Here is a 51588-nt window from a genome sequence, read left to right on the forward strand (position 1 = left end):
AAGGGCGGGTGTTGGAGGGATGTTTCTGAACCACCGTCCAAGGCCTTCGAGACCCAGGACGGTGAAGATATCAAAGACCCGGTTTCCGGTGAATCGTAAGGCTGCTCCGCTTAAGTGAACAGCATTAGGCGCCAGGCCGGGTTTTTTGTTCAGCTTGCGCCGCGCATCAATGCAGGATCTGGCTCAGGAACAGCTTGGTCCGGTCATTTTGCGGGTTATCGAAGAAGTCGTTCGGTGGCGCTTGTTCGACGATTTCACCTTTATCCATGAAGATCACGCGGTTGGCCACGGTACGGGCGAAGCCCATTTCGTGGGTCACGCAGAGCATGGTCATGCCGTCTTCGGCGAGGCCGATCATGGTGTCCAGCACTTCTTTGACCATCTCCGGATCGAGGGCCGAAGTGGGTTCATCGAACAACATGATTTTTGGCTTCATGCACAACGCCCGGGCAATCGCCACGCGCTGTTGCTGGCCGCCGGACAGTTGCCCCGGAAACTTGTGAGCCTGCTCCGGAATGCGCACGCGCTCAAGGTAGTGCATGGCGATTTCTTCGGCCTTGCGCTTGGGCATCTTGCGCACCCACATCGGCGCCAGCGTGCAGTTCTGCAGGATGGTCAGGTGCGGGAAGAGGTTGAAATGCTGGAACACCATGCCGACTTCGCGGCGGATCGTTTCGATCTGCTTGAGGTCGTTGGTCAGCTCTACGCCATCGACCACAATACGTCCCTGCTGGTGCTCTTCCAAGCGGTTGAGGCAACGGATGGTGGTGGACTTGCCCGAACCCGACGGGCCGCACAGCACGATACGCTCGCCCTGCTTGACGTCGAGGTTGATGTCTTTCAACACGTGGAACTGGCCGTACCACTTGTTGACGCCCTGCATCTGGATAATGCCTTCAGGGCTCACAGGCTGTTTGATCGCTTCGCTCATAACAACAACTCCTAACGCTTGTGGCCAGTGTCGAGCTTGTGTTCCAAATGAATGGAATAGCGCGACATACCAAAACAGAAAATCCAGAACACCAGGGCCGCGAACACGTAGCCTTCGGTGGCCATGCCCAACCATTTCGGGTCAGCGGCGGCTTGCTTGACGCTGTTGAGCAGGTCGAACAGGCCGATGATGATCACCAGGCTGGTGTCCTTGAACAACGCGATAAAGGTGTTAACGATGCCGGGGATGACCAGCTTCAGGGCTTGCGGCAGAATCACCAGGCCCATGCTGCGCCAGTAACCCAGGCCCATCGCAGCGGCCGCTTCGTACTGACCTTTGGGAATCGCCTGCAGGCCGCCGCGCACCACTTCCGCCACGTAAGCCGACTGGAACAGGATCACGCCGATCAGCGCCCTCAGCAGTTTGTCGAAGTTCATGCCTTCAGGCAGGAACAGCGGCAGCATCACCGAGGCCATGAACAGCACGGTGATCAACGGTATGCCGCGCCAGAACTCGATGAAGGTCACGCAGAGCACACGAATCGCGGGCATGTTCGAACGTCGCCCCAGCGCCAATACGATGCCCAGCGGCAATGCGCCGGCGATGCCGACGGTGGCGATGACCAAGGTCAGCATCAAGCCGCCCCATTTGTTGGCAGGCACGTTAGTCAGGCCGAAACTACCGCCGTGCAGCAGGTAGTACGCGATGATCGGGTACAGCACCAAGAAGCTCAGGCCGTAGACAGCCTTACGCTGGAAGCGCGAAATGAACAACGGCGCTGCGCCGACAATCGCCAGCCAAACGGTGAGGTCCACACGCCAACGCAGGTCGACAGGGTAGTAGCCGTACATGAACTGCCCGAAGCGTTGTTGGACAAACACCCAACAGGCGCCCTCTTTGGTGCAATCGGCTTGGGTAGTGCCGATCCAGTTCGCGTCTAAAATTGACCACTGCAAAAGCGGCGGTACCACTAAATAGACCAGGTAGATCGCCAGCAATGTCAGGAGGGTGTTGAGCCAACTGGAAAACAGGTTGGCGCGCATCCATGCCATCGGGCCGAATACCTTGCCCGGCGGCGGCATGTCAGGTTTGAACGTATGCGTACTCATGGATGTTTCCTCACCGTTCAATCAGCGCAATGCGCTTGTTGTACGCGTTCATCAGCAGGGAAATGCTGATGCTGATCGCCAGGTACACGCTCATGGTGATGGCCATGACTTCAATCGCCTGGCCGGTCTGGTTGAGCACCGTGCCGGCAAACAACGAAACCATTTCCGGGTAACCGATACCGGCGGCCAACGACGAGTTTTTTGCCAGATTGAGGTATTGGCTGGTCAGTGGCGGAATGATCACCCGCAGGGCCTGCGGGATGATGACCTTGCGCAGCGTCGGCCCAGGGCGTAAGCCCAGGGAACGCGCGGCTTCGGTCTGGCCGTGGCTCACAGACTGAATACCCGAGCGCACGATCTCGGCGATAAACGCGGCCGTATAAACCGTAAGCGCCAGGGTCAGCGCCAGCAGTTCGGGGATCAATACCCAGCCACCGACAAAGTTGAAGCCTTGTAATTTAGGCATCTCCCAGTGCAGCGGTGAGCCAAAAATCAAGGTGCACAACGCGGGGATTGCGATGAACAACGCCAGGCCCGCCCAGAATTTATGGAACGGTACGCCGGTAGCCTCAAAGCGCTTGTTGGCCCAACGCGCCATCAGCACGATCGCCACGATAGCGACGACGACGCTGACCACAAACGGCCAAAAACCTTCAGCTGCCAGCGCGGCCGGCATATTCAAACCCCGGGCGCTCATAAAGAACATATCGGCAAAGTTATGGCTGTTACGCGGCAACGGCATGGTCAAAAATACTGCGAAATACCAAAAAAGGATCTGCAGTAGCGGCGGGATGTTGCGGAACACTTCCACATACACGGTCGCCAGTTTGTTGATCATCCAGTTCGGCGACAGTCGCGCCACACCGATAATAAAGCCGAGCAGCGTTGCCAGGATCACGCCGATGAACGTCACCAGCAAAGTGTTGAGCAAACCGATCACAAAGACCCGGGCGTAGCTGTCCGATTCGGTGTAGTCGATCAAATGCTGCGCGATGCCGAAGCCGGCACTGCGTTCAAGAAAGTCGAAACCCGAGGTGATGCCCCGGTGCTGCATGTTGGTCTGGGTATTGTCGAAGAGGTACCAGCCGAGCCAGACCACCGCCACAATCGTGATGATCTGGAAGAGCCACGCACGCACTTTGGGATCGCTGAAGCTGAGCTTCTGCTTGGGTGCGCCGATTTTATTTTGCATGAAGTGCCCCGAAAATAATGGAACAGAACATCACCCGGCAGTTGGCCCACCGGGTGACAGAACCATCAGCGATCAGCGCACAGGGGGTGCGTATTGAATGCCGCCGGCGTTCCACAGCGCGTTCAGGCCGCGGTCGATTTCCAGCGGGGTGTCCTTGCCGAGGTTGCGCTCGAACACTTCGCCGTAGTTACCGACTTGCTTGACTATCTGTACGACCCAGTCTTTCTTCACTTTCAGGTCTTTGCCGTATTCGCCGTCAGCACCGAGCAGACGAGCGACGTCCGGGTTCTTGGTGGACTTGGCTTCAGCTTCAACGTTTTTCGAAGTGATACCGGCTTCCTCAGCGTTGAGCATGGCGTAGCCAACCCAGCGCACGATGGCCAGCCACTCGTCGTCGCCGTTACGCACGACCGGGCCCAGCGGCTCCTTGGAAATAGTTTCCGGCAGAACCACGTAGTCTTTCGGTGCGGCCAGCTTGCTGCGCTGGGCGAACAGTTGGGACTTGTCGGAGGTCAGTACGTCGCAACGACCGGATTCCAGCGCCTTGGCGCTTTCATCGGAGGTGTCGAAGGTGATCGGGGTGTATTTGAGGTTGTTGCCGCGGAAGTAGTCGGAAACGTTCAGCTCGGTGGTGGTGCCGGCCTGGATGCAGATGGTTGCACCGTCCAATTCCTTGGCACTTTTAACGCCCAGCTTTTTGTTTACCAGGAAGCCGATGCCGTCGTAGTAAGTGATGAAGCCTGGGAATTTCAGGCCCATGCCGGCGTCGCGGGAGCTGGTCATGGTGGTGTTACGGGACAGAATGTCGACTTCGCCCGATTGAAGTGCGGTGAAACGCTCCTTGGCGTTCAACTGGCTGAATTTGACCTTGGTCGCGTCTCCGAAAACGGCAGCGGCCACAGCGCGGCACACGTCAGCGTCGATCCCCAGGATCTTGCCGCTGGCATCCGGTACCGAGAAACCCGGCAGACCGTCACTCACGCCACATTGCACAAAGCCTTTCTTCTGCACGGCGTCCAGCGTGGCGCCAGCTTGGGCAAAACCACTGACACCCAGTACAGCCGCCGCGGAAACGATGGCCAGGGTGGATTTCAATAACTTCATTCAAACCTCCAGTTGCTCTTGTTGTGTCGGAGCTCGAACCTCAGCGCACCCTTATGAGGCGATATCGACCCGTGTTGGCTTTTTTTAGGGTCAAGCGGCATGAGGTTGTTGCAGTCAATCCAGTTGCTATCCCGTAAGCGGCAGTCACTGATAGTGTTACCGTCCTGAGATAGCGCTGACATCGTCCAACACGTAGCAAGGCCCGTACCATAGTGCCGGCTGAGTCGATTCAGCCCACGGTCAATAGCAAAAGATTCAACCGTGCGACATCTTATTAACAGATCAACCCGTCGCGCACCGTTCCGTTGCACTTAATCGGAGCGCACGCACATTAATGGAGCAGACATGACCGAACCCTTGATTCTTCAGCCCTCCAAGCCCGCAGACGCCTGCGTAATCTGGTTGCATGGCCTGGGTGCCGATCGCTACGACTTCCTGCCGGTGGCCGAGGCGTTACAGGAAAGCTTGCTGACGACCCGCTTCGTTTTGCCCCAGGCACCTACTCGTGCGGTGACGATCAATGGCGGCTATGAGATGCCCAGTTGGTACGACATCAAGGCCATGAGCCCGGCCCGCTCGATCAGCCTGGAAGAGCTGGAGGTGTCGGCAAAAATGGTCGCGGATTTGATCGAAGCGCAGAAGAGAACCGGAATAGACGCGTCGCGGATTTTCCTCGCCGGGTTTTCCCAGGGCGGCGCCGTGGTATTTCATACCGCATTCCTGAATTGGGAAGGCCCACTGGGCGGCGTTATTGCCCTCTCAACCTACGCACCGACATTCGGCGATGAGCTGGCGTTATCCGCCAGCCAGCAGCGCATTCCAACGCTGTGCCTGCACGGCCAGTACGATGAAGTGGTGCAGAACGCCATGGGCCGCAGCGCCTACGAGCATTTAAAGAGCCGTGGTGTCACCGTGACATGGCAGGAATACCCAATGGGACACGAAGTGTTACCGGAAGAGATCCGTGATATCGGTGCCTGGTTGACTGCTCGCCTGGGCTGAAAACCACCGTTTGTGTAGCCGTATGACAGACGCACTACGCCGCGCCCGATTCTTGCATTACACTGGCCGGCGTACATTCCTTAACCAATTAATGAGATCACCGTGCTCAAAGCACTCAAGAAGATGTTCGGCAAAAGCGAGGCTGAGCCGCTCGCGCCTGATTCCAGTGCTCCTGTCTCTATTACCGGCAGCCGCAACGACGGTGAACAACCCGGCCGGACAGCACCCGTTGCCCAGCCGAAGGTAACACCGCCTGAACAGGCAATACCGGCTGCAGCCGCGCCCGCGCCAGTGGCTCCCAAGCCTCGCCGCGAACGCGCACCAAAGCCGGTCGTCATCCCCTGGAAACTCGAAGACTTCGCCGTCGAGCCCCAGGAAGGCAAGACCCGCTTCCACGATTTCAAACTGGCCCCGGAACTGATGCACGCCATCCAGGACCTGGGGTTCCCGTACTGCACGCCGATCCAGGCGCAGGTGTTGGGCTTTACCCTGGCGGGCAAAGACGCCATCGGCCGCGCCCAGACCGGTACCGGCAAGACCGCCGCGTTCCTGATTTCGATCATCACCCAACTGCTGCAGACGCCGCCGCCGAAAGAACGCTACATGGGTGAACCGCGCGCGCTGATCATCGCCCCAACCCGGGAGCTGGTGGTACAGATCGCCAAGGACGCCGCCGACCTGACCAAGTACACCGGCCTCAACGTCATGACGTTCGTCGGTGGCATGGACTTCGACAAGCAGCTCAAGCACCTCGAAGCCCGTCACTGCGACATCCTGGTAGCGACGCCGGGCCGCCTGCTCGACTTCAACCAGCGCGGCGACGTGCACTTGGACATGGTCGAAGTGATGGTCTTGGACGAAGCCGACCGCATGCTCGACATGGGCTTTATCCCGCAAGTGCGTCAGATCATCCGCCAGACCCCGCCCAAAGCCGAGCGCCAAACCCTGCTGTTCTCCGCGACCTTCACCGAAGACGTGATGAACCTCGCCAAGCAATGGACCACTGACCCGTCCATCGTCGAGATCGAGGCGCTTAACGTCGCCAGCGAAAACGTCGAGCAGCACATCTACGCCGTGGCCGGTGCCGACAAGTACAAGCTGCTCTACAACCTGGTCAACGACAACGGTTGGGAGCGCGTGATGGTATTCGCCAACCGCAAGGACGAAGTACGCCGCATCGAAGAGCGCTTGGTGCGCGATGGTGTGAACGCCGCGCAACTGTCGGGCGACGTGCCGCAGCACAAACGCATCAAGACGCTGGAAGGCTTCCGCGAAGGCAAGATCCGCGTATTGGTCGCCACCGACGTGGCGGGTCGCGGGATTCACATTGATGGCATCAGCCACGTGATCAACTTTACCCTGCCGGAAGTGCCGGACGACTACGTGCACCGCATTGGCCGTACCGGCCGTGCCGGGGCGGCGGGTGTGTCGATCAGCTTTGCGGGCGAGGATGACTCGTATCAGTTGCCGTCGATCGAGGCGCTGCTGGGGCGCAAGATCAGTTGCGAGACGCCGCCGACGCACCTGCTGCGAGCCGTTGAGCGTAAACGCCCCCAGGCTGAAACGCAGTAAAAAATGTGGGAGCGGGCTTGCCCGCTCCCACATTTTGTTCTGCGTTCGGCGTGCTATTTCCAGCGATCAGCGGCTGCATGGTCGCTACTGCGCCCTTCTACCCAGCGCGGCCCCTCACGGGTGTTTTCTTTTTTCCAGAACGGCGCCCGTGTCTTCAAGTAGTCCATCACAAACGCACAGGCATCAAACGCCGCCTGGCGATGGGCACTGGCTGCCGCAACAAACACAATCGGCTCACCCGGCTCCAGCGCGCCAATGCGGTGCAGCACTTCCAGCTTGAGCAACGGCCAGCGCTGTTCAGCTTCCAAGGCGATCTTGGCCAGGGCCTTTTCGGTCATGCCGGGGTAGTGCTCCAGGAACATGCCAGACACGTCGCGGCCGTCATTGAAGTCGCGCACGTAGCCGACAAAACTCACCACCGCGCCCACGCCGACATTGGCCGCGTGCATCGCATTCACCTCGACGCCCGGATCAAACGCCTGGGCCTGCACACGAATGCCCATGCTTAGCCTCCCGTCACGGGCGGGAAGAACGCCACTTCGTCGCCAGCTTGCAATGGCTCGTCGAGACCACACAACTCCTGGTTGCGCGCGCACATCAGGCTGGTTTCGTTGAGCACTTCGAAGCCCGGATCACCGGCCAACGCTTGGCGCACCGCATCGACGGTGGCGAAGTCGCCTTCCATTTCCAAGGAGTCCAGGCCAACCGCTTCGCTGTAACGCGCAAAAAACAGTACGTTGATGCTCATGGCTGGTCCGCCTTGAAGTGCCCACTTTTACCGCCAAGCTTTTCCAGCAGGCGAATGCTTTCGATGATCATGCCGCGATCCACGGCCTTGCACATGTCGTAGATGGTCAATGCCGCGACGCTGGCGGCAGTCAACGCTTCCATCTCCACGCCGGTCTGGCCGGAGAGTTTGCAGCGCGCCAAGATATGCACCGAGTCTGCGCCGTCGGCGCTCAGTTCGACCTTGACGCCCGTCAACATCAACGGGTGGCACAGAGGGATCAGGTCACTGGTTTTTTTCGCGGCCTGGATTCCGGCAATGCGGGCCACGGCAAACACGTCGCCCTTGGGATGGGCGCCGTCAACAATCATTTTCAGGGTCTCGGGCAACATGCGCACGCGCGCTTCGGCCACCGCCTCACGGAACGTCACGGACTTGTCGGTGACGTCGACCATATGGGCGCGACCTTGGGAATCGAGATGAGTTAGCACGAGGCCTCCTTGAGGCAGCAAAAAAGCTACAAGCGGCAAGCGGCCAGTGAAAAGCTCACTGGACCAACCTGCAGCTTGTAGCTTAAAGCTTGCTACTCAGAGATGCGACTCTGCGTATTCAGCCAGGATCGAACGTGGAACACCCTGCAGCGCAATGTGTACGCCGTTCGGGAAGTCTTTGAAGCGCTCCGTCAGGTACGTCAGCCCGGAGCTGGTCGCGGACAGGTAAGGGGTGTCGATCTGCGCCAGGTTGCCCAGGCACACCACTTTGGAACCGGCACCGGCACGGGTGATGATGGTTTTCATCTGGTGTGGGGTCAGGTTCTGGCATTCATCGATCAAAATCAGGCTCTGCTGGAAGCTGCGACCTCGAATGTAGTTGAGGGATTTGAACTGCAACGGCACTTTGCTGAGGATGTAGTCGACGCTGCCATGGGTGTTTTCGTCATCCATGTGCAAGGCTTCGAGGTTGTCGGTGATCGCCCCTAGCCACGGTTCCATTTTTTCCGCCTCGGTGCCGGGCAGGAAACCGATTTCCTGGTCCAGGCCCTGCACGCTGCGGGTGGCGATGATGCGGCGATAGCGCTTGGTCACCATGGTCTGCTCGATGGCGGCAGCCAAGGCAAGGATGGTTTTACCGGAACCGGCAGCACCCGTCAGGTTGACCAAGTGAATGTCCGGGTCGAGCAGCGCGTACAACGCCAGGCTCTGGTAGATATCGCGCGGTTTCAGGCCCCAGGCTTCCTGGTGCAACAGGGGTTCCTGATGCAGATCGAGAATCAGCAGCTTGTCGACCTGGATTTCTTTGATCCAGCCGACAAAGCCCTGTTCGTCGATGATGAATTCATTGATGTGTACCGCCGGCAGGTTGTCGATCAGCTGTACCTGATGCCAGGTGCGGCCATGGTCCTGACGGGTTTCGACCTTGCTGACGAGGTCCCAGAAGGAGCCTGTTACCGTGTGATAGCCACGCGACAACATCGACACGTCGTCGACCAGTTGGTCGGTGCTGTAGTCCTCGGCGGCGATCCCACACGCGCGTGCCTTGAGGCGCATATTGATGTCTTTGGTCACCAGCACCACGCGCAGGTCCTTGTCGCGGGCGTGCAGGTCGATCAATTGGTTGATGATTTTGTTGTCGTTCAGATTTTCCGGCAGCAGGCTGTTGGGCTCGCTGCGCTTGCTCATCAGAATCGACAGCAAGCCCTTGGGCCCGCTTTTGCCACGCTGGATGGGTACGCCGACTTCAACATCCTCCGGCGATGCTTCGCCCAGTGTCTTGTCGATCAGGCGGATGGCCTGGCGGCATTCGGCGGCAACGCTGTGGGGCCCGCCTTTGAGTTTGTCGAGCTCCTCAAGCACGATCATCGGAATGGCGACGTGGTGTTCTTCGAAGTTAAGCAGTGCGTTCGGGTCGTGTATCAGTACGTTGGTATCAAGCACATAAAGGATTGGCTGGTCGGAAGAAGGGTTACGTCCATGATCATCCATACTCGGTCACCTTTGTGGGAGCCAGTCGACGCAATACCTGGGCGGTGCTGCGCCTCGATTCGACCACCGACTGCACCTGAGTGACGTCAAGCGCAGTGCCCACATGAGGAGTCTTGAAAGACGCCACCTGTGTTGCAGGTTTCGGCGATCTGACTTCGTAATACCGCAAAACCCATGACAGGAAAAAGCACTTTGACGCTTTTTTGAAGTTTATTTTTCAAGATGACGAATAGCACTAGCCGAGTACCAAGTACCCCGTTAAAGTCGGAAGTCGGCCTACATCGAATTACCGTACAAAATCACCCCGAAAATGCCTCACACCGAACAGGGTCGGGCTCTTCAGCGAAACGCCTCTCGGCAGTCCTGCCAACCCAGACCACTCTGCGCCGTTGCCTGTAGCAGGATGGGTAAAGCAACCCGCGCCTTGTCCTGGGTATCGTGAAACACAATCACGCCTTTGCGCCACAGCAGCATCAATGTCAGCACCCGTTGCGCCGACTCATCGGCCTTGAGCTTACCGGGCTCGTCCTGGGAATCGATGTCCCACAATGCCACCTGCAAGCCTTGGGCTTGAAAGAAACCCTGGCTGTCGGCGCGACGCTGGCCGTAGGGCGGACGGAAGAGAGGCACGTAGTTTTCCGGCATCAGGTTTTGCGCCAGTGAGGCACTGCGGGTGATGGAGCTCTGCCAATCCACCCAATGACTGTGGGAACGGTACTGCCAACCCTGGGTGCCCACGCACTGGCCCTGGTACAGCGCCTGCACATCAGCAACGGAACTGCGCTCCACCCGGGTTTGCAGGCTGCTGCCGAGGACGAAGAACGTGGCGTTCATCTTTTGCTTGCGCAGGTAGTCGGTGAGCCAGTCGGTGTTGCCGCTGACCGGGGCCGGACCGCCGTCGAAGGTCAGCAGGAACAGCCGGTCGTTGAATTCATCGCCATTACGCTCATGGTCACCAAACCGCGCGATTTCACTGCTGATCTGTGGAAACAGCGCAGCCTTGCGCAGCAGTTCATCCAAGTAGCGTTCATGGAAGGTATGACTGGGGCCGGCCCAGCTTATATAGAAGGAATCGCTGCTGACCTCGAACTTGCCGGCCTGCTCGCGCAGGTCCTCCATGTTTTCCACTAGGTAGCAAAACGAAGCATCTTCCTCGCAACTCTGCTGGGCGAAGGTGTAGTTTTCGAGCAGGCGCTGCCAGAGCTGACGACGCAGGTCATCGATGGCGGACAGATTGATGATCTTCAGGCCCAGGCGCTGTTTGAGCGCGGCTTCATCCTGATTCTCGCTGGCCAACAGGCTATGGGCGAACATCAGGATTTCCGCGCGCGAGGCGACGTCGAACAACGCCGGGCTGCCGAGTTTTTCGGGCCAGGTGCCACGGTCCAGGCTGACCACATCCACGGGCGCCGCCTGGGCATTCAGGCACAGCAGGCACGCCGACAATAAAAGCGCTATTCGCACACAGGGTCTCCCTCTCCAGAGTCGTCGGCCATCATAGCGGATCGCGCCTATCGCCATCATAGGTGGAGTCAAAACGCTCAAGCCCCTAGAATCCCTCCCACGATTCCAGGAGCCAACTTCATGCTGATGGTGATTTCCCCCGCCAAGACCCTCGATTTCGAGACCGCGCCCGTGACCCAGCGCTTCACCCAGCCGCAGTACCTGGACCACTCCCAGGCACTGATCGAGCAATTGCGCACCCTCAGCCCGGCGCAAATCAGCGAATTGATGCACGTATCCGACAAGATCGGTGGCCTCAACGCCGCCCGCTTCGGCAGCTGGACCCCAGCGTTCACCCACGCCAACGCCAAACAGGCACTGCTGGCGTTCAAGGGTGATGTCTACACCGGCCTGAATGCCGACACCTTCAGCGATGCCGATTTCACCTACGCCCAGGACCATCTGCGCATGCTCTCGGGCCTCTATGGCCTGTTGCGCCCGCTGGACCTGATGATGCCGTACCGCCTGGAAATGGGCACCAAACTGCCCAACGCCCGTGGCAAGGACCTGTACGCCTTCTGGGGCACGCGCATCAGCGAATGGCTCAATCAAGCGCTGGCCGAACAAGGTGATGACGTGCTGCTCAACCTGGCCTCGAACGAGTACTTCTCGGCGGTCAAGCGCACGGCCCTGAACGCGCGGATCATCAACACCGAGTTCAAGGACCTGAAGAACGGCCAGTACAAGATCATCAGCTTCTACGCCAAGAAGGCACGGGGCATGATGAGCCGCTTTGTGATCGAAGAACGCATCAACGACCCGGAAAAGCTCAAAGCGTTTGATGTGCAGGGGTATCGCTTCAATGCAGAGCAGTCGAAGCCGGACAACCTGGTATTTTTGCGCGATCACGCACCGCAATAAGGCCTTCACGGGCACAGATGTTCAAATGTGGGAGCTGCGGTGCGACAAGTCGAATTGTCGCGCCGCAGTTCCCACATTTCTGTCCGCGCTTCAACGCCGGATCGTCATACTTTTGGCGTCAAAAAACATCTTGAAGTATGTCTAACAATTCTTTCACTCGACATCCGTCATTTTTTTTCGTAGTGGCACCACTTTTTTAATAACGTGATGGCACAAAACTATCTCTGCGCGCCAACTCCCCACAACTACTGCCCCAAATAGCAAGTGCTATCAATATAGCACTAGTGCCATCTTGCCTAATATTTCAAGAAATTTCGGGAAACAGGATGAGCGGCCCGGAACTTCGTCAATACGCACGGCTCATACCACCGGTAACGAAATTCTCTGTTTCTGTAGGAGATGACTTACATGGCGACCAATGGAGAGTATCGAAGTTGTCACATTAAACTTTGACTGAGTGGTCACTCTATAGATGCTTAGTTAGGAGCGGCGACAAGGATGATTTGCCACGAACTATGAGGCCAAGGCTGTGCTTACCCTAATGGGTCAGTGACACAATCCAAGACATTGATATTTAAGGCTAAAAAAGCCCATATCAAAATCTTGTGGCACTGGCGCCACGCCCTTCTCCCAGGAAGGCTGGCTGCATTTCAGGGCAGGCCCCAACAATAAGGCCACGTTGCGCACAACTTGAGTGCAATAGTTAGTCACTCACTATTTAACATGCCTGTACGCGATAAGTCGGCGTCTATTCGCCTAACTTTCGCGGCATCAGTGACGCTTGCAAACATGAACTCCGGCCAATTATTGGCATGATTAACACCGTCTTCAATGACACATGAGGTAAATGCGATGCGCATCAGCATATTTGGTTTGGGTTACGTTGGCGCAGTCTGTGCCGGTTGCCTGTCTGCACGTGGCCACGAAGTGGTCGGCGTAGATATCTCCAAGGATAAGATCGACCTGATCAACGCTGGCAAATCGCCGATTGTTGAGCCAGGCCTGGGCGAACTGTTGAGCCAGGGTATTGAAACCGGCCGGCTGCGCGGCACGACCAACTTCGCCGAAGCCATCCGCGATACCGACCTGTCGATGATTTGCGTCGGCACGCCGAGCAAGAAGAACGGCGACCTGGAACTCGACTACATCGAAGCGGTATGCCGCGAGATCGGCCTGGTCCTACGTGACAAAGCCACCCGCCACACTGTGGTCGTGCGTAGCACCGTCTTGCCAGGCACCGTAGCCAACGTGGTGATCCCGATCCTCGAAGACTGCTCTGGCAAAAAAGCCGGTGTGGACTTCGGCGTTGCGGTCAACCCGGAATTCCTGCGTGAATCCACCGCCATCGCTGACTACGACCTGCCACCGATGACCGTGATCGGCGAATTCGACAAAGCCTCCGGCGATGTCCTGCAGTCGCTGTACGAAGAACTCGACGCGCCGATCATCCGCAAGGACATCGCCGTTGCCGAGATGATCAAGTACACCTGCAACGTGTGGCACGCCGCCAAAGTGACCTTCGCCAATGAGATCGGCAACATCGCCAAGGCTGTCGGCGTCGACGGTCGCGAAGTGATGGAAGTGGTGTGCCAGGACAAGACCCTCAACCTGTCCCAGTACTACATGCGCCCAGGCTTCGCCTTCGGCGGCTCGTGCCTGCCAAAAGACGTGCGCGCCCTCACCTACCGCGCCAGCACCCTGGACGTGGAAGCGCCGCTGCTCAACTCGCTGATGCGCAGCAACGAGTCTCAGGTGCAGAACGCCTTCGACATCGTTTCCAGCCACGACAAACGCAAAGTCGCGCTGCTGGGCCTGAGCTTCAAGGCCGGCACCGATGACCTGCGCGAGAGCCCGCTGGTAGAGCTGGCCGAAATGCTGATCGGCAAGGGTTATGACCTGAGTATCTACGACAGCAACGTCGAGTACGCCCGTGTCCACGGCGCGAACAAAGACTACATCGAAGGCAAGATCCCGCACGTGTCGTCCCTGCTCAACTCGGACTTCGACGACGTGATCAACAACTCCGACGTGATCATCCTGGGCAACCGCGATGAGAAGTTCCGTGCCCTGGCGCAGAACGCCCCGCACGGCAAGCAAGTGGTTGACCTGGTGGGCTTCATGTCCAAAGCCACCAGCGTAACCGGCCGTACCGAAGGCATTTGCTGGTAACAGCAACGGCAAGTTCCGGGCTGCAAGCGTACCAATCCCCAGCGCTTGCAGCCTGGAGCCTTCTTCACCTTCGGATGACGCTCATGTCCAAGTTAAAACACGTACTGCTCCAATCCGCCGGCTGGCTGTTCTTCCTGAGCCTGCTGCTGGGACTCGCCCTGCTGCTGCCGGCGAGTACGTTCGACTCTGAGTCGAAGAATTTTATTTTCCTGATTGGCGCCGTTGGTATCTGGCGCTACTCGATGGGTGCTACGCATTTCTTTCGCGGCATGCTGTTCCTGTACGTGGTCTACCCGCACCTGCGCCGTAAAGTGCGCAAGCTGGGCAAGGCCGCAGACCCCTCCCATGTGTTCTTGATGGTCACCAGCTTCCGTATCGATGCGCTGACCACTGCCCAGGTCTACAGCTCGGTGATTCGCGAAGCCATCGAATGCGGCTTCCCTACGACCGTGGTCTGCTCACTGGTGGAAATGTCCGACGAGTTGCTGGTGAAGAGTTTGTGGGAACGCATGAACCCACCGGAGCACGTCAAGCTCGACTTCGTGCGGATCGCCGGTACCGGCAAACGCGACGGCCTGGCCTTTGGTTTCCGCGCCATCTCCCGCCACCTGCCGGATGACCGTGCAGTGGTTGCGGTGATCGATGGCGACACCGTGCTCGCCGAAGGCGTCGTGCGCAAGACCGTGCCGTGGTTCCAGCTGTTCGGCAATGTCGGCGGCCTGACCACCAACGAGTTCTGCGAAGTGCGCGGCGGCTACATCATGAGCGAGTGGCACAAACTGCGCTTCGCCCAACGCCACATCAACATGTGTTCCATGGCCCTGTCCAAGCGCGTACTGACCATGACCGGTCGTATGTCGGTGTTCCGTGCCAGCGTAGTGACCGACCCGGGCTTTATCGCCGATGTGGAAAGCGACTCGCTGCAACACTGGCGCCTGGGCCGCTTCAAGTTCCTGACCGGCGACGACAAGTCCAGCTGGTTCAGCCTGATGCGCCTGGGTTACGACACGTTCTACGTGCCGGACGCCGCGATCAATACCGTGGAACACCCGCCGGAAAAAAGCTTCATCAAGGCCAGCCGCAAGCTGATGTTCCGCTGGTACGGCAACAACCTGCGCCAGAACTCCCGTGCCCTGGGCCTGGGTGTTCGTCGGCTGGGCTTGTTCACCAGCGTGGTGCTGTTCGACCAGCGCGTGTCGATGTGGACGTCCCTGCTCGGCCTGACCGTGGCGATCATCGCCACCTTCAAATACGGCGGCGCGTTCATCCTTGCGTACCTGCTGTGGATCGGCATCACCCGCCTGATCCTGACCCTGCTGCTGTCGTGCTCCGGCCACAAGATCGGCCCGGCCTACCCGGTGATTCTCTATTACAACCAGATCATGGGCGCACTGGTGAAGATCTACGTGTTCTTCCGCCTTGATCAACAGTCCTGGACCCGCCAGGACACCAAACTGACCCGCGATTTGGCCAGCTTTCAACGTTGGTTCAACACCTGGTCGTCTCGGACCATGACCTTCTCCGCCGGCAGCATATTCGTTGCCGTGTTGCTGATGATGGTCTGACCCTGCCAAGCCTGAATTAACTCTAGGAAATGCCCTGATGAACAGTCCAGTAAACGCCAACGTAGTCCACGAATCCGAAGCCCAGCGCCAGCACGCCCGTGTCAAAATCCCGGCCAAGCTGCGCTTTTTCAACACCGACCGCACGCCGACCGAAGCACGCGTGCACGACCTGTCCGCCGGCGGCCTCTCGTTCACAGCGACGCAGCCGCTGACCATCGGTGAAGTGCACAAGGGGCGCCTGCAATTCGTCATCGACAACCTCGGCCTGGCCATGGACGTGGAGCTGCAGATTCGCTCCTACGACCGCCAGACCGGCCGCACCGGTTGCCAGTTCCAGAACCTCGATGCCCAGGATATTTCCACCCTGCGCCACCTGATCACCTCGCACTTGTCCGGTGACATCGTGACCATGGGCGACGTGCTCGCGACCCTGCAGCGTGACAACTTCACCAAGGCGCGCAAGGTCAAGGACAGTGGCAGCAACATGAGCGCCTTCGGTCGCTTGCGCGCCGTGACTTTCAGCCTGGCAATCTTCCTGGTGGGTCTGGCCGCGTTCGGCTTTGTGTTCAAGTCGGTCTACGGCATGTACTTCGTCAGCCACGCCCAGGCCGGCATTGTCAGCGTGCCTGGCATGAACGTAACCATGCCACGCGACGGCACCGTGCAAAGCCTGCTCAAGGGTGATGCGATCGCGGTTAAGGGCGCACCACTGGCCACCTTCAGCACCAGCATGCTGGATGTGCTCAAGGGCCATCTGGATGAAGACCAACTGCAACCGGCCAAGGTTGAGGAGCTGTTCGGCAAGCAAATGACCGGCACCCTGACTTCGCCATGCGACTGCATCGTTGCCCAGCAAATGGTCGCCGACGGTCAGTACGCCAGCAAAGGCGATGTGATCTTCCAACTGGTACCGCGCGGCGCCCAAGCCAACGTTGAAGCGCGCTTCACCTATCGCCAGTTTGGTGACGTTCGCCCAGGTACACCGGTGAGCTTCCAGGTGGCCGACGAAGAACAACTGCGCACGGGCACCATCGTCAGCAGCACCAGCCTGAACAGTGCCGACCTGTCCTCGGACATCCGCGTGCAGATCAAGCCTGACGCGCCGCTGGACAGCACTTACGCCGGCCGCCCGGTCGAAGTGACCAGCGACCGTGGCCCATCGCTGAACTGGCTGATCGATAAAGCCATGGCTCACGGTCTGTAAGCGAGGACATGCCTGTGAACCCAATTTCAAGAACAGCACAGCCCCCTGTGGGAGCCAGGCTTGCCCGCGATGGCATCGACTCGGTACACCTGCAACACCGAGGTGCCCGCATCGCAGGCAAGCCAGCTCCCACACAGAGCAGATCTCATTCGGCCGCCGTGTATTGCGCTCTGGCTCTGGCCGTCAGCCTCGCCGGTTGCGCCGGCCTGCCCGACCAACGCCTGGCCAATGAAGCGCTCAAGCGTGGCGACACCGTCACCGCGCAGCAGAATTACCAGCAACTGGCAGACCTGGGTTACAGCGAGGCCCAAGTGGGCCTGGCCGATATCCAGGTAGGCACCCGCGATCCGGCGCAAATCAAACAGGCTGAAGCCACTTACCGTGCGGCGGCGGGCACCTCGTCCCGTGCCCAGGCTCGTCTCGGTCGCCTGCTGGTGGCCAAGCCCGGCTCCACCGAAGCCGAGCACCATGAAGCCGAAGGCCTGCTGAAAAAAGCCTTCGCCAATGGCGAAGGCAACACGTTAATTCCGCTGGCGATGCTGTACCTGCAATACCCGCACAGCTTTGCGAACGTGAACGCCCAGCAGCAGATCAGCAAGTGGCAAGCAGCGGGTTATCCGGAAGCCGGCTTGGCCCAGGTGCTGCTGTATCGCACCCAGGACACCTACGACCAGCATCTGGATGATGTGGAGCGCATTTGTAAAGCCGCGCTCAACACCACAGACATCTGCTACGTCGAGCTGGCCACGGTTTACCAGAAAAAAGCCGAGCCCGAAAAACAGGCCGAGCTGCTCAAACAAATGGAAGCAGGCTACAGCCATGGCACCGTCACCGCACAACGCGTCGACAGTGTTGCTCGCGTATTGGGTGATGCTTCGCTGGGCAAGACCGACGAGAAAACTGCCCAGGCGCTGCTGGAAAAAATCGCGCCTGGCTACCCGGCTTCCTGGGTCAGCCTGGCGCAACTGCTCTACGACTTCCCGGAACTCGGCGACGTCGACCAGATGATGAAGTACCTGGACAACGGCCGCGCCGCCGATCAGCCGCGCGCCGAGCTGTTGCTGGGCAAGCTCTACTACGAAGGCAAGTGGGTGCCGGCAGACGCCAAGGCGGCCGAAGCACACTTTCAGAACGCCTTAGGCCGCGAAGTGGCTGCCGATTACTACCTCGGCCAGATCTACCGCCGTGGCTACCTGGGCAAGGTCTACTCGCAAAAAGCGCTGGACCACTTGCTGACGGCAGCGCGCAACGGCCAGAAGAGTGCCGACTACGCCATCGCCCAATTGTTTTCTCAAGGCAAGGGCACCAAGCCCGACCCACTGAATGCCTATGTCTTCAGCCAATTGGCTAAAGCCCAGGGCACGCCAGAGGCCAATGACTTGGCCACGCAGCTGGAAGCGCCGCTGACGCCTGAGCAACGCGCTCAAGGCCAACGCCTGGTGCAACAGGAACTGGCCGCACGCGGCACCCTGGCCCAGAGCACGCTGCAACTGCACGCCCTGCAAGAAGAAGACGGCGAGGAATCCCTATGAAGCTCAACCCATTCGTCAAAGCCGGCATCGGCCTGACCTTCGCCCTGCTGTGGTCGTGCCCGACCCTGGCCGCGCTGACCGAAGCCAAGAACTTCGGCCTGGAAGTCAAAGCCACCGCGCAGTCCGAAGATGACCGCGATCTCGGCACCCAGAAAGGCGGCGACGTCAACGGCGTCGGCCTCGACCTGCGTCCTTGGATCTACGGCGAAAGCGGTGCGTGGAGCGCCTACGCCATGGGCCAGGCGGTGGTGTCCAGCGACATCATCGAGACTGATACGCTGCAACAGTCGGCCGATGACCAGAACCAGCAAACCACCAACAACGACCGTAAGGCCAAGAAAAACTACCTGGCCATGCGCGAGTTCTGGGTCGGCTACAGCGGCTTCACGCCTTACCCCGGCGAGATCCTCAAGCTGGGTCGTCAACGCCTGCGCAATGACGACGGCCAATGGCGTGACACCAACATCGAAGCGCTGAACTGGACCTTCGACACCACCCTGCTCAAGGCCAATGTCGGCGTTGCCGAACGCTTCAGCGAATACCGCACCGACCTCAAGGAACTGTCGCCGAAGGACAAGGACCGTCAGCACTTGTACGCCGACGCGTCCTACCAGTGGACGCCGGGCCAATGGATCGGCCTGCGCGGCCACCACACCCATGACAACGGTAAGCTCGATTACCCGGAACCGGGCCAACCGACCGACTCGCTGGACAAGCGCGAGAACGGCGACCTGACCTGGCTCGGCATCGAAGCCAACAGCGACGCGTACAACTGGCGCAACACCAACACCGTCAACTATTGGGCGAGCATCACCGGCATGCAGGGCGACCGTGACACGGTCAACGCGTTGAAGGCCGACGGCACCCGTCCCGACCAGGCCAAGCGCAGCGACGACGTGAATGGTTGGGCCACCGACTTGGGTATTCGCCTGCGCCTCGACCCGCAGTGGCAAGTGGGTGCGGCCTACGCCCGCGCCAGCGCCGAATACGAACAGAACGGTCTGCAAAGCAACCGTTCGAACTGGACCGGCACCCAGTCCCGCGTGCACCGCTTCGGCGAAGCCTTCCGTGGCGAAATGAACAACATGCAGTCCATGAGTCTCTTCGGTTCCTGGCAGTTGCGCGAAGACTACGACGCCAGTTTGGTGTACCACAAATTCTGGCGTGTCGACGGCAACAAGCCGGTGGGCAGCAACGGCATCGATGCCGTACAGAACAACACCGACGATGTGACCGGCGCGATCCTGTCCAGCACTTCCCTGCCGCTTGAAGACGGCAAGAAAGACCTGGGCCAAGAGATGGATCTGGTCGTTACCAAGTACTTCAAGACCGGCTTGCTGCCGGCCGCGCTCAGCCAGTCGATTGATGAGCCGTCTGCGCTGGTGCGTTTGCGTGCCGGTGTGTTCAAGCCGGGTGACGCCTATGGCAGCCAGGTTGACTCGTACATGCATCGCGCCTTTGTCGACGTGATTTGGAAGTTCTGATGGGAGCCTGCGCAATGATTCCTAAACGCTTGCTGGTGACCGCGATACTGATGGCCAGCGCCACAGCTTTCGCCGATACCGCGCAGCAGGTCAAGGCGCCGACCATCGCCAAAGAACTGCAACAGGCCAAGACCTACACTATTTCCAGCCCGCCGACCGCGCCGCTGGAAATGGCCAAGCCGGCCCTGCCGGACCTGTCGGGCTACACCGCTGCTGCGATGCAAAAGAAGATCGTGCGGGGCAAAGCGGGCAAGATCAGCATCCGTCGCATGATGCAGGAAGACGCCCTCAAGGACTTCATTGGCGGTGACAACAAGATGGCCGAATGGGTGGTGCGCCAGCACGGCATTCCCCAGGCGATCTTTGTCGATGACGGCTACATGAACCTCAAGGACCTGCTGGGCAAGGTGCCCAAGCAGTACCTGAGCGAAACTTCGCCGGGCGTGTTCCTGGCCAAGTTGCCGATCGTGGTCGGGCGCAAAGGCATCCTGGAAATCGACAAGAAAACCCAGGAATTGCGTTTGTCCCAGGAAGCCGGTTCGTTCCTGATCAACGATGGCCAGCTGTTTGTGAGTGACACTAAAGTCACCGGCTGGAGCGAAAAAGCAAACGGCCCGGCGCTGTTCAAGTCGGCCAAGGAATTTCGCCCGTTCCTGCTGGCTTGGGGCGGCACCGAGACGTACATCTCCAATACCAAGATGGCCAGCTTCGGCTACGCCAACAGTAAGTCGTACGGGGTGAGTATTTCCCAGTACACGCCGAACATGGCCAAGGTGCTCAAGCGTCCTGAGCCGACCGGTTGGATCATTGATTCCGAGTTCTCGGACATGTGGTACGGCTTCTACTGCTACGAGACCACGGGCTTCGTGATCAAGGGCAATACCTACAAAGACAACATCGTCTACGGCATTGACCCCCACGACCGTTCCCATGGCCTGATCATCGCGGACAACACCGTCTACGGCACCAAGAAGAAGCACGGCATCATCATTTCCCGTGAAGTGAACGACAGCTTCATCTTCAACAACCGCAGCTACGACAACAAACTTTCAGGCTTGGTGATCGACCGTAACAGCGTGAACAACCTGATCGCCGACAACGAGATCTACCGTAACCACACCGACGGCATCACCCTCTATGAGAGCGGCGACAACCTGTTGTGGGGCAACAAAGTGATTGCCAACCGTCGCCACGGTATCCGCGTGCGTAACAGCGTGAACATCAAGCTGTACGAAAACACTGCCATGGCCAACGGCCTGACCGGCGTCTACGGCCACATCAAGGATTTGACCGACACCGACCGCGACATCGCCCTCGACCCGTTCGACGCCAAGGTCTCGCTGATCGTGGTCGGCGGTGAACTGGCGGGTAACGGCAGCGGGCCGCTGTCCATCGACTCGCCGTTGAGCATCGAGCTGTACCGCGTGTCGATGCTGGCGCCGACCAAATCCAGCGGCATCAGCTTCTCCGGCGTGCTTGGCGATCGCCAGGAAGAGATTCTCGACCTGCTGGTTCGCCAGCAGAAAGCCGTGCTGATCGACCCTGTCGAACGCCAGACCGAAATGCAGGACTGAGGATGACCCTTATGCACCCACACATGATCAAACTGCTGAGCCTCTCGGGTCTGACCCTCGGCCTGCTCGCGGCCAGCCAGGGCGTGCGCGCCGACGAAATCAAGGCGCCGACCTTCACCGCCGAGCCGTGCTGCAGCCTGTGCCCGGCCGCCCATGACGCGCGCAACTACACCACACGTTATCAGCAGAACTTCACCACCCTGGTACAAGCCCAGGGCGACTGGCTGTTCCGTACTCAGGAAGACCTGCGTACCGAGTTCGACACTACCCCGTCTGGCTACAAGCGCATGCAACAACTGCATGACGCGTTCAAGTCCAAGGGTGTGGAACTGGTGGTGGTCTACCAGCCGACCCGTGGCCTGGTGAACCGCAACAAGCTCAACCCCGAGGAAAAAGCCAAGTTCGATTTCGACAAGGCATTGACCAACTACAAGACCATGCTTGGCCGTTTCGCCAAGATGGGCTACGTAGTGCCGGACCTGTCGCCGTTGACCAACGAGCAACTGCCGGATGAGCTGCCGGCCCACGATTTCTACTTCCGTGGCGACCAGCACTGGACCCCGTACGGCGCCCAGCGCACCGCGAAAATCGTCGGCGCCAAAGTGCGTGCCATGCCTGAATTCGCCGATATTCCCAAGCGCGAATTCGAAACCAAGCGCTCCGGGCGCATGGGCAAGACCGGCACCCTGCATAACATGGCCGGGCAACTGTGCGGCACCAGCTACGCGATCCAGTACATGGACCAGTTCACCACCGAGCCGAAGGGCGAAGCCGGTGACGGCGACCTGTTCGGCGATTCGAGCAACCCGCAGATCACCCTGGTGGGCACCAGTCACAGCGGCAAGAACTACAACTTCGCCGGCTTCCTGCAACAGGAAATCGGCGCCGATATCCTCAACGTCGCCTTCCCCGGTGGTGGTCTTGAAGGCTCGATGCTCCAGTACCTGGGCAGCGACGAATTCCAGAAGTCGCCGCCAAAGATTCTGATCTGGGAGTTCTCGCCGCTGTATCGCCTCGACCAGGAGACCATCTATCGCCAGATGATGTCCCTGCTCGATAACGGCTGCGAAGGCAAGACCGCGCAGATGGCCGCGAGCACCACCTTGAAACCCGGCAAGAACGAATTGCTGGTGAACAGTTCGAACAAAGACCTGCGCAACGCCAACCATCAGGTTGATATCCGCTTTGCCGACCCGTCGGTGAAAACCTTGCAAGCCACCCTCTGGTACATGAACGGTCGCCACGAGGACATCAAGATCGAGAAACCCGAAACATCCGATACAGACGGGCGTTTCGCCTTTGAACTGCGCACCGATGAAGACTGGGCCTCTCAGAACTTGCTGGCCGTGGAAGTGCAGGGCCCCGAAGCAGGCGCTGCCGCGCAGAAAGTCGAAGCGAAAATTTGCACACGCAACGTATTCCCAAGCGGCGGTCAAAAAACCGCATCAACGCATTGAAATAAGCGTGCAATGAGGTTACCTATGCAGAAGTTATTGATCCCTACGTTACTGGGCCTGGCGATGTTCGCAGGCTCCGTCAACGCCGCGGCACCGCTGCGTCCACCACAAGGCTATTTCGCACCGATTGAAGCGTTCAAGACCGGCGATTTCAAGAAAAACTGCGACACCATGCCGACGCCGTACACCGGGCCGTTGCAGTTTCGCAGCAAGTACGAAGGCTCCGACAAGGCGCGTTCCACGCTGAATGTGCAATCCGAAAAAGCCTTCCGCGACAGCACTGCCGACATCACCAAGCTGGAAAAAGACACCAGCAAACGCGTGATGCAGTTCATGCGCGACGGTCGCCCCGAGCAACTCGAATGCACCCTGAACTGGCTGGTATCGTGGGCCAAGGCCGATGCATTGATGTCCAAGGACTTCAACCACACCGGCAAATCCATGCGCAAGTGGGCGCTGGGCAGCATGGCCTCGGCCTATGTGCGCCTGAAGTTCTCCGACTCGCACCCGCTGGCTAACCACCAGCAGGAATCGCAACTGATCGAAGCCTGGTTCAACAAACTGGCCGATCAGGTAGTCAGTGACTGGGACAACCTGCCCCTGGAAAAAACCAACAACCACTCCTACTGGGCCGCCTGGTCGGTGATGGCAACGTCCGTCGCCACCAACCGCCGCGACCTGTTTGATTGGGCGGTCAAGGAATACAAGGTCGGCGTCAACCAGGTCGATGACCAAGGCTTCTTGCCGAACGAATTGAAACGCCAGCAACGCGCCTTGTCGTACCACAACTACGCCCTGCCGCCGCTGTCAATGATCGCCAGTTTTGCCCTGGTCAACGGTGTTGATCTGCGCCAGGAAAACAACAGCGCGCTCAAGCGCCTGGGCGACAAAGTGCTGGCTGGGGTGAAAGACCCGGAAATCTTCGAGCAGAAAAATGGCAAAGAGCAAGACATGAAGGACCTCAGGGAAGACATGAAATACGCATGGCTTGAGCCGTTCTGCACCCTCTACACCTGTGCGCCGGATGTGATCGAGCGCAAACACGGGATGCAGCCGTTCAAGACGTTCCGCCTCGGGGGCGACCTGACCAAGGTGTACGACCCGGCGCATGAGAAAGGCGACAAAGGTTCCTGACCGGACTCGGTCCCCTGTGGGAGCGGGCTTGCCCGCGATAGCTATATGACATGCAACATTGATGTCGTCTGACACACCGCTATCGCAGGCAAGCCAGCTCCCACACTGAGCCGGTTTCGACAGTGAAATTGTTGTACCGCCCTCCCCCGAATTTCGTGGGGGGGTTTGGGGGGGCTCTGGCCCTTGACTGTCTGTTAAACATGGAGAGATCGGGATGGTTTTCTCGTCCAATGTGTTCCTGTTTCTGTTCTTGCCGATCTTTCTCGGTTTGTATTACTTGAGCGGGCAACGCTATCGCAACCTGCTGCTGCTACTGGCCAGCTACGTGTTCTACGCCTGGTGGCGAGTGGACTTCCTGGCGCTGTTCGCCGCGGTGACGCTGTGGAACTACTGGATCGGCCTCAAGGTCGGTGCGGCAGGCGTGCGCACCAAGCCGGCCCAGCGCTGGCTGCTGCTGGGCGTGGTGGTCGACCTGTGCATCCTCGGCTACTTCAAGTACGCCAACTTCGGCGTCGACAGCATCAATGTGATGATGAAGTCGGCGGGCCTGGAGCCGTTTATCCTGACCCACGTGTTGTTGCCGATCGGTATCTCGTTCTACATCTTCGAGTCCATCAGCTACATCATCGACGTGTATCGCGGCGACACCCCGGCCACGCGCAACCTCATCGACTTTGCAGCGTTCGTGGCAATCTTCCCGCACTTGATTGCCGGCCCTGTGTTGCGCTTTCGCGACCTGGCCGACCAGTTCAACAACCGCACCCACACCCTCGACAAGTTCTCCGAGGGCTGCACGCGGTTCATGCAGGGTTTCATCAAGAAGGTCTTCATCGCCGACACCCTGGCGGTGGTGGCCGACCATTGCTTCGCCCTGCAAAACCCGACAACGGGTGATGCCTGGCTCGGCGCGCTGGCCTACACCGCACAACTGTACTTCGACTTCTCCGGCTACAGCGACATGGCGATTGGTTTGGGCTTGATGATGGGTTTCCGCTTCATGGAAAATTTCAAGCAGCCGTACATCAGCCAGTCGATCACCGAGTTCTGGCGTCGCTGGCACATCAGCCTCTCCACCTGGCTGCGTGACTACCTGTACATCACCCTGGGCGGCAACCGTAAAGGCACGCTGACCACCTACCGCAACCTGTTCCTGACCATGTTGCTCGGTGGCCTGTGGCACGGTGCGAACATCACCTACATCGTGTGGGGCGCCTGGCACGGCATGTGGCTGGCGATTGAAAAAGCCATCGGCCTCAACACCTCGCCGCGCAGCTTCAACCCCGTGCGGTGGGCCTTTACCTTCCTGCTGGTGGTAATGGGCTGGGTGATCTTCCGCGCCGAAAACCTGCACGTCGCCGGCCGCATGTACGGTGCGATGTTCAGCTTTGGCGAGTGGTCGCTGTCGGAACTCAACCGCGCCAACCTCACCGGCCTGCAAGTGGCAACGCTGGTGGTGGCCTATGCAACCCTGGCGTTTTTTGGCCTGCGCGACTTCTACACCAATCGCCCTGCCGAGAAGACCAAGCCAGCCGACCCGAGCCTGATCAAGGCCGTACCGGGCGACAACCCTGGCAGCATCCACGAGCCCGGTTTCACCGTGGGCCAAGATGCCGCCGTGCAACCGGCCTACTGGACCGCTGACTGGCCACGCTACGCCATGCGCGCTGCGGTGCTGCTGTTGTTCGTGGCGTCGATTCTCAAATTGTCGGCGCAGAGTTTCTCGCCGTTCCTTTACTTCCAATTCTGAGGGAGCCGACCATGACCCGTTCATTACGCGTCGTCTATATCGGCCTGTTCCTGGTGCTGCTGCTGACCCTGGGTGCCTGGTCGCTGCGCAGTTTCTTCGGATTCAGCACCAATGCCGACGCGACGGTGCTCAACGGCCGTTGGACCAAGGCTGTCGAGACGCACTACGACGAAGAGTTCCCGATCAAACGCCTGGGCACCAACCTGTGGGCAGCGCTGGACTATAAGCTGTTCAATGAAGGTCGCCCTGGCGTGGTACTGGGTCGCGATCACTGGTTGTACAGCGACGAGGAGTTCAACCCCATCGTCAACGAAGACCAGAACCTTGAAGGCAACTACGCGCTGGTCGAAGGCGTACGCCAGAAGCTTAAGGCGCAGGGCATTCAACTGGTGATGGCGATCGTGCCGGCCAAGGTGCGCCTGTACCCGGAACACCTGGGTGAAGTGAAACCGGCCAGCATCCACGCCAACCTGTACCAGGACTTCCACGCCCGTGTCGCCGCCGACAAGATCATCGCCCCCGACCTGCTTGGCCCACTGCAACAGGCCAAGCTCGCTGGCAAGCAGGTGTTCCTGCGCACCGACACTCACTGGACGCCGGACGGTGCTGAAATTGCCGCCAAGCAGTTGGCCAAGACGATTACCGAAAAGACCCCGCTGAGCGGCGAGCCTCAACGCTTTGTCACCGAAGCCGAGAAAACCGAGCCGCACAAAGGCGACCTGCGCCTGTTCCTGCCCCTGGACCCGCTGTTCGAAAACCTGATGCCACCTAAAGAGCCGCTGGAAAAACGCGTCACGCACCTGGCCGAAACCAAAGGTGACGACGCGCTGTTCAGCGACAGCGAAACCCCGGTGGCACTGGTGGGCACCAGCTACAGCGCCAACCCCAACTGGAACTTCGTCGGCGCCCTCAAGCAAGCCCTGGGCAGCGACGTAGTCAGCTACGCCGAAGACGGCCATGGCCCGATCCTGCCGATGCTCAGCTACCTCAAAAGCGATGACTTCAAGAACAGCCCGCCACAGGTGCTGATCTGGGAGTTTCCTGAACGTTATCTGCCCGTGAACAACGAAATCGGCGATGCCGACCCCAAGTGGGTTGCGCAACTTAAACAAGCCGGTACGCGCCGACAAGACATGGCACAGAACACCCCAGTTAAACATCAAAAATCCGAGACGCCCGACCGGGCGCACAACTGAAAGAGAGGTAACTCACATGACTTTCACTACAACTCCTCGTCGTCTCGCCAAAACCTTGGCCCTCGCCGCTGGCATGAGCATCGCTTCGATGTCGGCCTTCGCCGGTGATGCCGCCTTGTACGGCCCCGTCGCACCGAAAGGTTCAAGCTTCGTGCGCGTCTACAACGCCTCCAATCAAGAAGTCAGCGCCACCGTTGGCAGCACCAACCTGAGCGACGTCGCGCCGCTGGCGAGCAGCGATTTCAGCTTCATGCCGGGCGGTGACTACAGCGCCAAGGTGGGCAGCCAGACCGTACCGGTCAAACTCGCCGCCGACCACTACTACACCCTGGTCAACAACGGCAGCGGCCAGCCACAGCTGATCGAAGAACCACCGTTCAAGAATAAGCAGAAGTCCCTGGTGCGCGTGCAGAACCTCAGCGACAAGGCCCTGGCCCTGAAAACCGCTGACGGCAAGACCGACGTGGTCAAGACCGTGGCTGCCAAAGGCCGCGGCGAGCGCGAAATCAACCCGGTGAAAGTGAGCCTGGCCTTGTATGACGGCGACAAGAAAGTCAGCGACCTGAAGCCAGTTGCGCTGGAGCGCGGTGAAGCCGCCGTGCTGTACGTTACGGGTTCCGGTTCGAGCCTGTCGCCAGTCTGGGTGAAACGCCCAGTGTCGACCCGCTGATCAATTTTTCGACCAGACTCCGTTCCCCTGTGGGAGCTGGCTCCCACAGGGAGCGAGGAGTCTGGTCGGACCGAGACAAAAACAAGAGTGAAACGACAAACCTTCGTAGCTCTGACCCAAATTGATTCAAGGAGAAACACATGATCCCAGTAATCCTTTCCGGTGGTAGCGGCTCACGTCTTTGGCCGCTTTCCCGTAAACAGTTCCCTAAACAATTCCTGGCCCTGACCGGCGAACACACGCTGTTCCAGCAAACCCTGGAACGCCTGGTGTTTGAAGGCATGGACGCCCCGATCGTGGTCTGCAACAAGGACCACCGCTTTATCGTCAACGAACAACTGGCGACCCGTAAGCTGGAATGCCAGCGCATCCTGATGGAACCGTTCGGTCGCAACACTGCGCCGGCCGTGGCTCTCACCGCGATGATGCTGGTCAACGAAGGCCGCGACGAGCTGATGCTGGTGCTGCCGGCCGACCACGTGATCGACGACCAGAAAGCCCTGCAACGTGCGCTGGCCCTGGCCACCGTAGCCGCCGAGCGTGGTGAGATGGTGTTGTTCGGCGTGCCGGCGACACGTCCGGAAACCGGTTATGGCTACATCAAGTCCACCGCCGATTCGCTGCTGCCCGAAGGCGTGAGCCGCGTGCAACAGTTCGTGGAAAAACCCGATGAAAAACGTGCAGTCGAGTTCGTCAAAAGCGGCGGTTACTTCTGGAACAGCGGCATGTTCCTGTTCCGCGCCAGCCGCTTCCTCGAAGAGCTGAAAAAGCACGATCCGGACATCTACGACACCTGCGTGCTGACCCTGGAACGCAGCGAGCAAGATGCCGACACCGTGTCCTTAGACGAAGCCACCTTCGCCTGCTGCCCGGACAACTCCATCGACTACGCCGTGATGGAAAAAACCCAGCGCGCCTGCGTGGTGCCGCTGAGCGCCGGCTGGAGCGACGTGGGTTGCTGGGCGTCGCTGTGGGCTGTCAACGACAAAGACATCCACGGCAACGTCAGCAAAGGCGACGTGGTGATCCAGGACAGCCGCAACTGCATGATCCACGGCAACGGCAAACTGGTGTCGGTGATTGGTTTGGACAACATCGTGGTCGTTGAAACCAAGGACGCGATGATGATTGCCCACAAGGACAAGGTCCAGGGCGTCAAGCAGATGGTCAACACCCTGAACGACCAGGGCCGCACTGAAACCCAGAACCACTGTGAAGTCTATCGCCCGTGGGGCTCCTACGACTCGGTGGACATGGGCGGCCGCTTCCAGGTCAAACACATTTCGGTCAAGCCGGGCGCGTGCCTGTCGCTGCAAATGCACCACCACCGCGCCGAACACTGGATCGTGGTCAGCGGCACGGCCGAAGTCACCTGTGACGAGAACGTGTTCCTGCTCACCGAAAACCAGTCCACCTACATCCCCATCGCCTCGGTGCATCGCCTGCGCAACCCAGGCAAGATCCCGTTGGAGATCATCGAAGTGCAATCGGGCAGCTATTTGGGCGAAGACGATATCGAGCGGTTTGAAGATATCTACGGCCGCTCGACGCCAGTTGAGCGTGGCGTGTCGGTGAAAACTATCGCGCAGTAAAACAGTCGTACAAGAAGCCCCCGTCCAGCCGCCTGCGTCCCCTATCCGCAGCCGGTTGGGCGGGGGCTTTTTAGTTCACCGGCCGTTCAAGACTATGCGCGACCGCCCCAGTTACTTGGGGAATAGGCATTGTAATTGCCCGTATTGTTAGTGCTGGCGCCCGCCCTGTCATATTTGTTCTTGCCATATTCCTCCATAGTCCTGCCGCCCCAGACCATAGCCCCTCCGAACACTTTCGCACCTGCGCCACCACTGGTCGCAATTCTCGCGCCAGCCCCCTGCATCGCCGCACCTGCCACCGTTATGGCGGCCCCGGCGGCCTTGCCCTTATTCGAATCATCCTTAACGTGAAGCGCCGTTGAAAACGGCGAATTGACGCGATTGCTGATGCCTTGCATGAGTGTGTGGCGCAGATTCGTAAGCCCCAGGTTTTGCATACGCGGTAACCCGTTCGAGCTGACCTCTTGCTTGAGCACTTGATTGGGTGTTTCCAGCACCGCAGGCGCTGGCGTGGATGCCAGCGAGACAAAAGGCGTCGGTACAGGGGCAAGGGTATTTGATACGGTCATAGAACATCTCACTTCGTAAGTCTACGGTAGAGTTCCTTCATGGCTAAACGCGCAACTCCGTGCTCAAACTCTGTGGGAAAAAGCTCGAAACCGGTTCCCGTATCAAAGGAAATGCCTACACACCCAGGTCGTGCTTTGCGGCTGCTGAACAGACGCAATCCTGGGTTTTGATTGCCGTTACCTACGATTGGCGTGATCGAATGTGTCGGCACCATACTCCTGGGCAACCTTGCCCCCCACGATCATCGCGGCGCCGAGGACCTTGGACAACGCCCCACCGCTGGTGGCCAGTTTTTGCCCAGCCTCCTGGGTGGCCATGCCGCCCATGCCAATACCAAACCCCTTGGCGTGCCGGGCGCTCATACCGCTGTTGCGCAGATCTGCTGAAGGCGCTTGCAGCAAGGTTTGCCCCAAGTTTGTAAGCTTCTGATTCTGCATACGACCAGACGGGCGTGAACCCGGCTCTTCGTTCGTTTGCCTGGACGCTCCAGCCGTATTCGCCGCTGGTGCTCGCTGAGCCGTGATGAGAGAGGTCACCGCCGACGCCAGGGCGGAGGTGACGGCCGGCGCAAGAAGGGCTGCTGCAATCATAGTTTTTCTCACTTAATCAGACTGCGGTTGATAACCCTCCTGGGTAGTCGGTATTTCCCTATGCTGGCTCTGTGGAGAAAATGAGTTATCAGGTTCCCTGTAAACGAAAACCGCCTCCCGCGATAGGCACCGAGGCCACCCCGCAGGTAGGATGTTTTATCTGCTTATGAGGTTGTCATCATGTTCTTCGGCGTCCTACTGATCATCACCTGGTTGATCCTGCTGCTGCGCTACCCGGCCAAGGCCTTGCCAGTGTCGCTGGCAGCCGCCATTGGCCTGGGCCTGGTCGCCGTGTGGGTGGTATGGCTGGACAACCGCGAAGCCTCTCAATTAGCCCGGCTGGAACTGCGAATCACCTATGCCGCCGAAGAATGCCCGGCCGACCGGCCGCTCAAACTGACCCTGAACAACGGCAACGACGTGCCCCTCACCGAGCTGCGTTGGCGCGTCGCCGCCTATGCGCCGGGCGACACGGTCAACCTCGCCGACAATGTCTACGCCGCCCCGCGCTATCGCGGCCCTGGTGAGTTGCAGGCCGGCGCCACCTGGGACGATTGCCTGCCCACACCGCCTCTGCGCGCCGGCTACCGCCCGCAAACCCTGCAATTTCGTGCCGAGCACGTGCAAGGCAGTTTCTCGGACTGACAAAGGACTGACCCATGCCCAACGTACTCATCACCGGATGTTCAAGCGGCATCGGCCGTGCTCTGGTAGATGCTTTCAAAGCGGCTGGCTACACCGTGTGGGCCAGCGCCCGCCGCCCGGAAGATGTCACCGCTCTCGCCGCCGCTGGCTTCAATGCCGTCGAACTGGACGTCAACGATCGGGTCGCCTTGATGCACCTGACCGAGCAATTGGGAGAGCTGGATGTTCTGATCAACAACGCTGGCTATGGCGCCATGGGACCGCTGCTGGACGGCGGCACCGAGGCAATGCAGCGCCAATTCGAGACCAACGTGTTCTCCATCGTCGGCGTGACCCAGGCGTTGTTCCCAACCCTACGGCGCAGTAGGGGCCTGGTGGTGAATATCGGCAGCGTTTCCGGGGTACTGGTAACGCCTTTCGCAGGCGCCTACTGCGCGTCGAAAGCGGCCGTGCATGCATTGAGCGATGCGCTGCGCATGGAGTTGGCACCGTTTGGTGTGCGCGTGATGGAGGTCCAGCCTGGCGCAATCAACACCCACTTCGCAAAAAATGCCGGGGCCCAGGCCGAACTGTTGATCAATGAACAGTCGCCGTGGTGGCCGTTGCGCGACAACATCCGTGCGCGCAGCCAGGCCTCCCAGGACAAGCCGACGCCGGCCAGCGAGTTCGCGGCCGAGGTGCTCAAGGCCGTGCAGCAACCTCAGCCTCCACGCCTGTTGCGTTCGGGCAATGGCAGCCGAGCGCTGCCGTTGATGGCGGCACTGCTGCCCAAAGGTTTATTAGAGAGCGTCTTGAAAAAGCGCTTTGGATTGGAGCGGAGTTTGTAATGATCGACTACAGCGACTTTTTTGATGAAGTGATCCAGACCCATGTCGAGATCGAGCAATGGTTTGCCGGCGTTGCGCCGGAGGGCACTTTGCAGAGTTTGCTCGCGCGTTTCTCGCCGGCGTTCAGCATGGTTGCACCGGCGACCGGTACCCGGGTCAATACGGCCGGGGTCAATGCGCTATTCACCCGTTTGGGCGGCATGCGTCCAGGGTTGAAGATCACGTTGAGCGAGATGACCGGGATTGACCGGCATGCACGTGGCGCCACGGTGACTTATCGTGAACATCAGATCGACGACAGCGGCACCCAGACCGATCGCCGCGCCACGGTGGTGTTCGAGAAGCAAGCCAGCGGCGCGCTGTTGTGGCGGCATTTGCATGAGACTTTTATAGCGCAATGAGGTAACTGCCAGGCCGGGTCCTACAAGAAACAGCGAAATGCCTGACAGCATTACAACTAACCAATCCCCAGGCTCTTTCACCTCTGTTTACTCACAGGTGAAAGGATGCCCAGCGATTTCTTGCGAAGCGGTGTGCCGGATGCGCACACCACGACCCGCCAGCGACTGACCAGTCAGCTGGACTTGCCTAAGCTCTATCGAACACTCGATGCCGACCCGGCTATCGTCGGGGCCGGGGTGGTGCATATCGGCAGTGATTATCAGGTGACGGTGCTGCGTGAGTTTTTACCGTTATGTGGCGTCAAGCCCAAACGGGTGATTTTGCGGGAGGTGGCTGGGCCGATAATGACTGCCGATGACTATGCGGAGCTGACGGCAAGCTCGCCGCGTGAATCGCAGCTATGGCGAGAGGCATCGGGGATGGCTACCTCCTGTGGAGGGGCCGTAATTGGCTACATCATTGCGAAATCAGGAATCGCAGCAGCGCCTTTCAGCGCGGGTACCAGCCTTGCATTAAGCTACGTCGCTTACAGCGCTGCGACTGCCAGTGCCCTCCAGTGTGTCAATGGTTCATGGAGAGTCGCCAACGAATTGACCAATCCCGCCACAAACGACTATTACGACAGCCTAAGCTGGTATCAGGCAATGACCGTCGCCCTGGATGGCATTTCATTGGTCGGGGCAGGTACCACCACCTTCGCTAACGTCAAAACAGTAATGGCCATCAAGCGTGCGACTGGGCGTAATTCGACAGACATCTTGAGACGCATGAGTCGCCAGGAACGTGCAAAGTTAACGACCGAAGTGCTGCGACTGCAGAACCCTCGCCATCCCCGCGAAAGGCTTCGCCTGAAGCAGCTGGCGGGGCAGCTACCCAAACGCTACAGCAACCCCCAATTGCGTTTAGGCATTCTCACTCAAATAAAAGACCAGGTTGGAGCGACATTGAGCGTTGGAGGCAGCACCTATTCCGGAAATATCAATCACATAGTCATTGGTCTCTATGAGGAGTTTTCCGACCATGACTTATAGCGTCGACCCCTCCCGTGAATATCGAATTTGGCGCCGTTACGCCTATCGGTTCTTACCCTCATGGGGCAGTGCTCTGCTGCTGAGCCTGAACAACATAGCGATCAACATGGCGCTTAGCTTGTCTTATTACGCAAAGGCCAATCATTTACCGATTGAGTTTTCTTTCGGGACAGGTATGGCACTTTGTCTGATTTTTTTAGCAGGCCAGATAATGCTATTTGAAGGCTTGCGTCACGCATTCCGAATACTCACACCCGTCGCCATCGTTAATACCTGGCTCGCGATTAGCTACCTGGCCAATCACCCGGCGACGCTGTTCAACTTATTCCCTTTGTTCACATCCCTGCTTTACATCTTGGTCCTCCACTCAAAGAACCACCGCCGCTATACCAGCATGCTCAGGGTAAAGCGCCGACGAAAAATCAGGTTTAAAGCACTATTTACCTAGACCCACCTCTTCATTTTTGCACTGCACCGACAATCACCGTGCAAGTAATCCCCGCTGCCAGCAACACCCCCTCTGCCAGGCCGGGTCCTACAAAAAACAGCGAAATGCCTGACAGCATTACAACTAACCAATCCCCAGGCTCTTTCACCTCTGTTTACTCACAGGTGAAAGGATGCCCAGCGATTTCCTGCGAAGCGGTCGCCGGATGCGCACACCACGACCCGCCAGCGACTGACCAGTCAGCTGGACTTGCCTAAGCTCTATCGAACAATCGATGCCGACCCGGCTATCGTCGGGGCCGGGGTGGTGCATATCGGCAGTGATTATCGTGTGACGGTGCTGCGTGAGTTTTTACCGTTATGTGGCGTCAAGCCCAAACGGGTGATTTTGCGGGAGGTGGCCGGGGTGTTGATGACCGCCGATGACTACGCGCAACTGGCGGCAAGTTCACCGCGAGAGTCTCAGCTGTGGAAGGAGGCGTCGGGAATGGCGCCGGCGTGCAGTGGGGCCGCGATTGGAATCATCGTGGCCAAGGCAGGGATCGCGACGGCTGCGCTAAGTGCGGGTTCCACTCTTGCAATCACTTACATTGCTTATACAGCCGCGGCTGCAAGCGGTGTGCAATGTGCCAACGGTCTGTGGCGAACCTACAAAGAACTTACCAACCCGGCAGAGAACGATTATTACGACAGCCTAAGCTGGTATCAGGCAATGACTTCAGCCTTGGACGGTATTTCGCTGGTGGGCGCGGGCAGCACGACGTTTGTCACGGTAAAAACCGTCATGACGATCAAAAACACCACAGACCGCAGCGTCACTGACATTTTAAGACGCTTGAGTCGACAGGAACGCGCAAAACTGACTCATGAAGTTCTGCGCCTGCAAAATCCCCGCCATGCTCGCGAAATGATCCGGTTGAAGCAATTGGCTGGAAAGCTTCCAAAGCGGTTCAGCAATCCCCAGCTACGTCGGGACATTCTCATTCAACTAGCCGATCAAGTGGGGGCGGTTATTGCGATAACTGGCAGCAGCCTCTCTGGGAATATCAACCAAATCGTCATCGCCTTATATGAGGAGTTTGACAACCATGAGCAGTAAAAACGAACCCACTCGGGCGCCTCAAACATTGCGGCGTTACACCCAGCGTTTTGCTTTTACGGTGGGTACCGCAGTGTCCATGAACTTGGTCAGTCTCTCAGGCAACCTTTCACATAGCCTGTCGTATTACTCCCGAATAAATTATCTCCCCAGCGAATACTCGATAGCGGCGAGCCTGATGTTGCTACTGATAATTTGCGCTGGTTTGACCCTGGTAGCGGCAGGCTTACGCTTGGGGCCTGTTCTACTTGTGGGCGCCGCCGCCCTGAACGCTTTGCTGGCGGCAGACTATTTGGGCAACCACCGCGTTACTATGTTCGCGCTATTTCCGTTGGTTCAAGCTCTGTTCTGCCTACTGTTGCTCAATACAAAAAACCATCGCCGCTTCGTCGGTATGTTGCGCGTCAGACGCCGGCGCAAAGTGAGGGCCAGAGCACTCGCGTATTAGTCAGACTCAATCGACCTGCAACTCTCGAACAATCACGGTGCAGGTAATGCCTGCCGCCAACAACACCCCTTCCGGCACTTCATCAATGTGAATCCGCACCGGCACGCGCTGCGCTAAACGCACCCAATTGAAGGTCGGGTTCACATCGGCAATCAGCTCGCGACTTTCGGGGTTGTCACGGTCGTAGATGCCGCGCGAGATGCTTTCTACGTGCCCCTTGAGGGTCTCGCCGCTCATCAATTGCATATCGGCTTTGTCACCGACCTTGACGTGAGGCAGTTTGGTTTCTTCGAAGAACCCGTAGACCCAGAACGAGTTCATATCCACCACCGCCATCTTGGCTTCGCCGATGCGGGCGTAGTCGCCGCGATGCACATTCAGGTTGGTGACATAACCATCGACCGCCGCCACGACTTGAGTGCGTTTGAGGTTGAGTTCGGCCGCTTCCAATTGCGCCAACGCGTGCTGGTAATCCGCCAGCGCCGAGTCAGCGATGTTGCTGGCGTCTTCCCGGTTTTCCTTGGAGATCACCAGCGCATCCAGGTCAGCTCGGCGATGGGCGTTGACCTTGCGCATCTCCCAGGTGGCCTTGCGCGACGCCACCAGCGATTGCGCCTGCTTGACCGCAATGCGGTAGTGCTCGGGGTCGATCTGCATCAGCAGGTCACCCTTTTTCACCCGTTGGTTATCACGCACAGGCACATCGACCACTTCACCCGTTACGTCAGCCGCCACGTTGATGATGTCCGCACGCACGCGGCCGTCGCGGGTCCATGGGGTCTCCATGTAATGCACCCACAGCGTGCGGCCAATCCAGATCGCCAAAGCCAATACCAGCAAGGTCGCAAGCAGGCTGAAAAACTTTTTCATCGGGGCATTCTCAACGGTAGACGGTCAGCGCAAGGGCGCCAAACAGGCAAACGAACAGGCTCAGGCGCAGCAACGCCGGGTGCCAGAAAAAACGGTACAGGTCGAACCCGGCCAGGAAGCGATCCAGCGCCCAGGCCAGCACGGCCGCGATCAGGAACATCAGGGTCATGGTCGGCATGTACACGCCGTGGAAGGCGATTTCACGGGGCATGCGGAGATCCTTGCGTGGCGCCTTCGAGGGCTGCCAGTGGTGATTGCGGGTTCAAAAGCGAGGTGCGGATAAAGTGCAGATAGCTCTTCACCCGGCGCAGGGCCGAGGTGTCGAAGTGCGGGGCGAAGGGTTCGTCGGTGGCCTGCACGCGGCTGATCGCGTGGTCCACAGCGATCAGGCCACGCTCCAGGTTGCTCGCGCTGGGTTGCAGGAACAGGCGCACCAGTGAGCGGCCCATCACGCGGATCGCCTGGCGCCAGGGCTGGGATTCGGCGTACGCCGGGTGCACTGGCAAAATCGCCTGTTCCTTGCGCAACTCGATGATCGCGTGGCCGACTTCCAGCACCACGAACATCCAGCGCAGCAGGTCGCGCTGCACGTGTGGCTGGCCGACGGCCAGGCCATAGGCCTGGTGCAGCAGGTCGCGGGTGCGGCTTTCGAAACTCGAGGCCAGGCCCTTGAGCTTGCCGCTGATCGCGTATACCACTTGCTCACGCAGGTCCTGCTCCAGGCGGCGCCACAGCCAGCGGCTGTTGGGCGGCAGGATGATCGCCCCCGCCGCCGCGCACACCAGCATGCCGATGACCATGGCGATGTAGTCGTTGATAAAGGTGTAGGGGTTGTAGACCGTAAGGTTGTCCGGCACCGAGCCGGTGCTGAAGAAGATCAGCAGGCCCACGCCTACACCCGCGTATTGCGGGCGTGAAGCGAGGAAGGCGCCAAAGATGATCACCGGGGCGAGCATCACGCAGAGCAGCGCAAAACCGTCGATCAAGGGAAATACGAAGAACATTTCGACAAAACCCACCAGTGCACCGATCAAGGTGCCACACGCCATCTGGAATGCCATGCGCTTGGGGTTGGGTGTGGCGGCGGACAAGCCGACGGTGGCAGCGGCGATCAGGGTCATGGTTGCGCCGCTGGGCCAGGCGGTAGCGACCCAATAGCTGCCGAGCACAATCAAGATGAATGACGCACGAATCCCCGAGGCGGCGCAGGCCAGCCAATTGGTTTTCGGTATGAAGGTTTCGTCCCACTGCTCGCGCGCATGGCTGTGATCCGCGAGGGAGGCGTGGGTTTGTGCGTAGTTGTGCAGGTCATCGACAAAGCGGTAAAGCAGCTCGTAGGCGGTATGAAAATCCAGCTGTTCGGCTTCGCTGGGGCTCTGTTCCTGGAAGGTCGCGCGCAGGCTGCGGACCTTGGCGGGCAGGTCGCCCTTGTAGGCGCTCAGTTGGTTGACCAGGCGCGCCGCGTCAGGGCTGGTGAGTGCGCGACCGGAGAAACCGTCGAGCACTTCGGCAAGATCCTGCAGGCCGGGTTTGATTGCCGCTACCACGTGGTCCGCCTCGTCGGTGCGTAGGCGTTCAAGCAACTGGTGCAAGGCGTTGAACCGCGTGGTGATACTCATGAATTCGCTGTTGAGGCGGCTCAGCCGACCATTGCGCCGGCGCATGTGCGGGTCTTCAAACACGGTGAGACTGCGCAGCCCTTCCAGGCCGATCGCTTCGGCGATAAAGCGTACATTGCTGGCCTCGAAACAGTGGCGTTCACTGCGCCCGCGCAGGCCATCGGTGACAAACAGCGCGAACACGCCAAAACGTTGGTACAAAGCGTTGCGCATGGCGGCGCTGCTGGTTTGCGGCAGGATCGCCGCGCTGACCAGCGTGGAACACAAAATCCCCAGGGAGATTTCCAGCACGCGCCACACCGCCGCCATAAAGGCGCCGTCCGGGTGGGCCAGGGCTGGCAAGCCGACCATCGCCGCCGTGTAGCCGGCCAGTACAAACCCGTAGGCGCGAAAGTTACGGTTGCGCGTCGCACCTGCAGTGCAGACACCGACCCAGATCGCCAGCGCGCCGAGAAACAACTCGGTGTTCTGCGCAAACAGGGCAATCAACAACACCATCACCGCGGACCCCGCCAGGGTGCCAAGGAAGCGGTAGAAACTCTTGGCAAACACCTGGCCGCTCTGCGGTTGCATCACGATAAACACGGTGATCATTGCCGTGCGCGGTTGCGGCAGCTCCAGGCGCATGGCCAACCACAGCGTGAGGAACGCGGCGATCAGCACCTTGAAGATATACACCCAGGTCACGCCGTCGCTGCGTGCCCAGTCGAAAAAACCACGGCGCCACTCAAGGGAATGCAGCCAGCGCAGCGGTGCAGGCAAGGGGGTCATCTAATCCTACTCAGTGATCAAACACGGCGAGCGCCGCCGGGGTCTTGCTCGGGAGGGTCTTGGTATCTGGCGGTACGTCGTCGCCGGCCTTGATACCGCCGCCCAGGGCGGTCACCAGTTCGGCATAGGTGGCCAGGCGCGCGGCCTGTACTTGTTGCTCGATCTGCTGCTGGCGGAACAGCAAGGTCTGGGCGTTGAGCACATTGAGATAATCGGTGAGGCCGCGCTGGTAGGCGATCATCGCGATGTCGTAGGTCTTTTGCGCCGACGCCACCGATTGCGCGGCGAAAGAGGATTGCTTATCCATCGATTCACGGCGGATCAATTGATCGCTGATGCCTTTGAGCGCATTCACCAGGGTTTGGTTATAGCGCGCCACCGCGATGTCATAACCGGCACTGGCCTCACCCAGTTGCGCACGCAAGCGACCGCCGTCGAAGATCGGCAAGGTGATCGCCGGGCCAACGTTGTAGTTGAATTTCTTGCCCGCCAGGAACGCTAGCATGCCGCCGCCGGTGGCCACATAGCCAAGGCTGCCGAGCAGGTCCACGTTGGGATAAAAGCCGGCGTGGGCCACATCGATGCCACGCGCCTGGGCCGCAACCTGCCAGCGACTGGCGACCACATCCGGACGTTGGCCGAGCAATTGCGCGGGCAGGCTTGAGGGTAATGTCAGCGGTGCGGCCAGGGACAGTGTCGGGCGATGCAATTGCGCGCCCTCCCCCGGGCCTTTGCCCGCCAACGCCGCCAACTGGTTACGGCTCAGGGCAATTTCTTCGTCCAGGGCGTCAAGTTGCCGGTGGGTTTCCGGCAGCGGGGTTTCAGCCTGGCTGACGTCGAAGTGCGTGCCGATCCCGGCGTTCAGGCGTTTGTTGGCCAGGTCGAGAATCTGCTGCTGTTGCGCCAGGGTGGCCGCGACGATATCGCGATTGGCGTAGTGCAATGACAGCTGGATATAGGCGCGCACCACGTTATTTTGCAGTTCGAGCTGGGCCTGGCGTGCTTCGGCGGCGCTCACATGCGCCAGGTCGACGGCACGCTCGGTGGTATTGCTTTCGCGGCCCCAGAGATCAAGGGCATAGCTCAGGCCGAGGGACGAATTATTGTCCCAGGTGTTGGCGCCACTCAATTCACCTGGGCCATAGAACTGATCCTTCGGCCAGTTGTGGCGCTTGAGGGTGGTGTCACTGTTGACCTGCAACGACTCGGCTGACTCGGCAATCCCGGCCATCGCCCGTGCTTCACGGACGCGTGCGGCAGCCATGGCCATGCTCGGGTTGTTTTGAGTGGCGAGGTCGACCCAGCGGTTGAGTTGAGGGTCGCCGTAGGCCTGCCACCATTGCGCGGTGGGCCAATGAGCATCCTTGGCGGCACTCTGAATCGCTTCGTCGGTGGTCAGGTTGTTGGCGTTGAGGGACTGGCCTTGGGGAGCGATTCCTCCGGTTCCGATGCAGCCGCTGATTGCTAACGATAAAGCGCAAACACTGAGAGCCTTCAGCCCTCTGTTAATGAGAGTCTTCAGCTCTCTGCTGATGCGACGCGGCACGGCAAGCGAATTCCTGAGGTGGTGATGCGAGGGAGGTGGCGCAATTCTAGGCGGCACCATGAGAGACGATAAGCTGGTATTCCTGTGAATCTTTGTTACCGTTCCAGCGATAATCCGTTGGTAGGGATCACTGGACGGCGTAACTTTCTGTCACAATTTGTTATCTCCCCTGAGAAATCCCCATGGACACTTTGCAAAATATGCGCGCCTTCAGTTGCGTGGCCGAAGCGGGCAGCTTCACCGCCGCCGCCGTGCAACTGGATACCACCACAGCCAACGTGTCGCGCGCGGTCTCCAACCTTGAGGCCCATCTGCAAACCCGCTTGCTCAACCGCACCACCCGCCGCATTGCGCTGACCGAAGCCGGAAAGCGTTATTTGTTGCGCTGCGAGCAAATCCTGGCCTACGTCGAAGAAGCCGAGGCCGAAGCCAGCGATGCCCACGCGCGCCCTTCCGGGCAGTTGAAAGTGCACACCATGACCGGCATCGGCCAGCATTTCGTGATTGACGCGATCGCCCGCTACCGCCGTACCCACCCGGACGTGACCTTCGACCTGACCCTGGCCAACCGCGTGCCGGACTTGCTCGACGAGGGCTATGACGTGTCGATCGTGCTCGCCAGCGAGCTGCCGGACTCGGGTTTCGTGTCGCAGCGCCTGGGCATCACCTACAGCATCGCCTGCGCCTCGCCGGATTACGTCAAGGCCAAGGGCTGCGCGCATCGCCCCCATGACCTGCTCAACCATGCCTGCCTGCGCCTGGTCAGCCCGGTGATCCAGCTGGACAAGTGGACCTTCAACGGCCCCGAAGGCCAGGAAAGCGTGGCGATCAACACCTCGCCTTTTCTGGTGAACTCGGCCGATGCGATGAAAACCGCGATCACCAGCGGCATGGGCATCGGCTTGCTGCCGGTGTATGCGGCCATCGAGGGCGTGCGCAACGGCACCCTGGTGCGGGTGATGCCCAATTACCGCTCCCAGGAGTTGAACCTGTACGCCATCTACCCGTCGCGCCAATACCTCGATGCGAAGATCAAAACCTGGGTGGAATACCTGCGCGGCTCGCTGCCGGAGATTCTGGCGGCGCACCAGGCGGAGTTGGTGGCGTATGAGTTGAGTGGCAGCCTCAGCGGCGCTCGGTTGGCGAACTGAGTCCTCTCACGCAACACCGATTCAATGTGGGAGCTTGCCTGCGATAGTGGCGGGTCCGCGACGGCTGATGTTGGCTGATACGCCGCCATCGCAGGCAAGCCACACACATTCGCTCCCTGCCCACTTTAGGTCGGCGGTGCCCTGACAATTGTTGGCAGGAATGTTAGCGTGCTTGGCATTCTTCCGTAGTCGATGAGCCCGCCTGCAATGAAAAAGACTGTCCTCGCCTTCAGCCGTGTCACCCCGGAAATGATCGAACGCCTGCAACAGGATTTCGAGGTGATTGCGCCCAACCCCAAGCTGGGCGATATCAACGCTCAATTCAATGAAGCCCTGCCCCACGCCCACGGCCTGATCGGCGTGGGTCGCAAGCTGGGCCGCGAGCAGTTGCAAGGCGCGGGCAAACTGGAAGTGGTGTCCAGCGTGTCGGTGGGTTACGACAACTATGACGTACCGTTCTTCAACGAGCGCGGGATCATGCTCACCAACACCCCCGACGTCCTCACCGAAAGCACCGCCGACCTGGCCTTCGCCCTGCTGATGAGCAGCGCCCGCCGTGTGGCCGAGTTGGACGCCTGGACCAAAGCCGGCCAGTGGAAAGCCAGCGTGGGCGCGCCGTTGTTCGGTTGCGATGTGCATGGCAAGACGCTGGGCATCGTCGGCATGGGCAATATCGGCGCGGCCGTGGCACGGCGTGGACGCTTGGGTTTCAACATGCCGGTCCTGTACAGCGGCAACAGCCGCAAGCCGGCGCTGGAGCAGGAACTGGGCGCACAATTTCGCAGCCTGGATGAACTGCTGGCCGAGGCGGACTTCGTCTGCCTGGTGGTGCCGTTGAGCGACAAGACCCGTCACCTGATCAGCACCCGCGAGCTGGGGCTGATGAAGACCAGCGCGATCCTGATCAACATTTCCCGAGGCCCGGTGGTCGACGAGCCGGCGCTGATCGAAGCACTGCAAACCCAGCGCATCCGTGGCGCCGGGCTGGATGTGTATGAACAAGAGCCGTTGGCCGAGTCGCCGCTGTTCCAACTGAGCAATGCCGTGACCCTGCCGCACATTGGCTCGGCCACGAATGAAACCCGTGAAGCCATGGCCAACCGTGCGGTGGACAACCTGCGCAGCGCCCTGCTGGGTCAACGTCCGCAGGACCTGGTGAACCCGCAGGTGTGGAAGGGTTGACAAAAATTCTCTGTGGGAGCGGGCCATGTACCACACAAAATACGGTTAAAGCCTGGCGCGCCCAAGTCGATAACCTTCCATAGATCGTCCTCCCTGATCCACAGAAGGTTTTTATGTCCACCACCAAAGCCCGCGCAGACTCACTTTCGCTTCTGCTCTTTACCTTGCGCAGCGGCAAGCTGATGGCCATCAACCTGCTGAAAGTCAGCGAAATCATTCCGTGCCCGCCGCTGACCAAGCTGCCGGAGTCTCACCCGCACGTCAAAGGCATTGCCACCCTGCGCGGTGCCTCGCTGGCAGTGATCGACCTGAGCCGTGCCCTGGGCGAAATGCCCCTTGAAGACCCCAACGGCGGCTGCCTGATCGTCACGGATGTGAGCCGTTCCAAGCAGGGCCTGCATGTGCAGGCGGTGAGCAAGATCGTGCATTGCCTGACCACCGACATCCGCCCGCCGCCCTATGGCTCCGGCGGTAACCGCGCGTTCATCACCGGGGTCACCCAGGTGGAAGGCGGCCTGGTGCAGGTACTGGATATCGAAAAAGTCATCCACGGTATCGCGCCGGCACCGGTCGAAGTGGCGCCTACCGACCTGACCATGGAAGAAGCTGAAGTACTCGGCCATGCGCGGATCCTGGTGGTCGACGACAGCCAGGTCGCCCTGCAGCAATCGGTGCACACCCTGCGCAACCTCGGCCTCACCTGCCACACCGCGCGCAGCGCCAAGGAAGCTATTGATGTGCTGCTGGAGCTGCAAGGCACGGCCGAGCAGATCAATGTGGTGGTGTCGGACATCGAGATGTCTGAAATGGACGGCTATGCCCTCACCCGCACCCTGCGTGAAACACCGGACTTCCAGCACCTGTATGTATTGCTGCACACCTCCCTGGACAGCGCGATGAACAGCGAAAAAGCCCGCCTGGCCGGGGCTAACTCGGTGCTGACCAAGTTTTCCTCGCCCGAGCTGACCAAGTGCCTGGTAGTGGCCGCCAAAACCGTGGCGCAACAGGGTCTGTGACCGAGTATTTCCAACTACTGCGCCGCGACCTGAGGGGCAGCCTGCCCGCCCCGCAGTGGCCGGCCAATACACAGTTGGATCATTACCGCGCAGACCTCGCCCCGGCGATTCACGCGGTGTTGCGCATGACCCAGGACCAGGGCGGCGGCCGCGTTCCCAACCTGGAAACCTGGCAGCGCCAATTCAATACCGATGCCGAGTTCGACCCCACGCTGTGCCTGGTGGCCAGCAACGGCGAGAGCATTCTCGGCGTGGCCCAGTGCTGGACCAGCGCCTTTATCAAGAACCTTTGCGTACACCCTTGCGCCCAGGGCCAGGGAGTGGGCCGCGCGTTGTTGCTGCACAGCTTCCAGGTCTTCAAGCAGCGCGGCGAACCCTACGTGGACCTCAAGGTGCTGGAGAGCAACCTGCGTGCCCGGCAACTGTATGAAAGCGCGGGCATGGTATTTGTCCTACGGGATGTGGCCGCAGACGACTGACAGTCGCTGGCGCATAACTTGCTTCCAGAGTCCCTGAACGGTGAACAGAGGTAAAAACCCGTCACCGTTCCTGCGTGCCTTCTGACCTAGCCTGGTGACAGATCTGCCATGAACACTCACTTTTCCTGCGTCGGTTGCGGTAAATGCTGCACCGACCATCACGTGCCCCTGACACTCGACGAGGCCCGCCTGTGGGCGGCGGACGGCGGTAACGTCATCGTCCTGGTGGAAGGGTTCCTGGGTAATGGCCTGGGCCTGCCCCAGCAGCAACGCGAACATGCCGAGCGCCGTTCGGTGGTGGTGCCCAGCGGCAACACCGAGGCGTTTGTGGCGATCACCTTTGCCGCCTACAACGCCGGACGCTGCCGGAATCTTGACGAAGACAACCTGTGCCGCATCTATGAACGCCGGCCATTGGTGTGCCGCATCTACCCAATGGAGATCAACCCGCACATCCCGCTGAACCCTGCCGCCAAGGATTGCCCACCGGAATCCTGGGAACAGGGCCCTGCGCTGATCGTGGGCGGTGAGTTGATGGACCTGGAGCTGGCTGAGTTGATCCGCCGTTCACGTCAGGCCGATCGCGATGACGTGCAGACCAAGGAAACGGTGTGCGCCTTGCTGGGCATACGGACCACGGCGCTCAAGGGGGATGGGTTTACCGCTTACCTGCCGGACATGGGCGCATTTGGCCAGGCGATTGAGTCCGCAGCGAATCAGCCACCCGTGGCCAGCGAGTGGGTGTTCCATGTGTCGGGCCTGGACATCGCCGAACAGGTGCTGGACGCCGGCGCGCGGGTTGCGACTGAGGTGCCGGCCAACTATGCGTTTATTTCGTTGCGGGCGGCTTAGGCTGTTCCTGCCCGCGATAGCGATGGCGCTTTCACCACGAGGGCGTTGATTTGCGTGACGCACTGGCTGGGGCTGGCACCTCCAGTGCGACGCCAGCATGCTGGGCCTGTTGGACGCTCACGGTGCATTCAGCCGGTAAGGCGCAAGAATCCGCTGATACTCGCCGTTGTGCATAAGGTGTTCGAGGGCGCGATTAAGCTCAGTACGCAACGCCGTGTCGGTATTGCGCAGTGCAATCGCCACGCCCTCGCCCAGCAGTTCGGCAGACACGGCAGGGCCCAGAAAGTCGAAATCCGCACCAGCGACCGTGTCGAGCAGGGCGTTGCGGATTTCCACAGTGCCCTGCAGAGTGGCGTCAATATCGCCTGCCACCAGGCTGCGCACCAATTCGTCGTTGAGCCAGAAGCTCTTGATGATCACGCCGTTGCGCGCCCATTGCGACCGGGCAAAGGCTTCGCGATTGCTGCCCAACAATACGCCAACGCGCTTGCCCTTGAGCGACGCTGTCGTTGGCATCAGGCCTGAGGTTCGATGCGCGACCAGGCGCGTGGTGAAGGGGTAGAGGATATCGCTGAAGCTCACCCAGCGCCGCCGCTTGGGGGTGGGCGCGATCCCCATGATTGCATCGAATTGGCGGGCATCAAGGCCTTCGAAGTTCTCGACCAACACCTGGTCGACCCAGGTGCAGCGCGCATTCAACTGCCGGCACAAAGCATTGCCCAGCTCGATATTCAGACCGACCAACTGCCCTTTAGGGTTACGGCTCTGGAAGGGGGGGAATTGCGCGGCAACGGCGAAGCGGATTTCGCGTCGCGGTTGATCAATGCCAGCAACGGCATCCACCGCGAGCAACAGGGCAAGCGCTACACAGAGCTGTATCAGGGCCACAGGAAACATCCTTTTCCGGAAAGAGCGCCGTCTGTTCAGCCTCGGTAAAAAGTCGAGGCTGAACAGAAGCGGTGCAAGCTTTCAAGAAACGATCGCGGGCCTACAAGCGGAAATTTCAGCGGGCGCTGTAGGTAGCATCCTGCAATGCGTGTTGCAGATTATTCCTAACGTTTACCCATCGAACGACGAGTACCCGGCGGCGCCATGCCTGGGGTCTTGGTGTGGCCGTTCTTGGCACCGTTTTTGTACCAGGGCTGGGCGTCACTCTTGCTGCCGCCCAGTTCACCCGGTTTGAAGGGAAACTTGAACGCCGGGATCTCGGCTTTTTCAACGCCGTCGGCGTTGGCCGAATCGACGAGTTCGGCCGCTTCAACAGAGGGGGGTGTCGGGGATTTCATGAAAGCTCCGGGGCATGCAGAAAATGATGTAGCCCCAAGTGAAGGGCCCCATAGATAGGAAGTATACCTGTGCGACTCAGATCTTTGACCAACGTCGTACGAATGGTCAGGAGTTAACTGACGCAGCTGTCAGATGGCGGTCACTTTACTGACTGGGTCAGCAGGCTATAAATACTCCCACCTACCTCAACCCCTGCCTTGGCGCCTTACAGCATGCACATTAAAAGAAAAACTGTATTGACCGTGGGAGTCCTCGCAATTCTGGCTGTCGCGGCCTGGGCGCTGACCCGACCTGCCAAGCCCAAACTGGTTGTCTCCACCGCCGTGCCGGTAAGGGTCGTGAAGGTGGTGGAGCAGGACTTGCCGCGCTACGTGACCGGAATCGGCTCGGTGCTGTCGTTGCACAGCGTGATCATTCGCCCGCAAATCGACGGCATCCTCACTCGATTGCTGGTCAAGGAGGGGCAACGGGTCAAGGCTGGTGATCTGCTGGCGAGCATCGATGACCGCTCGATCCGTGCCAGCCTCGACCAGGCCAAGGCACAACTGGGCGAAAGCCAGGCGCAACTGCACGTGGCGCAGGTCAACCTCAAGCGCTACAAGGAGCTGAGCATTGATGATGGCATCTCCAAGCAGACCTACGACCAGCAACAAGCGCTGGTCAACCAGCTGAAAGCCACGTTACAGGGTAATCAGGCCGCCATCGACGCGGCCCAGGTGCAACTGTCTTACACGCAGATTCGCTCGCCCGTCACCGGCCGCGTCGGTATCCGTAGTGTGGATGAAGGCAACTTCCTGCGCATGAGCGATGCCCAAGGGCTGTTCTCGGTCACCCAGATCGACCCGATTGGCATAGAATTCTCCCTGCCACAGCAGATGTTACCGACGTTGCAGGGCCTGATCGCAGCCGCTTATCCCGCCCGCGTGGACGCCTACCTGGGTGCCGATACCGAAGGCGACAACGCCGACCTGCTGGGCCAGGGCCGCTTGAGCCTGATCGACAACCAGATCAGCAGTACCACCGGCACCCTCCGCGCCAAGGCCGAATTCAGCAACAGCACACAGAAACTCTGGCCGGGCCAACTGGTGACGATCAAGATCCAGACCGCCCTCGACCGCAACGCCCTGGCGGTTCCGCCAAGCGTGGTGCAGCGCGGCCTGGACTCGCACTTTGTGTACCGCGTCAACGGTGACAAGGTTGAAATCGTGCCGGTGCAAGTGGTGTATCAGGACAGTGAACGCAACATTCTCAAGGGCATCCAGGCGGGCGATGTGCTGGTCAGCGATGGTCAGTCGCGGCTCAAGACGGGCGCCAAGATAGAGGTTCTCAAAGAACCACCCCAAGTGATCCAGACCGCTGACGTCAAGGTGCAGCCATGATGACATCCCGGGGCTCGATTTCCGCCTGGTGTATCGACCGCCCGGTCGCCACCCTGCTGCTCACCTTCGCCCTGGTGCTGCTCGGGCTGATTGCCTTTCCAAAATTACCCATCGCCCCACTGCCACAGGCTGAATTTCCCACCATTCAGGTGACCGCACAGTTACCAGGTGCCAGCCCCGACACCATGGCATCGTCGATTGCGACCCCGCTGGAAGTGCAGTTCAGCGCAATCCCTGGCATGACTCAGATGACCTCCAGCAGTGCCTTGGGCTCCACTCTGCTGACCCTGCAATTCACCCTCGATAAAAGCATCGATACCGCTGCGCAGGAAGTCCAGGCAGCTATCAATACCGCTGCCGGCAAACTGCCGAGCGATATGCCGAGTCTGCCGACCTGGCGCAAGGTAAACCCGGCGGACAGTCCGATTCTGATCGTCAGCGTCAGCTCCCACGACATGTCCGGCACTGAACTGAGTGATTTGGTCGAAACGTTGTTGGCGCGTCAGATCAGCCAGATCGACGGCGTAGGCGAGATCAACATCACCGGCCAGCAGCGCCCGGCGATTCGCGTGCAGGCTTCTCCCGATAAGCTCGCCGCCATCGGCCTGACCTTGGCCGACATCCGCCTGGCGATCCAGCAATCCAGCCTCAACCTGGCCAAAGGGGCGCTGTACGGCAAGAACAGCGTCTCGACCCTGGCAACCAACGATCAGCTATTTCACCCGAGTGAATACGGCGACTTGATCGTCTCCTACAAGGATGGCGCACCTGTTCAACTGCGCGACGTCGCCAACGTCGTCAGCGGATCGGAAAACGCCTACGTACAGGCGTGGGCCGTCGACACGCCTGGCGTTAACCTGGTAATTACCCGCCAGCCCGGCGCCAACATCGTCGAGACCGTGGAGCGCATCCAGGCCGAATTACCACGACTGGAGGCCATGTTGCCGGCATCGGTGCAGGCCAGCGTGCTGATGGACCGTACCACCACCATCCGTGCCTCGCTGCACGAAGTGGAAATGACCTTGTTGATCGCCGTATTGCTGGTGGTCGGGGTGATGGCGATTTTCCTGCGCCAATGGTCGGCAACCATCATTGTCTCCAGCGTGCTGGGCGTATCGTTGATCGCGAGTTTTGCCCTGATGTACGTGCTGGGCTTCAGCCTGAACAACCTGACCCTGGTAGCCATCGTGGTGGCCGTAGGCTTTGTGGTGGACGATGCGATTGTGGTGGTGGAGAACATCCATCGCCATCTTGAGACCGGCATGGACAAGCGCGAGGCGGCGATCAAGGGGGCCAGTGAAATTGGCTTTACCGTGGTGTCTATCAGCGTGTCCCTGGTGGCAGCGTTTATTCCGCTGCTGTTCATGGGCGGCGTAGTCGGCAGGCTGTTCAAGGAGTTTGCCTTGACCGCCACGTCGACCATTCTGATTTCTGTCGTGGTGTCCCTGACGCTGGCGCCGACCCTGGCGGCATTGTTCATGAATGCACCAAACCACCGCGCGCATGACAAACCCGGCTTTGGTGAAAGACTGCTGGCAGCCTACGAAAGAACCTTGCGTCGCGCCCTGGCCCACCAGCGCACCATGGCTGGCATCTTCATGCTGACCTTGGCCCTGGCCGTGGCTGGCTATGTGTTTATTCCCAAGGGTTTCTTTCCGGTGCAGGACACCGGTTTTATCCTCGGCACCAGCGAGGCGGCGGCGGACGCGTCTTACCCGGACATGGTCGCCAAGCACAAGGCGCTGGCGCAAATCATGAAAAAAGATCCGGCTGTGCGAGCGTTCTCCCACTCCGTCGGTGTAACCGGTAGAACCCAGACCATCGCCAACGGGCGCTTCTGGATTTCCCTTGTACCCCGGGGTGATCGGGATGTGTCCGCCAGCCAATTTATCGACCGCATCCGACCTCAGCTGGCCAAGGTGCCTGGCATCGTGTTGTACCTGCGCGCAGGCCAGGACATCAACCTCAGCTCTGGCCCACGCCGTAGTCAATATCAGTACGTGCTCAAAAGTAACGACGGCGCGACGCTGAATACCTGGACCCAACGTCTGACCGAAAAACTGCGTTCCATTCCGGCGTTCCGCGACATATCCAATGACCTGCAACTGGGCGGCAGCATCACCCACATCACCATCGATCGCCGCGCTGCAGCACGGTTCGGGCTCACCGCCACCGACGTCGACCAAGCGCTGTATGACGCCTTCGGCCAACGCCAGGTCAATGAGTTCCAAACCGAGGTCAACCAATACCAAGTGGTACTGGAGTTGGACACCCAACAGCGCGGCAAGGCCGAAAGCCTGAATTACTTCTACCTGCGTTCGCCGCTGACCAATGAAATGGTGCCGCTGTCGGCATTGGCCCGCGTCGAAGCGCCCACTGTTGGGCCGCTTTCCATCAGCCACCACGGCATGTTCCCGGCCGCCAACCTGTCGTTCAACCTGGCGCCCGGTATTGCGTTGGGTGATGCGGTGATTCTGCTCAACCAGGCGAAAAACGAGATCGGCATGCCGGCTTCGATCATTGGCAGTTTCCAGGGTGCGGCGCAGGCGTTCCAGAGTTCGCTGGCCAGCCAGCCGTGGCTGATCCTTGCGGCATTGGTGGCGGTCTATATCATTCTCGGCGTGCTGTATGAGAGCTTCGTGCACCCGCTGACGATCATCTCGACGTTGCCCTCGGCAGGCCTGGGTGCGCTGGTCATGCTGTGGTTGTTGGGCCAGGATTTCTCGATCATGGCGCTGATCGGCCTGGTGCTGTTGATCGGCATCGTCAAGAAGAACGGTATCCTGCTGATCGATTTCGCCCTGGACGCCCAGCGCACACGTGGGCTGTCACCGCAGGATGCGATCTTCGAAGCCTGCATCACACGGTTCCGACCGATCATCATGACGTCCTTGGCCGCGCTGCTCGGCGCCCTGCCGCTGATGCTCGGTTATGGCGCCGGTGCGGAACTGCGCCAGCCGCTGGGCATCTCAGTGGTCGGCGGGCTGCTGGTCAGCCAGGCGCTGACGCTGTTCACCACGCCGGTCATCTACTTGTACCTTGAGAAGTTTTTCCACAAGCCCAAACCAACACCTGAGTTGGCGACCACACATTGAGGCTGGGCCCCCACCCTAGAGCAAAAGGCTCATGTGCGTCCTGATTATTGAAGGCGAAGAAAAAACCGCGGACTACCTGCACCACGGCCTGATAGAACAGGGCTAGACCGTCGATGTGGCCCGCGAAGGCGTCGAGGGTTTGCACCTGGCGCGGAGAATGACTACGCCGTGATCGTGCTCGATGTGATGCTGCCAGGCCTCGATGGCTTTGGTTATTGCGTACGTTGCGTGCGCGCAAACAAACGCGGGTGATCATGCTCACCGCCCGCAAGCGCGTGCAAGATCGCATTCATGGCCTGCGCGAAGGCGCTGACGATTACCTCGGCAAGCCGTTCTCTTTCCTGGAGCTGGTGGCACGCTTGCAAGCCTTGACCCGCCGCAGCGGTGATCATGAGCCGGTGCAGGTAACCGTTGCCGACCTGTGGATCGACCTGATCAGCCGCATTGCAGAAATGGTCTGAGACATCAATTTCGACAGCGGCGCCAACGCCGCGGAAGTGGCGATCAAGCGCCTACGCGTCAAACTCGATGGGCCGTTCGACACCAAGCTGCTGCACACCATTCGTGGCATGAGGTATGTGCTGGAGAGTCGCAGTGTCAGCTAACTCCATTGCCCTCCCACAGTTTGTTCGATGTACACCAGACGAAGATATCAGGCAGCCCGACTGTTGCAGTTTGGGCAACAGTCATTATCTTGTTACACTCTGTATCGTACCGCTCGCCTGCGTTAATTTGACGCATCGATGAGCGCGACGGCAAAGGCAGCTTGCGCTTACCCGAATTTCCCTCGACTTATTTCCAGGGCTCTACACTGGGAATCTGTCTTAAAGCCGCTGACTTCAGCGGCTTTTTTTTGGTTCTTCACGGATTGCCGGGAAAGACGCTCTTGATCTTCATGAAGAAGAACTCGCTGTCCCGGTAACCGTACGCCATTCGTTTGATGACCTTTATTCGATTGTTTATTCCTTCCAACTG

Annotated in this window: 47 protein-coding genes and 1 pseudogene; 30 read left to right on the top strand and 18 right to left on the bottom strand. The window is 59.5% G+C overall.

From position 1 onward, the window contains the following. Window positions 1-166: 166 nt before the first annotated feature. The 4 genes from AACY52_RS23410 to AACY52_RS23425 all read right to left on the bottom strand — a co-directional run bounded on the left by AACY52_RS23410 (window position 167) and on the right by AACY52_RS23425 (window position 4336). Window positions 167-931: an amino acid ABC transporter ATP-binding protein gene (locus AACY52_RS23410; RefSeq protein WP_339417678.1), complete on the bottom strand. Its 765-nt coding sequence runs from the start codon at window positions 929-931 to the stop codon at window positions 167-169. Between the two features lie 11 nt (window positions 932-942). Beyond that, window positions 943-2040, bottom strand: a complete 1098-nt coding sequence (locus AACY52_RS23415; RefSeq protein ID WP_339427137.1) for an amino acid ABC transporter permease — start codon at window positions 2038-2040, stop codon at window positions 943-945. 10 nt (window positions 2041-2050) lie between these two features. After that, window positions 2051-3232 (bottom strand): amino acid ABC transporter permease, encoded by a 1182-nt coding sequence (locus AACY52_RS23420; RefSeq protein ID WP_339417675.1) that lies wholly within the window; start codon window positions 3230-3232, stop codon window positions 2051-2053. A 72-nt stretch (window positions 3233-3304) separates the two neighbouring features. Beyond that, complete coding sequence (locus tag AACY52_RS23425) at window positions 3305-4336, bottom strand: amino acid ABC transporter substrate-binding protein (RefSeq protein ID WP_339417674.1); 1032 nt, start codon at window positions 4334-4336, stop codon at window positions 3305-3307. Window positions 4337-4681: 345 nt separating this feature from the next. Between AACY52_RS23425 and AACY52_RS23430 the strand changes: the two genes are divergently transcribed. Further along, window positions 4682-5338, top strand: a complete 657-nt coding sequence (locus AACY52_RS23430; RefSeq protein ID WP_339417673.1) for an alpha/beta hydrolase — start codon at window positions 4682-4684, stop codon at window positions 5336-5338. A 96-nt stretch (window positions 5339-5434) separates the two neighbouring features. Continuing rightward, window positions 5435-6910: an ATP-dependent RNA helicase RhlB gene (gene rhlB, locus AACY52_RS23435; protein ID WP_339417858.1), complete on the top strand. Its 1476-nt coding sequence runs from the start codon at window positions 5435-5437 to the stop codon at window positions 6908-6910. 53 nt (window positions 6911-6963) lie between these two features. On the opposite strand, the gene moaE is transcribed toward rhlB, so the two are convergent. The 5 genes from moaE to AACY52_RS23460 form a co-directional block, all read right to left on the bottom strand. Next, window positions 6964-7413, bottom strand: a complete 450-nt coding sequence (gene moaE / locus AACY52_RS23440; RefSeq protein WP_339417672.1) for a molybdopterin synthase catalytic subunit MoaE — start codon at window positions 7411-7413, stop codon at window positions 6964-6966. Between the two features lie 2 nt (window positions 7414-7415). Continuing rightward, window positions 7416-7658, bottom strand: coding sequence for a molybdopterin converting factor subunit 1 (moaD, locus tag AACY52_RS23445; RefSeq protein ID WP_053131334.1), 243 nt, complete (start codon window positions 7656-7658; stop codon window positions 7416-7418). Beyond that, complete coding sequence (gene moaC, locus AACY52_RS23450) at window positions 7655-8128, bottom strand: cyclic pyranopterin monophosphate synthase MoaC (RefSeq protein ID WP_339560822.1); 474 nt, start codon at window positions 8126-8128, stop codon at window positions 7655-7657. The genes moaD and moaC overlap by 4 nt, the downstream gene beginning before the upstream one ends. Before the next feature lie 96 nt (window positions 8129-8224). Further along, window positions 8225-9619, bottom strand: coding sequence for a PhoH family protein (locus AACY52_RS23455; RefSeq protein ID WP_339417665.1), 1395 nt, complete (start codon window positions 9617-9619; stop codon window positions 8225-8227). Window positions 9620-9958: 339 nt separating this feature from the next. Then, window positions 9959-11083 carry a polysaccharide deacetylase family protein gene (locus tag AACY52_RS23460; protein ID WP_339417663.1) on the bottom strand — a complete coding sequence of 375 codons (1125 nt, stop codon included), beginning with the start codon at window positions 11081-11083 and terminating at the stop codon, window positions 9959-9961. Window positions 11084-11203: 120 nt separating this feature from the next. Between AACY52_RS23460 and yaaA the strand changes: the two genes are divergently transcribed. From yaaA to AACY52_RS23525, 13 genes are all read left to right on the top strand, one after another. Continuing rightward, on the top strand, window positions 11204-11983 hold the full coding sequence (gene yaaA / locus AACY52_RS23465; RefSeq protein WP_339417662.1) for a peroxide stress protein YaaA: 780 nt from the start codon (window positions 11204-11206) through the stop codon (window positions 11981-11983). Window positions 11984-12835: 852 nt separating this feature from the next. Beyond that, window positions 12836-14152: a nucleotide sugar dehydrogenase gene (locus tag AACY52_RS23470; RefSeq protein WP_339417661.1), complete on the top strand. Its 1317-nt coding sequence runs from the start codon at window positions 12836-12838 to the stop codon at window positions 14150-14152. Window positions 14153-14235: 83 nt separating this feature from the next. Further along, window positions 14236-15717, top strand: a complete 1482-nt coding sequence (alg8, locus tag AACY52_RS23475) for a mannuronan synthase (RefSeq protein ID WP_314569913.1) — start codon at window positions 14236-14238, stop codon at window positions 15715-15717. A gap of 37 nt (window positions 15718-15754) precedes the next feature. Then, window positions 15755-16921, top strand: coding sequence for an alginate biosynthesis protein Alg44 (locus AACY52_RS23480; protein WP_339417660.1), 1167 nt, complete (start codon window positions 15755-15757; stop codon window positions 16919-16921). An 8-nt stretch (window positions 16922-16929) separates the two neighbouring features. Continuing rightward, on the top strand, window positions 16930-18453 hold the full coding sequence (algK, locus tag AACY52_RS23485) for an alginate biosynthesis TPR repeat lipoprotein AlgK (protein ID WP_339417659.1): 1524 nt from the start codon (window positions 16930-16932) through the stop codon (window positions 18451-18453). Next, entirely contained in the window at window positions 18450-19937 is a 1488-nt protein-coding gene (locus AACY52_RS23490) for an alginate export family protein (RefSeq protein ID WP_339417658.1), read from the top strand. The genes algK and AACY52_RS23490 overlap by 4 nt, the downstream gene beginning before the upstream one ends. Further along, window positions 19937-21511 (top strand): mannuronan 5-epimerase AlgG, encoded by a 1575-nt coding sequence (gene algG / locus AACY52_RS23495; RefSeq protein ID WP_339417657.1) that lies wholly within the window; start codon window positions 19937-19939, stop codon window positions 21509-21511. Before AACY52_RS23490 ends, algG begins: the two co-directional genes overlap by 1 nt. 11 nt (window positions 21512-21522) lie before the next feature. Then, window positions 21523-22968, top strand: a complete 1446-nt coding sequence (locus AACY52_RS23500) for an alginate O-acetyltransferase (RefSeq protein WP_339427208.1) — start codon at window positions 21523-21525, stop codon at window positions 22966-22968. Between the two features lie 24 nt (window positions 22969-22992). Beyond that, a complete protein-coding gene (locus tag AACY52_RS23505) occupies window positions 22993-24102 on the top strand; it encodes a mannuronate-specific alginate lyase (protein WP_339417655.1) in 1110 nt (369 codons plus the stop codon). A 214-nt stretch (window positions 24103-24316) separates the two neighbouring features. Beyond that, window positions 24317-25849, top strand: a complete 1533-nt coding sequence (locus AACY52_RS23510) for an MBOAT family protein (protein ID WP_012722328.1) — start codon at window positions 24317-24319, stop codon at window positions 25847-25849. An 11-nt stretch (window positions 25850-25860) separates the two neighbouring features. Beyond that, entirely contained in the window at window positions 25861-27045 is a 1185-nt protein-coding gene (locus AACY52_RS23515; protein ID WP_339417652.1) for an alginate O-acetyltransferase, read from the top strand. Between the two features lie 16 nt (window positions 27046-27061). Further along, a complete protein-coding gene (locus AACY52_RS23520; protein WP_339417650.1) occupies window positions 27062-27715 on the top strand; it encodes an alginate O-acetyltransferase AlgF in 654 nt (217 codons plus the stop codon). A 140-nt stretch (window positions 27716-27855) separates the two neighbouring features. Continuing rightward, complete coding sequence (locus AACY52_RS23525; protein ID WP_339417649.1) at window positions 27856-29307, top strand: mannose-1-phosphate guanylyltransferase/mannose-6-phosphate isomerase; 1452 nt, start codon at window positions 27856-27858, stop codon at window positions 29305-29307. A 92-nt stretch (window positions 29308-29399) separates the two neighbouring features. Here the strand turns inward: AACY52_RS23525 and AACY52_RS23530 are convergent, their stop codons facing one another. Together AACY52_RS23530 and AACY52_RS23535 are read right to left on the bottom strand one after the other, a co-directional pair. Beyond that, a complete protein-coding gene (locus AACY52_RS23530) occupies window positions 29400-29876 on the bottom strand; it encodes a hypothetical protein (protein WP_339417647.1) in 477 nt (158 codons plus the stop codon). 177 nt (window positions 29877-30053) lie between these two features. Further along, window positions 30054-30278: a hypothetical protein gene (locus AACY52_RS23535; RefSeq protein WP_339560823.1), complete on the bottom strand. Its 225-nt coding sequence runs from the start codon at window positions 30276-30278 to the stop codon at window positions 30054-30056. A 369-nt stretch (window positions 30279-30647) separates the two neighbouring features. Here AACY52_RS23535 and AACY52_RS23540 point away from each other — a divergent pair, with 369 nt between their 5' ends. From AACY52_RS23540 to AACY52_RS23570, 7 genes are all read left to right on the top strand, one after another. Then, a complete protein-coding gene (locus tag AACY52_RS23540) occupies window positions 30648-31112 on the top strand; it encodes a multidrug transporter (RefSeq protein WP_339417643.1) in 465 nt (154 codons plus the stop codon). A gap of 14 nt (window positions 31113-31126) precedes the next feature. Further along, on the top strand, window positions 31127-31939 hold the full coding sequence (locus AACY52_RS23545) for an SDR family oxidoreductase (RefSeq protein WP_339560824.1): 813 nt from the start codon (window positions 31127-31129) through the stop codon (window positions 31937-31939). Continuing rightward, complete coding sequence (locus AACY52_RS23550) at window positions 31939-32340, top strand: DUF4440 domain-containing protein (RefSeq protein ID WP_339417640.1); 402 nt, start codon at window positions 31939-31941, stop codon at window positions 32338-32340. The genes AACY52_RS23545 and AACY52_RS23550 overlap by 1 nt, the downstream gene beginning before the upstream one ends. 105 nt (window positions 32341-32445) lie before the next feature. After that, window positions 32446-33372 carry an NAD synthetase gene (locus AACY52_RS23555; protein ID WP_339560825.1) on the top strand — a complete coding sequence of 309 codons (927 nt, stop codon included), beginning with the start codon at window positions 32446-32448 and terminating at the stop codon, window positions 33370-33372. Further along, entirely contained in the window at window positions 33362-33820 is a 459-nt protein-coding gene (locus AACY52_RS23560; protein ID WP_339417637.1) for a hypothetical protein, read from the top strand. The genes AACY52_RS23555 and AACY52_RS23560 overlap by 11 nt, the downstream gene beginning before the upstream one ends. A gap of 249 nt (window positions 33821-34069) precedes the next feature. Further along, the gene (locus AACY52_RS23565) at window positions 34070-34918 is read left to right on the top strand and encodes an NAD synthetase (RefSeq protein ID WP_339427141.1); all 849 of its coding nucleotides are present in this window, start codon (window positions 34070-34072) and stop codon (window positions 34916-34918) included. Then, window positions 34908-35366: a hypothetical protein gene (locus tag AACY52_RS23570; RefSeq protein ID WP_339417634.1), complete on the top strand. Its 459-nt coding sequence runs from the start codon at window positions 34908-34910 to the stop codon at window positions 35364-35366. The genes AACY52_RS23565 and AACY52_RS23570 overlap by 11 nt, the downstream gene beginning before the upstream one ends. A gap of 6 nt (window positions 35367-35372) precedes the next feature. Here the strand turns inward: AACY52_RS23570 and AACY52_RS23575 are convergent, their stop codons facing one another. The 4 genes from AACY52_RS23575 to AACY52_RS23590 are packed head-to-tail and all read right to left on the bottom strand — an operon-like array spanning window position 35373 to window position 40172. Beyond that, window positions 35373-36236, bottom strand: a complete 864-nt coding sequence (locus AACY52_RS23575) for an HlyD family secretion protein (RefSeq protein WP_339427142.1) — start codon at window positions 36234-36236, stop codon at window positions 35373-35375. A gap of 10 nt (window positions 36237-36246) precedes the next feature. Beyond that, the gene (locus AACY52_RS23580) at window positions 36247-36447 is read right to left on the bottom strand and encodes a DUF1656 domain-containing protein (protein ID WP_012722318.1); all 201 of its coding nucleotides are present in this window, start codon (window positions 36445-36447) and stop codon (window positions 36247-36249) included. After that, complete coding sequence (locus AACY52_RS23585; protein ID WP_339417630.1) at window positions 36437-38626, bottom strand: FUSC family protein; 2190 nt, start codon at window positions 38624-38626, stop codon at window positions 36437-36439. Before AACY52_RS23585 ends, AACY52_RS23580 begins: the two co-directional genes overlap by 11 nt. Before the next feature lie 10 nt (window positions 38627-38636). Next, on the bottom strand, window positions 38637-40172 hold the full coding sequence (locus AACY52_RS23590; protein ID WP_339560826.1) for an efflux transporter outer membrane subunit: 1536 nt from the start codon (window positions 40170-40172) through the stop codon (window positions 38637-38639). A 182-nt stretch (window positions 40173-40354) separates the two neighbouring features. Here AACY52_RS23590 and AACY52_RS23595 point away from each other — a divergent pair, with 182 nt between their 5' ends. The 5 genes from AACY52_RS23595 to AACY52_RS23615 all read left to right on the top strand — a co-directional run bounded on the left by AACY52_RS23595 (window position 40355) and on the right by AACY52_RS23615 (window position 44852). Beyond that, a complete protein-coding gene (locus AACY52_RS23595; protein WP_339560827.1) occupies window positions 40355-41323 on the top strand; it encodes a LysR family transcriptional regulator in 969 nt (322 codons plus the stop codon). 207 nt (window positions 41324-41530) lie between these two features. Continuing rightward, on the top strand, window positions 41531-42505 hold the full coding sequence (locus AACY52_RS23600) for a D-glycerate dehydrogenase (RefSeq protein ID WP_339436101.1): 975 nt from the start codon (window positions 41531-41533) through the stop codon (window positions 42503-42505). 113 nt (window positions 42506-42618) lie between these two features. Next, window positions 42619-43521, top strand: a complete 903-nt coding sequence (locus AACY52_RS23605; RefSeq protein ID WP_339417620.1) for a chemotaxis protein — start codon at window positions 42619-42621, stop codon at window positions 43519-43521. Continuing rightward, window positions 43518-44000: a GNAT family N-acetyltransferase gene (locus AACY52_RS23610; RefSeq protein WP_339417618.1), complete on the top strand. Its 483-nt coding sequence runs from the start codon at window positions 43518-43520 to the stop codon at window positions 43998-44000. Before AACY52_RS23605 ends, AACY52_RS23610 begins: the two co-directional genes overlap by 4 nt. A 108-nt stretch (window positions 44001-44108) precedes the next feature. Beyond that, window positions 44109-44852: a YkgJ family cysteine cluster protein gene (locus AACY52_RS23615; RefSeq protein ID WP_339417616.1), complete on the top strand. Its 744-nt coding sequence runs from the start codon at window positions 44109-44111 to the stop codon at window positions 44850-44852. A 117-nt stretch (window positions 44853-44969) separates the two neighbouring features. Here AACY52_RS23615 and AACY52_RS23620 read toward each other — a convergent pair whose 3' ends face one another. Together AACY52_RS23620 and AACY52_RS23625 are read right to left on the bottom strand one after the other, a co-directional pair. Next, on the bottom strand, window positions 44970-45740 hold the full coding sequence (locus AACY52_RS23620; protein ID WP_339417614.1) for a transporter substrate-binding domain-containing protein: 771 nt from the start codon (window positions 45738-45740) through the stop codon (window positions 44970-44972). Between the two features lie 164 nt (window positions 45741-45904). Next, a complete protein-coding gene (locus tag AACY52_RS23625; protein WP_339417613.1) occupies window positions 45905-46138 on the bottom strand; it encodes a hypothetical protein in 234 nt (77 codons plus the stop codon). Between the two features lie 213 nt (window positions 46139-46351). Here AACY52_RS23625 and AACY52_RS23630 point away from each other — a divergent pair, with 213 nt between their 5' ends. From AACY52_RS23630 to AACY52_RS23640, 3 genes and pseudogenes are all read left to right on the top strand, one after another. Further along, window positions 46352-47518, top strand: a complete 1167-nt coding sequence (locus tag AACY52_RS23630) for an efflux RND transporter periplasmic adaptor subunit (protein WP_339417612.1) — start codon at window positions 46352-46354, stop codon at window positions 47516-47518. Continuing rightward, complete coding sequence (locus AACY52_RS23635; protein WP_339436129.1) at window positions 47518-50613, top strand: multidrug efflux RND transporter permease subunit; 3096 nt, start codon at window positions 47518-47520, stop codon at window positions 50611-50613. Before AACY52_RS23630 ends, AACY52_RS23635 begins: the two co-directional genes overlap by 1 nt. A gap of 31 nt (window positions 50614-50644) precedes the next feature. Further along, a pseudogene (locus AACY52_RS23640) lies at window positions 50645-51218 on the top strand (response regulator). A 256-nt stretch (window positions 51219-51474) separates the two neighbouring features. Here AACY52_RS23640 and AACY52_RS23645 read toward each other — a convergent pair. Further along, window positions 51475-51588 (bottom strand): transposase (locus tag AACY52_RS23645; RefSeq protein ID WP_143497295.1); only part of this gene is annotated, 114 nt, incomplete at its 5' end.

It is taken from the genome of Pseudomonas sp. EA_65y_Pfl1_P113 (assembly GCF_963970525.1).
In the GTDB taxonomy this organism is placed as follows: Bacteria; Pseudomonadota; Gammaproteobacteria; order Pseudomonadales; family Pseudomonadaceae; genus Aquipseudomonas; species Aquipseudomonas tritici.

Coding starts and splice junctions, on each gene's coding strand:
- AACY52_RS23410 (WP_339417678.1), bottom strand. CDS start 931: ATGAGCGAAGCGATCAAACAGCCTGTGAGCCCTGAAGGCATTATCCAG.
- AACY52_RS23415 (WP_339427137.1), bottom strand. CDS start 2,040: ATGAGTACGCATACGTTCAAACCTGACATGCCGCCGCCGGGCAAGGTA.
- AACY52_RS23420 (WP_339417675.1), bottom strand. CDS start 3,232: ATGCAAAATAAAATCGGCGCACCCAAGCAGAAGCTCAGCTTCAGCGAT.
- AACY52_RS23425 (WP_339417674.1), bottom strand. CDS start 4,336: ATGAAGTTATTGAAATCCACCCTGGCCATCGTTTCCGCGGCGGCTGTA.
- AACY52_RS23430 (WP_339417673.1), top strand. CDS start 4,682: ATGACCGAACCCTTGATTCTTCAGCCCTCCAAGCCCGCAGACGCCTGC.
- moaE (WP_339417672.1), bottom strand. CDS start 7,413: ATGGGCATTCGTGTGCAGGCCCAGGCGTTTGATCCGGGCGTCGAGGTG.
- moaD (WP_053131334.1), bottom strand. CDS start 7,658: ATGAGCATCAACGTACTGTTTTTTGCGCGTTACAGCGAAGCGGTTGGC.
- AACY52_RS23455 (WP_339417665.1), bottom strand. CDS start 9,619: ATGGATGATCATGGACGTAACCCTTCTTCCGACCAGCCAATCCTTTAT.
- yaaA (WP_339417662.1), top strand. CDS start 11,204: ATGCTGATGGTGATTTCCCCCGCCAAGACCCTCGATTTCGAGACCGCG.
- AACY52_RS23470 (WP_339417661.1), top strand. CDS start 12,836: ATGCGCATCAGCATATTTGGTTTGGGTTACGTTGGCGCAGTCTGTGCC.
- alg8 (WP_314569913.1), top strand. CDS start 14,236: ATGTCCAAGTTAAAACACGTACTGCTCCAATCCGCCGGCTGGCTGTTC.
- AACY52_RS23480 (WP_339417660.1), top strand. CDS start 15,755: ATGAACAGTCCAGTAAACGCCAACGTAGTCCACGAATCCGAAGCCCAG.
- algK (WP_339417659.1), top strand. CDS start 16,930: ATGCCTGTGAACCCAATTTCAAGAACAGCACAGCCCCCTGTGGGAGCC.
- AACY52_RS23490 (WP_339417658.1), top strand. CDS start 18,450: ATGAAGCTCAACCCATTCGTCAAAGCCGGCATCGGCCTGACCTTCGCC.
- algG (WP_339417657.1), top strand. CDS start 19,937: ATGGGAGCCTGCGCAATGATTCCTAAACGCTTGCTGGTGACCGCGATA.
- AACY52_RS23500 (WP_339427208.1), top strand. CDS start 21,523: ATGCACCCACACATGATCAAACTGCTGAGCCTCTCGGGTCTGACCCTC.
- AACY52_RS23505 (WP_339417655.1), top strand. CDS start 22,993: ATGCAGAAGTTATTGATCCCTACGTTACTGGGCCTGGCGATGTTCGCA.
- AACY52_RS23510 (WP_012722328.1), top strand. CDS start 24,317: ATGGTTTTCTCGTCCAATGTGTTCCTGTTTCTGTTCTTGCCGATCTTT.
- AACY52_RS23515 (WP_339417652.1), top strand. CDS start 25,861: ATGACCCGTTCATTACGCGTCGTCTATATCGGCCTGTTCCTGGTGCTG.
- AACY52_RS23520 (WP_339417650.1), top strand. CDS start 27,062: ATGACTTTCACTACAACTCCTCGTCGTCTCGCCAAAACCTTGGCCCTC.
- AACY52_RS23525 (WP_339417649.1), top strand. CDS start 27,856: ATGATCCCAGTAATCCTTTCCGGTGGTAGCGGCTCACGTCTTTGGCCG.
- AACY52_RS23530 (WP_339417647.1), bottom strand. CDS start 29,876: ATGACCGTATCAAATACCCTTGCCCCTGTACCGACGCCTTTTGTCTCG.
- AACY52_RS23540 (WP_339417643.1), top strand. CDS start 30,648: ATGTTCTTCGGCGTCCTACTGATCATCACCTGGTTGATCCTGCTGCTG.
- AACY52_RS23545 (WP_339560824.1), top strand. CDS start 31,127: ATGCCCAACGTACTCATCACCGGATGTTCAAGCGGCATCGGCCGTGCT.
- AACY52_RS23550 (WP_339417640.1), top strand. CDS start 31,939: ATGATCGACTACAGCGACTTTTTTGATGAAGTGATCCAGACCCATGTC.
- AACY52_RS23555 (WP_339560825.1), top strand. CDS start 32,446: ATGCCCAGCGATTTCTTGCGAAGCGGTGTGCCGGATGCGCACACCACG.
- AACY52_RS23560 (WP_339417637.1), top strand. CDS start 33,362: ATGACTTATAGCGTCGACCCCTCCCGTGAATATCGAATTTGGCGCCGT.
- AACY52_RS23570 (WP_339417634.1), top strand. CDS start 34,908: ATGAGCAGTAAAAACGAACCCACTCGGGCGCCTCAAACATTGCGGCGT.
- AACY52_RS23575 (WP_339427142.1), bottom strand. CDS start 36,236: ATGAAAAAGTTTTTCAGCCTGCTTGCGACCTTGCTGGTATTGGCTTTG.
- AACY52_RS23580 (WP_012722318.1), bottom strand. CDS start 36,447: ATGCCCCGTGAAATCGCCTTCCACGGCGTGTACATGCCGACCATGACC.
- AACY52_RS23585 (WP_339417630.1), bottom strand. CDS start 38,626: ATGACCCCCTTGCCTGCACCGCTGCGCTGGCTGCATTCCCTTGAGTGG.
- AACY52_RS23595 (WP_339560827.1), top strand. CDS start 40,355: ATGGACACTTTGCAAAATATGCGCGCCTTCAGTTGCGTGGCCGAAGCG.
- AACY52_RS23600 (WP_339436101.1), top strand. CDS start 41,531: ATGAAAAAGACTGTCCTCGCCTTCAGCCGTGTCACCCCGGAAATGATC.
- AACY52_RS23605 (WP_339417620.1), top strand. CDS start 42,619: ATGTCCACCACCAAAGCCCGCGCAGACTCACTTTCGCTTCTGCTCTTT.
- AACY52_RS23615 (WP_339417616.1), top strand. CDS start 44,109: ATGAACACTCACTTTTCCTGCGTCGGTTGCGGTAAATGCTGCACCGAC.
- AACY52_RS23625 (WP_339417613.1), bottom strand. CDS start 46,138: ATGAAATCCCCGACACCCCCCTCTGTTGAAGCGGCCGAACTCGTCGAT.
- AACY52_RS23630 (WP_339417612.1), top strand. CDS start 46,352: ATGCACATTAAAAGAAAAACTGTATTGACCGTGGGAGTCCTCGCAATT.
- AACY52_RS23635 (WP_339436129.1), top strand. CDS start 47,518: ATGACATCCCGGGGCTCGATTTCCGCCTGGTGTATCGACCGCCCGGTC.